The organism is Streptomyces sp. NPDC031466 (genome assembly GCF_055581265.1).
Map to the genome: position 1 here is coordinate 1 of NZ_JBVIJT010000001.1, position 57,671 is coordinate 57,671.

At 68.8% G+C, this 57,671-nt stretch carries 45 protein-coding genes and 2 pseudogenes (1 of these 47 running past the window's edge); 17 read left to right on the forward strand and 30 right to left on the reverse strand.

The features are described 5' to 3' along the window. Positions 1–444: 444 nt before the first annotated feature. Together ACZ5GP_RS00005 and ACZ5GP_RS00010 are read left to right on the forward strand one after the other, a co-directional pair. The gene (locus ACZ5GP_RS00005; protein ID WP_468748546.1) at positions 445–1,008 is read left to right on the forward strand and encodes a hypothetical protein; all 564 of its coding nucleotides are present in this window, start codon (positions 445–447) and stop codon (positions 1,006–1,008) included. Positions 1,009–1,066: 58 nt separating this feature from the next. Beyond that, entirely contained in the window at positions 1,067–3,754 is a 2,688-nt protein-coding gene (locus ACZ5GP_RS00010; RefSeq protein ID WP_468748547.1) for a helicase associated domain-containing protein, read from the forward strand. Between the two features lie 39 nt (positions 3,755–3,793). Here the strand turns inward: ACZ5GP_RS00010 and ACZ5GP_RS00015 are convergent, their stop codons facing one another. The 4 genes from ACZ5GP_RS00015 to ACZ5GP_RS00030 all read right to left on the reverse strand — a co-directional run bounded on the left by ACZ5GP_RS00015 (position 3,794) and on the right by ACZ5GP_RS00030 (position 8,048). After that, positions 3,794–5,635 carry a hypothetical protein gene (locus ACZ5GP_RS00015; RefSeq protein WP_468748548.1) on the reverse strand — a complete coding sequence of 614 codons (1,842 nt, stop codon included), beginning with the start codon at positions 5,633–5,635 and terminating at the stop codon, positions 3,794–3,796. Further along, positions 5,632–6,111, reverse strand: a complete 480-nt coding sequence (locus ACZ5GP_RS00020) for an ABC-three component system middle component 2 (RefSeq protein WP_381677314.1) — start codon at positions 6,109–6,111, stop codon at positions 5,632–5,634. Before ACZ5GP_RS00020 ends, ACZ5GP_RS00015 begins: the two co-directional genes overlap by 4 nt. Beyond that, positions 6,108–7,142, reverse strand: a complete 1,035-nt coding sequence (locus ACZ5GP_RS00025; RefSeq protein WP_362385333.1) for an ABC-three component system protein — start codon at positions 7,140–7,142, stop codon at positions 6,108–6,110. Before ACZ5GP_RS00025 ends, ACZ5GP_RS00020 begins: the two co-directional genes overlap by 4 nt. A gap of 471 nt (positions 7,143–7,613) precedes the next feature. Next, positions 7,614–8,048, reverse strand: a complete 435-nt coding sequence (locus ACZ5GP_RS00030) for a hypothetical protein (protein ID WP_468748549.1) — start codon at positions 8,046–8,048, stop codon at positions 7,614–7,616. Positions 8,049–8,536: 488 nt separating this feature from the next. On the opposite strand from ACZ5GP_RS00030, the gene tpg reads away from it, so the two are divergent. After that, positions 8,537–9,094 (forward strand): telomere-protecting terminal protein Tpg, encoded by a 558-nt coding sequence (gene tpg / locus ACZ5GP_RS00035; RefSeq protein ID WP_366806463.1) that lies wholly within the window; start codon positions 8,537–8,539, stop codon positions 9,092–9,094. A 33-nt stretch (positions 9,095–9,127) separates the two neighbouring features. Here tpg and ACZ5GP_RS00040 read toward each other — a convergent pair whose 3' ends face one another. The 7 genes from ACZ5GP_RS00040 to ACZ5GP_RS00070 form a co-directional block, all read right to left on the reverse strand. Beyond that, on the reverse strand, positions 9,128–10,207 hold the full coding sequence (locus ACZ5GP_RS00040; protein ID WP_468748550.1) for a hypothetical protein: 1,080 nt from the start codon (positions 10,205–10,207) through the stop codon (positions 9,128–9,130). 46 nt (positions 10,208–10,253) lie between these two features. Further along, positions 10,254–10,997: an AAA family ATPase gene (locus ACZ5GP_RS00045; protein WP_468748551.1), complete on the reverse strand. Its 744-nt coding sequence runs from the start codon at positions 10,995–10,997 to the stop codon at positions 10,254–10,256. Continuing rightward, complete coding sequence (locus ACZ5GP_RS00050) at positions 10,997–12,820, reverse strand: transposase (RefSeq protein ID WP_468748552.1); 1,824 nt, start codon at positions 12,818–12,820, stop codon at positions 10,997–10,999. Before ACZ5GP_RS00050 ends, ACZ5GP_RS00045 begins: the two co-directional genes overlap by 1 nt. Positions 12,821–12,901: 81 nt before the next feature. Next, positions 12,902–14,239, reverse strand: a complete 1,338-nt coding sequence (locus ACZ5GP_RS00055; RefSeq protein WP_468748553.1) for an AAA family ATPase — start codon at positions 14,237–14,239, stop codon at positions 12,902–12,904. Positions 14,240–15,409: 1,170 nt separating this feature from the next. After that, positions 15,410–15,703 (reverse strand): hypothetical protein, encoded by a 294-nt coding sequence (locus ACZ5GP_RS00060; protein WP_468748554.1) that lies wholly within the window; start codon positions 15,701–15,703, stop codon positions 15,410–15,412. Positions 15,704–16,270: 567 nt separating this feature from the next. Next, positions 16,271–16,777: a cadmium resistance transporter gene (locus ACZ5GP_RS00065; RefSeq protein ID WP_468748555.1), complete on the reverse strand. Its 507-nt coding sequence runs from the start codon at positions 16,775–16,777 to the stop codon at positions 16,271–16,273. A gap of 97 nt (positions 16,778–16,874) precedes the next feature. Continuing rightward, a complete protein-coding gene (locus ACZ5GP_RS00070; protein WP_468748556.1) occupies positions 16,875–17,489 on the reverse strand; it encodes a TetR/AcrR family transcriptional regulator in 615 nt (204 codons plus the stop codon). A 57-nt stretch (positions 17,490–17,546) separates the two neighbouring features. On the opposite strand from ACZ5GP_RS00070, the gene ACZ5GP_RS00075 reads away from it, so the two are divergent. From ACZ5GP_RS00075 to ACZ5GP_RS00085, 3 genes are all read left to right on the forward strand, one after another. After that, positions 17,547–18,005, forward strand: coding sequence for an ester cyclase (locus ACZ5GP_RS00075; protein ID WP_468748557.1), 459 nt, complete (start codon positions 17,547–17,549; stop codon positions 18,003–18,005). Positions 18,006–18,011: 6 nt separating this feature from the next. Further along, entirely contained in the window at positions 18,012–18,506 is a 495-nt protein-coding gene (locus tag ACZ5GP_RS00080) for a DUF3237 domain-containing protein (protein WP_468748558.1), read from the forward strand. 367 nt (positions 18,507–18,873) lie between these two features. Beyond that, entirely contained in the window at positions 18,874–19,392 is a 519-nt protein-coding gene (locus ACZ5GP_RS00085; protein ID WP_468748559.1) for a hypothetical protein, read from the forward strand. Positions 19,393–19,629: 237 nt separating this feature from the next. Here the strand turns inward: ACZ5GP_RS00085 and ACZ5GP_RS00090 are convergent, their stop codons facing one another. Next, complete coding sequence (locus tag ACZ5GP_RS00090) at positions 19,630–20,199, reverse strand: DUF4232 domain-containing protein (protein WP_468748560.1); 570 nt, start codon at positions 20,197–20,199, stop codon at positions 19,630–19,632. A 788-nt stretch (positions 20,200–20,987) separates the two neighbouring features. On the opposite strand from ACZ5GP_RS00090, the gene ACZ5GP_RS00095 reads away from it, so the two are divergent. Further along, positions 20,988–21,251 carry a hypothetical protein gene (locus ACZ5GP_RS00095; protein WP_468748561.1) on the forward strand — a complete coding sequence of 88 codons (264 nt, stop codon included), beginning with the start codon at positions 20,988–20,990 and terminating at the stop codon, positions 21,249–21,251. A 294-nt stretch (positions 21,252–21,545) separates the two neighbouring features. On the opposite strand, the pseudogene ACZ5GP_RS00100 reads toward ACZ5GP_RS00095, so the two are convergent. From ACZ5GP_RS00100 to ACZ5GP_RS00110, 3 genes and pseudogenes are all read right to left on the reverse strand, one after another. Next, positions 21,546–22,064, reverse strand: a pseudogene (locus ACZ5GP_RS00100) (SGNH/GDSL hydrolase family protein); the annotation flags it as partial. A 214-nt stretch (positions 22,065–22,278) separates the two neighbouring features. Then, positions 22,279–23,703 carry a carotenoid oxygenase family protein gene (locus ACZ5GP_RS00105; protein ID WP_468748562.1) on the reverse strand — a complete coding sequence of 475 codons (1,425 nt, stop codon included), beginning with the start codon at positions 23,701–23,703 and terminating at the stop codon, positions 22,279–22,281. A 92-nt stretch (positions 23,704–23,795) separates the two neighbouring features. After that, positions 23,796–24,827 (reverse strand): medium chain dehydrogenase/reductase family protein, encoded by a 1,032-nt coding sequence (locus ACZ5GP_RS00110; protein ID WP_468748563.1) that lies wholly within the window; start codon positions 24,825–24,827, stop codon positions 23,796–23,798. Positions 24,828–24,982: 155 nt separating this feature from the next. On the opposite strand from ACZ5GP_RS00110, the gene ACZ5GP_RS00115 reads away from it, so the two are divergent. Further along, complete coding sequence (locus ACZ5GP_RS00115) at positions 24,983–25,735, forward strand: TetR/AcrR family transcriptional regulator (protein ID WP_468748564.1); 753 nt, start codon at positions 24,983–24,985, stop codon at positions 25,733–25,735. A 22-nt stretch (positions 25,736–25,757) separates the two neighbouring features. Here ACZ5GP_RS00115 and ACZ5GP_RS00120 read toward each other — a convergent pair. From ACZ5GP_RS00120 to ACZ5GP_RS00135, 4 genes and pseudogenes are all read right to left on the reverse strand, one after another. Further along, a pseudogene (locus ACZ5GP_RS00120) lies at positions 25,758–26,004 on the reverse strand (IS5/IS1182 family transposase); the annotation flags it as partial. A 118-nt stretch (positions 26,005–26,122) separates the two neighbouring features. Further along, a complete protein-coding gene (locus ACZ5GP_RS00125) occupies positions 26,123–26,281 on the reverse strand; it encodes a hypothetical protein (RefSeq protein WP_468748565.1) in 159 nt (52 codons plus the stop codon). A gap of 63 nt (positions 26,282–26,344) precedes the next feature. Then, positions 26,345–26,896, reverse strand: a complete 552-nt coding sequence (locus ACZ5GP_RS00130; protein ID WP_468748566.1) for an EF-hand domain-containing protein — start codon at positions 26,894–26,896, stop codon at positions 26,345–26,347. A gap of 134 nt (positions 26,897–27,030) precedes the next feature. Further along, positions 27,031–29,343: a molybdopterin-dependent oxidoreductase gene (locus ACZ5GP_RS00135; RefSeq protein ID WP_468748567.1), complete on the reverse strand. Its 2,313-nt coding sequence runs from the start codon at positions 29,341–29,343 to the stop codon at positions 27,031–27,033. A gap of 413 nt (positions 29,344–29,756) precedes the next feature. Here ACZ5GP_RS00135 and ACZ5GP_RS00140 point away from each other — a divergent pair, with 413 nt between their 5' ends. Beyond that, positions 29,757–30,467, forward strand: coding sequence for a hypothetical protein (locus ACZ5GP_RS00140; RefSeq protein WP_468748568.1), 711 nt, complete (start codon positions 29,757–29,759; stop codon positions 30,465–30,467). A 102-nt stretch (positions 30,468–30,569) separates the two neighbouring features. Beyond that, positions 30,570–31,829: an aminotransferase class I/II-fold pyridoxal phosphate-dependent enzyme gene (locus ACZ5GP_RS00145; protein ID WP_468748569.1), complete on the forward strand. Its 1,260-nt coding sequence runs from the start codon at positions 30,570–30,572 to the stop codon at positions 31,827–31,829. A gap of 27 nt (positions 31,830–31,856) precedes the next feature. Here ACZ5GP_RS00145 and ACZ5GP_RS00150 read toward each other — a convergent pair whose 3' ends face one another. From ACZ5GP_RS00150 to ACZ5GP_RS00180, 7 genes are all read right to left on the reverse strand, one after another. Continuing rightward, a complete protein-coding gene (locus tag ACZ5GP_RS00150) occupies positions 31,857–32,957 on the reverse strand; it encodes a threonine aldolase family protein (RefSeq protein ID WP_468748570.1) in 1,101 nt (366 codons plus the stop codon). A gap of 24 nt (positions 32,958–32,981) precedes the next feature. After that, complete coding sequence (locus tag ACZ5GP_RS00155) at positions 32,982–34,925, reverse strand: metal-dependent hydrolase family protein (protein WP_468748571.1); 1,944 nt, start codon at positions 34,923–34,925, stop codon at positions 32,982–32,984. An 82-nt stretch (positions 34,926–35,007) separates the two neighbouring features. Next, a complete protein-coding gene (locus ACZ5GP_RS00160) occupies positions 35,008–36,747 on the reverse strand; it encodes a flavin monoamine oxidase family protein (protein WP_468748572.1) in 1,740 nt (579 codons plus the stop codon). Further along, positions 36,747–38,318 carry a glutamate--cysteine ligase gene (locus ACZ5GP_RS00165; protein ID WP_468748573.1) on the reverse strand — a complete coding sequence of 524 codons (1,572 nt, stop codon included), beginning with the start codon at positions 38,316–38,318 and terminating at the stop codon, positions 36,747–36,749. The genes ACZ5GP_RS00160 and ACZ5GP_RS00165 overlap by 1 nt, the downstream gene beginning before the upstream one ends. Before the next feature lie 153 nt (positions 38,319–38,471). Beyond that, positions 38,472–39,128, reverse strand: a complete 657-nt coding sequence (locus ACZ5GP_RS00170; protein WP_468748574.1) for a hypothetical protein — start codon at positions 39,126–39,128, stop codon at positions 38,472–38,474. 1,096 nt (positions 39,129–40,224) lie between these two features. Further along, entirely contained in the window at positions 40,225–41,079 is an 855-nt protein-coding gene (locus ACZ5GP_RS00175; protein ID WP_468748575.1) for an RNA polymerase sigma factor SigF, read from the reverse strand. 442 nt (positions 41,080–41,521) lie between these two features. Next, complete coding sequence (locus ACZ5GP_RS00180) at positions 41,522–41,962, reverse strand: ATP-binding protein (protein ID WP_468748576.1); 441 nt, start codon at positions 41,960–41,962, stop codon at positions 41,522–41,524. 258 nt (positions 41,963–42,220) lie between these two features. On the opposite strand from ACZ5GP_RS00180, the gene ACZ5GP_RS00185 reads away from it, so the two are divergent. Together ACZ5GP_RS00185 and ACZ5GP_RS00190 are read left to right on the forward strand one after the other, a co-directional pair. Continuing rightward, positions 42,221–43,639, forward strand: coding sequence for a PP2C family protein-serine/threonine phosphatase (locus ACZ5GP_RS00185; protein ID WP_468748577.1), 1,419 nt, complete (start codon positions 42,221–42,223; stop codon positions 43,637–43,639). Then, positions 43,636–44,004, forward strand: a complete 369-nt coding sequence (locus ACZ5GP_RS00190; RefSeq protein ID WP_468748578.1) for an STAS domain-containing protein — start codon at positions 43,636–43,638, stop codon at positions 44,002–44,004. Before ACZ5GP_RS00185 ends, ACZ5GP_RS00190 begins: the two co-directional genes overlap by 4 nt. 419 nt (positions 44,005–44,423) lie before the next feature. Here the strand turns inward: ACZ5GP_RS00190 and ACZ5GP_RS00195 are convergent, their stop codons facing one another. Continuing rightward, entirely contained in the window at positions 44,424–45,338 is a 915-nt protein-coding gene (locus ACZ5GP_RS00195) for an MBL fold metallo-hydrolase (protein ID WP_468748579.1), read from the reverse strand. Positions 45,339–45,370: 32 nt separating this feature from the next. Continuing rightward, the gene (locus ACZ5GP_RS00200; RefSeq protein ID WP_468748580.1) at positions 45,371–46,633 is read right to left on the reverse strand and encodes an MFS transporter; all 1,263 of its coding nucleotides are present in this window, start codon (positions 46,631–46,633) and stop codon (positions 45,371–45,373) included. 133 nt (positions 46,634–46,766) lie between these two features. Here ACZ5GP_RS00200 and ACZ5GP_RS00205 point away from each other — a divergent pair, with 133 nt between their 5' ends. From ACZ5GP_RS00205 to ACZ5GP_RS00215, 3 genes are all read left to right on the forward strand, one after another. Next, positions 46,767–46,976, forward strand: a complete 210-nt coding sequence (locus ACZ5GP_RS00205; protein ID WP_468748581.1) for a hypothetical protein — start codon at positions 46,767–46,769, stop codon at positions 46,974–46,976. Then, positions 46,963–48,354: an amidase gene (locus tag ACZ5GP_RS00210; RefSeq protein ID WP_468748582.1), complete on the forward strand. Its 1,392-nt coding sequence runs from the start codon at positions 46,963–46,965 to the stop codon at positions 48,352–48,354. Before ACZ5GP_RS00205 ends, ACZ5GP_RS00210 begins: the two co-directional genes overlap by 14 nt. A 143-nt stretch (positions 48,355–48,497) precedes the next feature. Next, positions 48,498–49,061: a TetR/AcrR family transcriptional regulator gene (locus tag ACZ5GP_RS00215; protein WP_468748583.1), complete on the forward strand. Its 564-nt coding sequence runs from the start codon at positions 48,498–48,500 to the stop codon at positions 49,059–49,061. Between the two features lie 438 nt (positions 49,062–49,499). Here ACZ5GP_RS00215 and ACZ5GP_RS00220 read toward each other — a convergent pair whose 3' ends face one another. Continuing rightward, complete coding sequence (locus ACZ5GP_RS00220) at positions 49,500–51,215, reverse strand: glycoside hydrolase family 6 protein (RefSeq protein WP_468748584.1); 1,716 nt, start codon at positions 51,213–51,215, stop codon at positions 49,500–49,502. A 50-nt stretch (positions 51,216–51,265) separates the two neighbouring features. After that, positions 51,266–52,729: a cellulose binding domain-containing protein gene (locus tag ACZ5GP_RS00225; RefSeq protein ID WP_468748585.1), complete on the reverse strand. Its 1,464-nt coding sequence runs from the start codon at positions 52,727–52,729 to the stop codon at positions 51,266–51,268. A gap of 277 nt (positions 52,730–53,006) precedes the next feature. Between ACZ5GP_RS00225 and ACZ5GP_RS00230 the strand changes: the two genes are divergently transcribed. Together ACZ5GP_RS00230 and ACZ5GP_RS00235 are read left to right on the forward strand one after the other, a co-directional pair. Continuing rightward, complete coding sequence (locus ACZ5GP_RS00230; protein WP_468748586.1) at positions 53,007–55,910, forward strand: glycoside hydrolase family 48 protein; 2,904 nt, start codon at positions 53,007–53,009, stop codon at positions 55,908–55,910. Between the two features lie 152 nt (positions 55,911–56,062). Continuing rightward, positions 56,063–57,671, forward strand: the 5' portion of a protein-coding gene (locus ACZ5GP_RS00235) for an acyl-CoA dehydrogenase family protein (RefSeq protein ID WP_468748587.1). Its footprint extends 191 nt past the window's final position; only the first 1,609 of its 1,800 coding nucleotides appear in the window; it begins with the start codon at positions 56,063–56,065; the stop codon falls past the right edge of the window.

The window sequence follows — 57,671 nt, forward strand, 5'->3', positions numbered from 1 at the left end:
CCCGCGGAGCGGGTACCACATCGCTGCGCGATGTGCAAGCGAACACCCGCGCTGCGCGCGGGTGTTGCGCTCCCGCTCCGCGGGAGCGCGGAGCGGGTGGCTGCGCCACCCGCACATCCTGCTTGCTGCGCAAGCAGGATGACGGGCCGTCCGCTACGCCGGGCTTCCGCTTCGCTCCAGCCTGGCCAGCGGATCCGCTGCACTCCCCGCCTGGCGGTCCTTCCGGCTGCGCCTCCAGAACCGTTGGGGCCCGCTAGCGCGAGCCAGGCTGGCTGCGAGGGGCGGGGTCGCTCGTTCGTGTGAGTTCCAGCGTAGCGCATGCATCAGGTTGATGCGCATGTACCGTTGGCGGAAACACGGGGCACCTGCCCTTCGGTCATGGGATCGACACGCCGAGGTGGCCGAAAAGTAATTACAAGAAGGCAAACTCGCTGAGGAGGCGACATGGATTCAGGTGTAGCTGCTTTTTACGCTGCCATTATTGGGTTCGCTGCTGCTGTTATCGGCGCTGGAGTTGGCGGATGGGCCAGCTATCGCGGTTCCAGGAATCAGGTGATTGGTGGGGCGAAGAACGAACACATGCACTGGTTACGTCAAGAGCGTCGTCTAGTTTACGGTCGCCTGATCCATGCAGTCATTAGTTTTAGAATGCATGAGGTTACCTTATTCAATAAGGTGCTACGGGCGCTTGACCCTTCGAGTTCACCACTTGAGGACGGCATTCTTTCGGCCGGTTTCAGCAAAGAAACTGACCTATATTTGGAGTTAATGGCTGCAGTTGAAGAGCTCTGTCTATTTGGTCCTACCGCTGTTCAGGATCAGGGCCTCGTGGTGGGTAACTGCAGTAGCAGGCTTGCGGAGGCCCTGGCGAGTGTTGCCGGGTCATCTGATGCTATGCGCGAGGCAGAAAAGCAGGCGTATGCCGATGCTCGATCAGAGTTGAGCACCAACCTAGGCTTACTCCTGCGCCTATGTCGGGAAGAGCTGGAAAGTCCCATAACGCCTTAGATGTTATGGGATCCGTACCAGAAAGTTGCTTGGAAGAGGATCCAGAAAAGGCCGGTATATGTCTGCGGTTTTGCTCAAAAGCCATCAGGTTGATCAGAAATTAGCTTTTCGCAAGTGGGTGGGATTCCCTGCAAGGTCATCTGTGCCCCCGCAGGGTGCCCGGGGCACGATCGTGTCAGCGACCGGTTCGGGCAAGACGATCACCGCCGCCGCGTGCGCGCTGGAGAGCTTCGCGGACGGCCGGATCCTCGTGACCGTGCCGACCCTGGACCTGCTCGCGCAGACCGCCCAGGCGTGGCGCCTAGTGGGCCATCGGGCTCCAATGGTCGCGGTGTGCTCGCTGGAGAACGACGCGGTGCTGAACGAGCTGGGGGTGCGCACCACCACCAACCCGATCCAGCTCGCCTTGTGGGCCGGGCACGGGCCGGTCATCGTGTTCGCCACGTACGCCTCTCTCGTGGACCGGGAGGACATCGACGCTCCCGTGGGCCAGCGGAAGGTTCGCGGGCCGCTGGAGGCCGCTCTGGCGGGCGGAGAGCGCCTCTACGGGCAGCAGATGGACCCGTTCGACCTCGCGATCGTGGATGAGGCCCACGGAACCGCTGGTGATCTTGGGCGGCCGTGGGCGGCGATCCACGACAACCAGCGGATCCCGGCGGACTTCCGGCTCTACCTGACCGCGACCCCGCGCATCCTCGCCGCGCCCCGGCCGCAGAAGGGCGCGGACGGCCAGGAGGCGGAGATCGCGACCATGGCCGATGACCCGGACGGCACCTACGGCGCGTGGCTCGCGGAGCTCGGTCTGAGCGAGGCCATCGAGCGCGAAATCCTTGCCGGATTCGAGATCGACGTCCTGGAGATCCGCGACCCCTCCCCGGTCCTCGGGGAATCGGAGGAGGCGCAGCGGGGCCGGCGCCTGGCCCTGTTGCAGACCGCGCTCCTGGAGCACGCCGCCGCGTACAACCTCCGGACGGTCATGACGTTCCACCAGAAGGTCGAAGAGGCCCGCGCGTTCGCGGACAAGCTGCCCGAGACGGCTGCCGAGCTGTACCTGAACGACGCCTCCGACGCCGACCTGGCCGCCGCCGACAAGCTGCCGAAGTCGTCCATCGACGCGGAGTTCTACGAGCTGGAGACCGACCGCCACGTACCCCCGGACCGGGTGTGGTCGGCATGGCTGTGCGGCGACCACCTCGTGACCGAGCGGCGCGAGGTACTGCGGCAGTTCGCCAACGGCATCGACGCCGCCGGGCGCCGGGTCCACCGCGCCTTCCTCGCCAGCGTTCGCGTGCTCGGAGAAGGCGTCGACATCACCGGCGAACGGGGAGTCGAGGCCGTCTGCTTCGCCGACACCCGCGGCTCGCAGGTGGAGATCGTGCAGAACATCGGCCGCGCACTCCGGCTCAACCGCGACGGCTCCACCAAGGTCGCGCGCATCATCGTGCCCGTCTTCCTGGAGCCCGGCGAGGACCCGACCGACATGGTCGCCAGCGCCTCGTTCCGCCCCCTTGTGGCGGTCCTCCAGGGGCTCCGCAGTCATGATGAGCGCCTGGTCGAACAGCTCGCCTCCCGCGCCCTCACCAGCGGCAAGCGCAAGGTCCACGTCCGGCGTGACGAGGACGGGCGGATCGTCGGGGCCGGCGGTGACGGCGAGGACCAGGAGCAGGAGCAGGAGCAGGACGACACCGACGCCGCCGCCGAGTCGGCCCTGCTCCACTTCTCCAGCCCGCGCGACGCGTCGACCATCGCGGCCTTCCTGCGCACCCGGGTCTACCGGCCGGAGTCGCTGGTGTGGCTGGAGGGCTACCAGGCCCTGCTCCGGTGGCGGAAGGAGAACGAGATCACCGGCGTCTACGCCGTGCCCTATGACGTTGAGGTCGAGGTCGGCGTCACCAAGGACTTCCCCCTCGGACGCTGGGTCCACCAGCAGCGCAAGGCGCTGCGGGCCGGGGAGCTGGAGGAGCGACGCAAGATCCTCCTGGACGCGCCGGAGGCCGGGATGGTCTGGGAGCCGGGCGAGGAGGCATGGGAGAACAAGCTCGCCGCGCTGCGGTCGTACCGGCAGGCCACAGGCCACCTCGCCCCCCGTCAGGACGCCGTCTGGGGTGAGAGCGAAGCCGAGGGCCTCGTCCCGGTCGGCCAGCACATGGCCAACCTCCGGCGGAAGGGCGCGAAGAACGGCCTGGGCAAGGACCCGGAGCGGGCCGCCGTGCGCGCGGCGCAGCTCACCGCGATCGACCCGGACTGGGACTGCCCGTGGCCGCTGGACTGGCAGCGGCACTACCGCGTCCTCGCGGACCTGGTCGACGCTGACGGCCAGCTGCCCGACATCGCCCCAGGCGTCCTCATGGACGGCGACGACATCGGCCGGTGGCTCCAGCAGCAGAAGCAGCCAGCCACCTGGGCGCGGCTCCTGCCCGAGCAGCAAGAGCGGCTGACCGCGCTGGGCGTGGAACCCGCCCAGGCGCCGCCACCGGCCCCGGCAGCCGACCGTGCGGCGAAGGGGCCGAGCAAGGCGCAGCAGGCGTTCCAGCGGGGCCTGGCGGCCCTTGCGCAGTGGGTCGAACGGGAAGGTGCGGGCCGGCCGGTGCCGCGCGCCCACGGGGAGGAGATCGCGGTCGAGGGCGAGGTGGAGCCGGTGGTGGTGAAGCTGGGCGTGTGGGTCTCGAACACCAAGAGCCGGCGCGACAAGCTCACCGCCGACCAGCTCGCCGCCCTCACCAAGCTGGGGGTGGACTGGGCCTGACCGAGGCACGTCCGGCTGTCCGTGGTGGGCGGCTGGTGCTCACTGCCTTTCTCGGGGTGGGAAGAATCCTTGGCGTTCCGAACCGTCCACGCTGAATGCGTGGACGGTGGCACGCCCTCTGATGCTCGCTGGCGGTGTCGGGTTCTCGATCACGATGACCTGGCCCGGCGGATTCTCCAGGAGGTCGCGGTAGAAGTTCTCGGCGACGTCGGCGGTCATCAGCTCGGGACGGTCTTCGTGCGGGTCTTCGGGCCGGCGGTAGGTGAGGACCGGAGTGTCGAGCACGACGAAGCCCGGGTGGATCAGGTCGCGGGCTGTGTTCCGGCGCGCAAGTGATACGGCGAAGGCGGCGTGGAGGATGGATCGCATGCCCCTGCCGCGGCTCTTTCGCGGCTGTCCGTCAACGGAGAGCTCGGCAGTCGTTGGGTCGTAGCGGACGCGGTTGCCCCCCGGAACATGCCAGGCTTCCAAGGTCTCATGGATCATGCGCTCGAAGTCGGCGACGTCGGCGGCGGGGATGCCGTCGGGACGGGCAGTCGGCGGAGCGGGAGCCACGGTGGACAGCGATGCCTTGAGGTCTTCGAGCTGCTCGATCTGAGCGTGCAGGGCCAGCTCTTTTTCGACCCGTGAGCGGGCGTTCAGTAGTTCGGTGGCGTCCGTGTCGACAGGTTGCATCCGTTGATCGAGTGCGCGGAGCTCCGCAGCGTTGTGTGTGAGCTCTTCGTGTCGGGCAGCGCGGGCCGATTCAATGTCCGCTGCCTGCTCTTCCAAGTCCTCGATCATGAGGAGCAGGTCGCTGAGCAGATCTGTTGTCTTACGCGTCTCGGCAGATACAGACGCTGCCAGCTGGGTGCTCTCGGCGAGGTGGTGCTCCGGGTGCTGGTGTTGGGGCTCGGCGCCGCAGAAGACGCAGGTCCCGGTCTGGAAGTAGCCCAGTAGGGTTCCGGCTTCACCGACCATCTGGAGCCGGGCCAAGTCTGACTCGTACTGCTCTTTCAGCAGAGCGAATCGTGCGAGCAGCTGCTCGACCTCGTCGCCCCGCTGCTGGGCCGCAAGGTTGATTTCTTCCAGGCCCCGGCGGTCACGGAGAAGGCTGGTGCGGATTTCAGCAAGTTCGACGGCGGCGGTGGTCACCTCGCCGAGGGCCGCCTGCAGGCGGTCGAGTTGCTCCCGCAGTTGCGACTGGTTTGCCTCCATCGTGAGCTTTCCGCGGTTCTCGTCGATCAGGTGGTCGATGACCGCGATCTTCCCCTTGCCGAACTGCTTCTCCAGATTGCTTGGCGCTGCAGGGCGTTCCGGCTCTTCCTCTCCGCTGAGGAGGAGTTTGAAGACCGACTTCTCCCTGGTTTCGTTCAGGGGATTCCGGGTGCCCAGTACCGGAGAGTGCTGATCTGCCATGCGTGTGTCGTTGACGACGGCCAGGCGCGCGAGGTCCCGAAAGTTCAGCGGCAGCACGTTGCCGCGGCCGCTCTGGAGGATCCGCTGGCCGTCGATTCCCAGGACGGTCAGCAGGTAGCGGGAGATGTTTTTCTTCGACTTGGCGTTGTGCTTGAACTTGAGAGTCTCGTCCGCTGGCTCCGATGGCATCTCTCGGAGATCGTGGTTGAACACCTCGATGGTGTCGCCGCCGATCGCGCGGGACAGAGTGAGGCTGCGACCGTCGCTCACCCGTAGGCCGAGGAGAATGCGGGTGTAGCCGTCGTCCTCCGGGATCGACTTGAGTTCGCTGGCGCCCAGCATGTAGTCCACGGCCTCTTCGACGTAGGACTTGCCCGTGTCCGAGGCTCCGTAGATGACCGTCAGGCCGGGACTGAATTCCACTGCCGCCGGAGGCTTATCCATGCCGAGGAAGGTCAGGTGGACGAGCGTCAGTCTGATCACAGGACGTCCTCTCCCAGGTCGCCGGGGCTCACGTGGATACGGTCAGACCAGCGCTGGGTGATCTGCTTCATGCCCTCGCGGACGTCCGTTCCTTCATGCATGTAGGTGCTGGTGAGCCAGTCAGCCCGTTCGATGAGCTGCCCGACATAGGGAGCTTCCAGGGCGTTGAGGAAGCTCGCTGCCTCGTCTGTGGCCCCGTACATGAAGCCGTGGTCGGTGGTCGTCATGTCGGCGAGGCCGGCGCGTAGCAGGACCATGAGGCCCTGTTCGATGAGGCGTCGGCGCAGGCCGAGCTCGCCGGGGCCGGCGGGGAGGTCGGGGTGGAGACTGGCGGGGCCGTGGTCGAGGTCGCCGCTGTGGAGCATGGCGTGGTCCAGGTAGACGAGCTGGGCGACGTCCAGGCGGCGGGGGAAGGTCTCTGCCAGGAGGACCAGAGCGCGCATCCCGGCCTCCACGGGGCCGTTGAGGGGGGTCACGGGGTCTCCTCTTTGCACCAGGTCAGCCGGTCGTCGTTGGCCAGACGATGGCACATGCCCTTGAGGTCGATGACCTTCACCACGGGGGCGAGGATGTTCGCCGGGTTCGGTGTGTGGGCGACAGCCGCGTCCAGTACGGCTTCCAGCCGTGCGTAGCCGCTGCCATGGTCGCGGTCTTCGATCTCGATCACGGCGTCGTACAGGTCGGTCTCGATCGCGGTGTAGGTCGCTTCCGGGACACTCTCCTGCGCGAAACGCCACAGCGACTCGGCGTGGAAGAAGGCGGCACGCTGGCGGAAGAGATGGCCGCTGACTTTCGCATGGTCGCGGGCCTGTTGCAGCGTCTCCAAGGCGAGGCCGTGCTTCGCGTTGTAGGCGTCCAGCAGCTTGCGGACGTAGACGGCTTCGTGTGGTGCCTGGTCAGGTGGGGCCGGATCGGCGGCAGGGCGCTGCTTAAGCGGTTGTGGGAAGCGCCTAACGTGGTGGGGGGTCGCAGCGTGCAGTTCGAGAATCTCGTCGAGGTTCCGGGCCTCGAACATCGAGAAGTCCGTCGCCTGCGCCAGCGCGCCCACAGCTGTACGCATCTCCGGGGTGAGCTTGGGCTTGGTCCCGAGCTTGGAGTCCTTGTCGTCCCACGCCGCGAAGAACTCGTCCTTCAGCTGGGGCGGGTTGAGCAGGAGTCGTTCGAGTCCCGTGCCAATCTTTGGTGCGACGAAGACATAGCGCGTGGGCAGCTCGTACGTGCCGAGGATCTTCGCGACGAAGATCTTCACCATCTCTGGGAAGGCGTCTGATTGCCCGAGCGGCTTGAGGTAGTGCTTGCACTGGTAGCAGTGCCACTCGCCTGCGGTGCCTTGCTCGGAGAGACAGGCTGCGACGTCCGCTCCGCGGTCGCCGGCCCCACCCATCCGCTGAACTCGGACGTAGGGACGACCAGACCACGTACCGAACTGGTGGACCCACTCGACGGTGAAGTCCTCCCAGTCGTCAGCGTCGTAGATGTATTGCAGGTACACCTGAGGCGTGGGCAAGGGAGCGCTCTGGGTCGGCGGCGCAAGCACGACGACCTCTGGCGATTTGGGCTCCGGAAAGCCCTCGAATACCGGCCGGGCTCCATCCCTTCCCGGCTCAAGCCTCCCTGCCACAGCCCACCCCCGGCCCCTACTGCCACGCAAGATCACTCACGGTAGTGATATCACCTCGCATGGTCCGTCAGGAAGGCGCCTGGGCAGCCTCGCCCCTTGGAGTTGGTGTAGTCGATCACCCTGCGGCCGCGGCCGGGCCGCGCCGAACCCGGCAGCCACGTCCAGGCGCAGGGTCGGATACAGGTAGACCCCGCCGCGGTGTCGACGGACATGTGAGCGCTGATCTCCGCGACGAGGCCGGCTGGACGAGGGTGGTGTCGAGGACATCGCACGTGCCCAGCCCGACCGTTGGTCGGCGTTTGTGCAGGTCAGGGGTGCAACACGCTTCGGATGTTGCAGCGGATACCCAAGGGCCGGCTACCGGCGGCGCGGGATGGTCATCCGGGCCTCCGCCAAGACGACGCCGGTCACCGAGGGGCGCTCTGTGCAGCGTGCGAGATTCTCGCCCGGATAGCGCCACCTCCTGAGGATCATGGCAATGATCTCCGCCTTGGTGTGGTCGTCCATCAGAGCGTTCCTCCGCTGGAGGAGTTCATTACGGAGCTCGACTTCGGCTGCGGAAAGCGGCGTGATCGCGTTGCGGATGTACTCGGGGTCCGTGTCCGCCTCGAAGAGCATGACGCAGTGATCGTGCGGCACAGGGACGGCGATTTTGCCCGGAAACTTGGCCTGCGACTCGGCGGCATCACGTACCCAGTTGAGGGCTTCGTGGTAGCTGACGTTTGTGCCCTGCTCGCGTGCGGTGCGCTGGAGTTCGCGGGCGCGCTGCTGCTCGGTGGTGCGCTTGGTCATGGACGGGTCCTCTCGGCACCGGGTCCTCGCCCCCACACGGCAACCCCGGCTCGATGGATCCTCAAGGTGCTCGTCAAGCGGTCCGTCGATCCCGGAAGACCTTCTACCAGTGGTCCGGGCAGTGTGGGTGTCCGGATGCGGTGTGGGCGTCGGCGAAGCCCAGGGCGTCAGCCCCGCGGGCAGGATACCGGCTCGGCCGCCGGCTCCTCGCCCTCGCCGGAGATGCGGGCGACCAGGGCGGTGGCGCTGTCCGCGTACGGATCGATGGCTCATGTGCGTGCCGAAGGACAGCACCGGGACGCTGGCGACTCCGTCGTGACCCGTGCCGTCGGCTTGTCGCCGGTGCTCGTCCAAGGGCTCATATCTTGCGGCAGCCAGCGCTGTCCCGAGAATGCAAGAACGGGCAGGCAGGGGCAGGCGACGTGGGAGAACTGACACGACGGACTGCAGATGCCTGCCCTGGCGGCTGGCCGCTTCGAGAGGCGGATGTGGGACAGATCGAGCAGGGGTTGGAGCGCGCGTTACGCACCCGGCCCGTTCCTGCAAGCACCGAGGCCCGCCTGCGGTTTCTGCTGGCATCACACGGTGGTTCCACTCGGCAGGTCGCCACCGTGCTGGAGGTGTCGCAGCGCACCGTGCAGCGGTGGGTGACGAAGAAGCCAGGAGCGCGTCGTCCGCCGGGTCCGCTGCAGGTGCAGGCGATCGAGGAAGCGGTCCTGGCCCGGTGGCAGCCCCGAATACGGGCCCGTCGACGCGCCCAGGCAGAGGCGGAGGGCTTCGTCTTCCATACCAGGGCGCGATTCGGGTTCGCGGCTCCTGCAGGCTCCTCTGACGATCCGCGGGTGCGGTGGATCACCCAGGACCTGCCGGGAGAGGTAGCCCGGGAGCTGTTCGCCGCCCGGGATGCCGGCGCGGGCGAGCAGCAGCAGACGGTGATCCTCGCCCGCGCGCTGGGACACGCCTACTTCCGCGAATGGGGCCGCCGGGCCCACGGTCTGCACATCGCTTTCAGCGACGTCGAGTTCGCCGACTTCTCGATCGGTTGAGCCTGCCCCTTCGAGCGAAATGCGTCAGGGGGTTCAGCGTCGCGAGGGCCTGACGCGACTGGCCGGCATGGCTTCGTACTGCTCGGCTTCCTGCCGCTCGCGCCAGTCCCACTCCACACGGCCGGCCGGGCCTTTGCGGCGGGCCGCGGGCGGCTGGGGCGGGCGCAGCCTGGCCGTCTCCGCCACGCGCAGCAGGTGCGCACGGTCACCTGGTGCGGCAAGCAGTTCCTGGTCCTCGTGGGAGACGAGCCGGGTGAAGCAGACGGCGGCCCGCAGGAAGACGCTGGCCCAGGGCGGTATGGGGTGGGCGGCGCAGCCGTCGGTGTAGCGGGCGCGGTCGTGCAGGGCGAGCGTGGCCGCGGCGGTGTCGTAGTCGCGGGGGCGGGCGGTGGCGAGTTGTTGGAGGGAGGCGCCGGTGAACAGCGCGGCGGCGACGGCTGCGGCGAGGCGAGGATGTGCGGTCGCCGTGTGCAGGCGGTAGGCGATTCGCTGGGCGGTGGGCGCGGTGACAGGCGCGGGCGGTGGGCGGTGCCGCCAGGCGATCGGCGGTGGCATGCACGGGGCGGCGCAGGGACGGGGGCTGTCGTAGGAGACGAGGCGGTCCAGTGCGGGCAGGGTAAGCCACCGGTCAGCGGGTCCGGCGGGCTCGTCTGCAGGCGGGGGTTCGGTGACAGGCGTGCCGTAGTAGTGGCGGCGAGCAGCCTCGAAGTCGGCGGTGACGGAGTAGTCGACCGTCCGCAGGACCTGGTGCAGAGCGGCGGGAAGGTGCGGGCGGTGGCAGACCAAGGTCAGGTGGACACCGGTCAGGGCATGTAGCTGCAGCAGGCGCATCGCGCGGCCGGTGGTGAGGCGGTGGGCGCGCAGGACGGTCAACCGGGAGACGCGCAGGGCGGTCACCCAGGCCGTGGCGGCTTCCCATGCGGGCTGACGACCGGCAGGGAAACGCCCCGGGAGCAGGGGCGGTTTACCCAGGGCGACGAGAAGGTCGTGGGCAAGGCCGGTTTCGCTGGTGGTGCCCGGGCCGGGGTGCAGGGTGATCCGGCCGGACGGCAGGTGGTGGGCGGCCAGGGCGGTGTGGGTGTGGATGACGTGGTCATCGCGGTCGATGACCACGGTGACAGGCGACGGTGGCGCGGCGAGCGGCATGGCGGTGCGGTGGTCAGGCGAGGCGGCTGAAGGCCCACCGCAGCAGCTCCTGATCAACGCGGGGACGGCCAGTGCGGGCCAGTGCGGTGCTGGTGTGCGCGGTCATCTGGGCCCAGGCGCGGAAGTTGCCGTGCGCGGCGTGGCTGTCGGCGAAGGCGATGTCCTCGGGGTCGGCATCGGCCCAGATGGGGTGGAACAGCGGGATGACGTCGAGGACCTCGCTGGGGGTGAGGCGGGTGAAGTGCTGCCAGATGAAGATGCGGGAGGACAGCATCGGTTCGCGACGCAGCACGGTATGGCAGCCCTCCCCGCCGACGAAGATGATCGCGAGCTGGGTGGAAGGCTCGTCCCACAGGTAGCGGAAGTACTCGAACGCCTCCCCGTTGAGCCACTGGGCCTCGTCAACGAGGAAGGTACGGGGGCGTTCGGCCAGGGCGGTCTTCAGCAGACGGTCGAATTCACTGGGGTGGCGCGGTGGTTCACCGGCCAGGTCGAGCGCGGTGAACAGCTCGTAGCGCACCGCGCGGGCGGTGGGCCGGGCCCGGAAGGTGACCCGGCGGACGTCCTCACTGGGTTCGAGTTCCCGCAGGCACGTGTTGACGGCAAGGGTCTTGCCGAAGCCGGCGCCGCCGTGGATGCACATCATGGCCCGCGCGGCGACTGTGTCGGTGATGTTCTCCCGGGCGGCCAGCAGTGCACGGGTGGTGACCACGGAGGCGTCCGGCAGGTCGACGTACTGGTAGGTGGCCGCGGTCATCAGGCGTCTCCTGCGGGTCGGGAGTTGGGCTCCGGCGCAACGTCCGCCGATGGGTCGGCTGGGCCGGGGGCCGGCGGGGGTGGCGCTGTGCCGGCCGCCAGGGCGGGCGGGGTGCGCCAGTGCGCCGGAGGCGGGGCGGGCGGGATCAGGTCGGGCAGTGCCAGCCGTGCGACGTCGGTGTAGTCGGCGGCGGCGAGTTCACGCTCGGCCTGGGCGGCCGTGACGGATCCCAGCCGCTGGGCGGGCTCCGCGCTGGTGGTGGGGGCGAATCTCTGGCGGCGCAGGCGTTCGGCGGCCTTCGCGTCGGCGCGCAGGCGCCGGGCGCGCTCCGCGCGTGCCTCGCGCAGGGCCTGCAGTTGCTCGGGGGTGGCCGCGTCCGCGAGGTGCGCCGGGCCGAGGTGGCGGCCACGGGCGTCGCAGACCTCGATCTCGTGGTCATGGTGGGGCATGTAGCGCACGCGAACCTGGCGGCCGGCCTGGCCGGTCATCCACGCGGCGGTGTAGGTGCGGCCGCGCCAGCTCACGCCGTGGCTGGTCAGTTTCCGGGGCCGGCCGTCGTCCTCGAGGGTGAAGGCCCACAGGTCGGCGGCGGGGATGTCGGTGACAGGGGTCGGATCGGCCTGCCACGCCTCCAGCGGCGTACGGCCTGACAGGGCTTTCGGGCGGTGCGCGGTGTTCCACCAGTTCGTCCACGCCAGGACCTCCGTGGTGAAGTCCTGGAACGACAGGGCGGACACCGCCCCCGCGGTGCGTCCGCGCCGCTCCGAGCGCGGCCCGGTGGGAGCGGTGGTGTAGCCGGGCAGAGCGGCGAACAGCATCCGGTCCGCAGCCCGGTTGAGGCTCTCCACCGTGCCCTTCAGATGCGGGCTGTAGGCGGGCAGGTCCTTGACCGTCACGCCCATCGCACCGAGCGCGGTGGTGACGGCGGCCGACAGGAAGTCCTTGCCCCGGTCCATCCTCACGAGCTCCGGCACTCCCCCGGCCGGGCCGTAGGGATCGTCCCGCACCACTGCGGCGCGCAAGGCGGCCAGTACCGACGCGCGGGAGGGATGGCCCGGGGTGACAGCGGTACCGGTGATGACTTTGGTGGCGGTGTCGATGAACCAGGTGATCCACGGGCGCACCAGGTCGCCGTCGGCGTCGACCAGCAAAGGGGCCTGAACGTGATCGGTCTCCCAGGCGTGGTTGCGCCAGGACGCCGGCCGCTTGCCGAACACGTCATGGGCGCGTGCTGCCTCCGGTCCGCTGGCGAGACCGGCGCGCTCCCCCGCCGTCAGGTCGCGGCGCAGCGCGCGCAGGAACGTTGACAGGGACGGGACCGGATCCAGCAGCGGCACCTGCGACAGGGCTGCCCCGCCCGGCACAGCCACCAGGCCGGGCGGGGCGGACACGGCAGTGCCGGACGTTTGCGCTCGTGGGCCCCCGGCCTCGGCTGCGGCGCGCTCCACGAGCTGGCGGTGGACTGCGGAGGCGTTGCCGTGCCAGTACGCCAGCAGCACCCGGATCTCCGCGGTGATCTCGAACCTGCCGGTGCGGCGGGCTCCGGGATGCGCAGCCGCCGCCGGGCTCTGGGACGCCTCGGCCAGCCACCGCCACACCGTGCGCTCTGACGCCCCCAGGCACTCCCCCGCCAGCCGCACGTGCTGCCGAGAAAGACCGCCCCGGGCCCTCAGCGCCAGCAGGCGGCGCACCGCAGGCGCCCGCAGCGCAACCAGCGACTGCTTCCCGAGCACACCCGCCGGATCCCCCGGCGGCGGCAGCCACTGCCCTCCCGCGTCAACGCCGTGGCCGCCGTTGGTGTCCTGCGGTCCGCTGTCCGTCATCGCGCCGTTCCTTCTCCTCGCCAAACGGGGCGAGGTCTCTGCCGTCGGAACCGGTGTGCCCAGGGCACGTGGGAGGGGCCGTCATGAGTACGGGCCGAGCCGGGCACAGGCCTGGTCGATCGCGTCCCGCCCCACACCCGCACCGGGGTCGCGGCCCCGGGCTGCACAGACATGCGAGGTGATCTTCGCCCAGGTACGGAAGTTGCCGCGGGCGGTCTGCTCATCCGCCCGCACTAGGCCGGCCGGATCAGCGTCCTCCCACACCGGGTGGAACAGGCCCAGCGTCCGCGGCACGTCCTCCGCGTCGAGACGGCTGACCTGATGCCAGGTCAGAACCCGGGAACGCATCGCCGCTGCCCGAGCCAGCGCCCGCTCACTGCCCGCCCCGCACAAGACCAGGGCAGCCGCACAGCCCGGCGAGTCCCACAGCTGCCGCAGATAGTCCAGCACCGGCGGCGACAGACGCTGCGCGTCGTCGAGAAACAGCACACCCGGCTCGGCCAGCGCCTCCACCAGCGCCTGGTCGGCCGGCCCGGCACGGTGCGTCAGCGACCCCGACGGCAGCCCCAGCGCCTCGCACAACGCGGCCCGCACCTGCGGCAGCCCGGGCCCGACCCCCACCACCGCCCGCCACACCGGCACCCGGCCGGGCAGCAGATGCAGAGCCTGCTCGACCGCGACCGTCTTCCCCAGCCCCGTGTCCCCGTACACACAGCCGATCCCCCGCGCGGCGACCGTGTGCCCCACCGCCTCCACCACCCCGGCCACCTGCCGCGTCGACACCAGCCGCGCCCCCGGCGCGTACAGGCGCACCCCACCCGACACCCGGGGACGCGAAGCGGTCTTCACCGCGCCGGGCCGCTGTTCACCGCCCGTGCCGGACAGCTCGGTATCCGGGCCGTCCACGACCGGCGGACCGTTCGCACCATCTGCGAAGCCGAGTTCGGCCAGCGCCCGGTCGTACCGGCTCGGCTCCACCAGGCCCGACGCCGCACGCGCGACCTGAAGCACCCGGCCCGCCCGCAACTCGTCCTTCACAGCACGGTGCAGCGTCGCCAACGACGGCACAAACTCCGCCTCCCAGTGCTCCAGCCCGCCCTCGTCCTGCGCCCGGAGCATCCTGCGGCGCAGCTCGGCGACGTTCCCGCCCACCTGCGTCAGCACATCCCACAAAGCGTCACCCACCACGAACCCGCCCTGCCGTGGCCGCCCCTCCACCCGCCCCTCGCGCCCCTCGGCCAGCCACCGCCACACCGTCCGCTCCGTCACCCCCGCCAAACCGGCCGCGATCCGCACGTGCAACGACGACAGACCGCCCTCCCCCCGGTCCACTGCCAGCAGCCGCCGTACCACCACGGCCCGCTCCACCCGCCCGGCCACCGCCAGAACGGCCGAACCCGGCAACGCCGCCTCCCCCACCGGGGCCTGAGAAACCGTCACAGGGCCAACCCCACCGCCCCAGCCACCCCCTTCATACGAAGACCGGCAAACCCAACACAGCCGGACCGCGATCTGCTAGCCACACCGTGACAGCCACCCGGTCACCCCACGACAGCGACCAGTTCCACGCCCCGGCCCCGTGGACTACCGTCAGCACCCCGCTCCGCCGACATCGCCCTGTATTGACCCTGGCCCCACCTACGAAGGCACCTGCGTGCCGGCAGTGGCGGCGACTGCCATCCTGGCTCAGCGAGCCTCACGCCCGGCCGGTCAAACGGCCCCTCGACAAGAAGGCGCGCCAGCGACTCTTCCCCAGTCAGAGGTGAGGCGCCGGCAGTCAGCGACGCGCCCGGTGCAGGCGCCGGTCCAGTACTGGCCTATGACGTCCGGGTCGACTCTCCAAGATGTGCTCGCATGTCCGGGCTCCCGCCGCGAACTCGGCGCCCGTACGCGCCGTCATCGGCCAGAAGAACGCCCGACCATCCGGCGACTGACTGCTGGTCGTCCAGCGATATCCGGGACCGTCCAGAAGCGCCCTGTCGACGAGACGTGTGCCGAGACCTTGCCGCTGTACTTCCGGGGAGAGCGAGATTTTCGAAATGACGCCCCGCTCGCACTGATGACAGACCTTCCACACCAGCCGCGCATCGGATATCCCGTCACGGCCGTAGACGCGGACATCCTGAAAACCAGCAGGCCCCGTCGCGGCATGCAGCAGGAAGAACCACTCCGTCCTCGGACGGCGAAGAAGCATCCACCGCCAACGAAACTCATCCAGCCCGTCAGGTGTCCTCACCGGAGCCCCCTCGCCAGTCCACTGCCGACTCCGAGTCTCGCGGGCATCCCTACCGTTGTCCTTCAAACCACAGGAACAGCCACCCCCACGACAGCCGACCCACCCCACACCAGCCGGAAAACAGCAGCCGCTTGGTCACCTCATGACAGCGGGCCCGCCCGCAACTATCCCCATGACCAGGCACCCAGCACCCTGTCCCGCTGACACCCACCCAATGCCACCAACACCCCCACTCACAGGGGTGTGCCGGGTCCGCTGCGCTCCCCCGGCACGGGACTTCCGGCTGCGCCTTCAGTCCCTGGCCCGCTAACGCGGAACAGGCTGGCTGGCTGTGGGAGTAGGTCGGGGTGGGGTCAGGCGTTTACGTGGCCGGGGGCGATGGCCCGCCGGGGTGCGGCATGATGTGCCGGCTTGTGTCCAGCTCCCGTCTGGAGACGGTGCAGCCACACGGAGGTGGCGGCGAGCAGACCGGTGAAAACCGTCAGGAAGAGCAGGGAGACCCACATCTGGCGGCTCCCGGGATGATTCCATCCCGTCCACAGGGCGGTGGCCGCCCACAGCAGGACACCTCCTGTGTAAAAGACGCGGGTCCTGCGCAGCTGGCGTACGGCCCGCAGGGACATGAGCTGTTCAGTCTTCGGTGCCATGCCAGCCCCTGTACCCGCATTCACACTCTCCACCGGGCCACCTGGCACAAAGAATGAGAGGACTGCCCGAGCTTTGAAGAACCGGACAGGGAGCAGCATGTGCCCGGTGAGGTTGAGAGGGAGGGTGAGGCGAAGCACTGCACTGGCATGCTTCACTTTGTATGAGGGATAGACTCTGGACTCAGAGGGCAGTGCCTGAGAACCGACTGGCAGACTATGAGTTTCTATTCATCGACCGGACGGCATCCAGGAGAAAGCCCACAATATGCCGACCACAAGCCGCGCTGACCCCCGCGAGGCAGCCCAGCGAGAAGCCATCGACGCGATCGTGCACACCCTGGAACTACCCACACAGTCACCTGCGCCCAAACGAGGACTGCGGACACAGGTGACAAAAGTCGTGCCATGAGGACTACGCCCGCAGCGCCCGGTCGCAGAGGAGACCTTCCCCATACCCGCGCGCTACGAGTGCAGTGCGCTCAGCCGATCGGGGCACCCCTCAGCCCCGCCTCCCGCGTCGGGCGTCGTGGATTGGCGAGAGTGGTAGGCGTCCAGCCGCACGCCGGCTCATCCACCAGCCAAGGAACTCCCGTGCTCCGTCGTCTCGCCGTTGTCCTCGCCAGCCTCTCCGCCGCGGTCTGCCTCACGGCGGGCACCGCGACCGCCGTCCCCACCGACGGGCCCAACGATCTGACGCCCCGTGAGCAGGCGGGTCTTCAATACGCGGGCCAGCTGCTCGGCAGCCTCTTGGGCGGTGCGCCGATGCGCGGCGCGGGCCTCTGACATGGCGAGGCGGGCGCCTGCTGGCCACGTCACAGACCGAAGGCGCCGCCCAATGAGGGTGAGCAGGCCGAGGTAAGGGATGGCGGACTCGGGCAGGAAGGTGGCGCCGAACGCGGCGGCCACCGCCACGGCGAGGATCGCGACGAAGCCCAGGTACTGGCCCAGCACGATCGGGCGGGTGGAGCTGCGGTGCCCGGCTCCCTGGGCGAAGAACAGCGACAGGATCAGGATGTCGTCGATGTTGGTCACGGCGAACAGCCCGGCCGCCTGCCCGATGATGCCCAGGTTCACGAGTGGGTGCTCTCCCCCGTGGTGGGCCGTAGGTCAAGAGCCATGCGCCTTGGTCATGACGACGGGCGGCTGGGCCTCGGACTCTCCTCTTTCGTGCTCAGTCTTGCAGGAGGTTCTCGGTCACTCTGCGCACCTGCTCCACTGCCTCTCGGTCCCCGCACCGCAGCGCGGTGTTCGCGGCGAGAAGGACCGCATCGAGCTGGAAGGCCGCCAGTTCGGCGTCCGCCGCGTCGGCGTGACGGAGTTCGTCGGCCAGGAGCGTGCGCCAGCCGCGCCGGCCCGCAAAGAGCGCGTCATGGACGGGGCCGGGGCGGCTGTCGAAGGCAGCCTGGTTCGCCGCCCAGAAGCAGCCGCCCGGGAAGAGGGGGGCGGAGGCGTAGACGATCCACGCATCGACCAGCGCGCGCAGACGCGGAGCGCCGTGGGGCGCGGTGTGTGCGGGATGGACGACGGCCTCCTCGAAGATGCCACCTGCACACTCGACCGTGGCGACCTGAAGATTTTCTTTCGTCCCGAAGAGGGTCTGGACACCGCTCTTACTCATGCCGAAGCCGGTGGCAAGGACGCCGAAGCTGAGCCCGTCCAGGCCCTCGAGAGAGGCCACGTCGACGGCCTGTCGCAGGATCGCCCGCCGTGAACGCGCCCCGCGCAGCAGTCGCCGATCGGCGGTGCGCTCCGCGGCCCTCTGAAGTCCGGTGGCGTTGTCGCTCATGCCTGTATCTTGCCAGACCTCTTGCTGAAAACGTACGTACGGCCATACGTTTTGTTCATGACCCCAGAGAACGCCTTACGGGCGCTACAACTGGCGCACGCCCTCGCCGCCGCCAAGAACCGGCAGGACGTACCCGCCGCCATGCGCTGCTTCCACCCCGACATGACCCTGACTGCTCCGGCCTTCGGCACGCTGGCGCGCGGCCTCGACGCCAACGAGAAGGCACTGACCCACTTCTTCACGTCGTTCCCCGATTACGAGGTCACGCTGGAGGGCCACGCGATCGGCGACGACGTGCTGGCGTGCTGGGGAACAGTGCGGATGACCATGACCGGCGAACGGTTCGGGGTGCGACCGAACGGGCGGCGCGCCGAGCTGCCCGTCTTCATCCGCTTCGGGTTCCAGGAGGGCCTGATCGCGAGCGAGCGGTTCTGCTTCGATCTGGCGGAGCTGTGCGCGCAGTCGGCGGTCTCGACTGACGCCGTCAGGGCCACCTTGTTCACGGACGGAAGGTGAGTGGGCATGGCACTCGATCCGCGCGTGAAAGACGTCGCCGAACCCCGTACCGTCCACCTCTTCGACATGGTCGTCGACCTGGATCCGCGGCTCGACATCGGGCCTGGACCGCTGGGCCGACGGATGTTCTTCGGCTCGGCGGGTGGCACGTTCGAGGGCCCACGGATCCGGGGCGACGTGCTGGCCGTAGGGGGCGACTGGGGCCTGTTCCGGCCGGACGGCGTGCTCGCGCTCGACGTCCGGCTGCCTCTGCGCACCCACGACGGCGACCTCGTGCACATGACGTACGGCGGGCGATGGGTCACCCCGCCGGAGGCGCGGGCGGCGGTGGCGGACCCCGAGCGGCGCCACCTCGTCGACCCCGCGCGCTACTACTTCCGCACGAACCCGCTCTTCGAGACGGGCTCCGGGCGCTACGCGTGGCTCAACGACGTGGTCTGCGTGACTACGGGGTATCTGATCGAGGGCGGGATCGGGTACCGGGTCTCCCAGCTCCTGTAGGACGCACCAGCACGACGCAGGCGGCGAATGGCGGCCGGAGAGTCAGCCCACAAATCCTGGGCACGGGCCATGCGCCCACCACGGCACCTCGCCGAACCTGCGAAGGAACGGGCAGGAACCGTCCGGATCACTCGGCAACCTGCCCCAGCTCATCCGCGCGGTGCGCGGTGGCGGCAACTCTATTATCTGTGTGCTTTGTTGATCGGTTACGAGGTGGACCATGGTGGGAACGAGTCGTTCGGTACGGCGACGCTTGAGGGCCGCAGCGGTGGCCGGGGCGTTGTGCGCCGCTTTGACGGCGTGCGGGGGTAACGGTGCTGAGACATCCGGGGCAAGTGGCGGGCAGGGGGGCTCTTCTGACGGACCGGTGCACAAGCAGGCGGACTCGGCCACGGTGCTGAGCCAGAAGAAGCAGGCCGAAGATGCTCTCCCGGACCCCGGGGCCATGGGCGGTCTGCAGGGCATCGGCGCCTTCGTCACTACTGCGGACGGCCACCTCGACTGTCCCAGCGTGCAGGAGTGCAAGGGCAAGTGGTTCGGCCGCGCCAAGTACGCCCTCGGCGGCGACGACACGTACTACGTCAACTTTCACCTGACGACCTACACCACCCGGCAGGACGCCAGGGAAGGAATGAAGCGCGAAGCCGGACAGTACCCCGCGTTGTCGAAGCCCACCATCGGCAACGAGAGCATGGCCTACTCCAAGTCGGCAGGCGGCCTGCAGGGCGTGTACCTCACCATGCGGGTCGGCACCGTAGTCGCCACAACCGTCGTGGAGGGCGGTGAGGCCGAGCCAATGCTCACCCAGGGGGCGACCATGTTCGCCCAGCGCATCTCCCAGGTCGAGGCCGGACACAAGGCCACCGCGACCCTGCCCCAGTCCTGATCGGGACCCTTCGAACCCTCACGCCTCGAAGCGATCCGTCTGGACCACCTCGCCGAAACCCACCACCGCCCCACCCCCGCCGGGAAGCCGGCGCTCTTGTCGCAGCGCACCGCAGTGACTCAGCGCACCGAAGGTGCGCTGAGTCACTGACCTGCCCTTATGTGCGGTTCCTGGTGCACGTGTAGGTCAGAGCCTTGCGATCGTCATGCAGGCTGCTCGGTTTGTGGGGACGGGGGGTCAGGAAGGCTTGACCGCCGAGACCGGGGTGACGGTCACCTTGTCGTCGCACTCGGCCCACACCCCGTCGTTCAGGGCGACCTGGTGCTTCCCGGAGTGTGCCAGCCCGATGACCATCGTCGGATACGCCTTCGGGGTCTTGCCCGACTTGCAGTAGCCGTCGCCCTCGCCCTGGACCTGGACGAAGGTCAGCTTCACCCATGCCTTGCCGTGCGGCCGGACCGTCACGGTGGTCGCCCTGCCGGTGGGGGTGACCTTGAGCGGGGTGTTGTGGGAGGGGGAGCCGTTGCCGGCGCCCGCGACCGTCGGGTGGCCCTTCACGACGCACGTCCTCCCGGAGACGTTGGTGAACTGCACGACCGCCGCCCCGGTCCCGGTCCCGACGGGCGGGTGGGCGGCCTGCCAGGCGCTGACCTGAAGAGCGGAAGTGCGACAGGCGGGCGGCGGGGTGGAAGTGGTGGTGCTCGCCGCCATGGCGGTGCCGGGCAGGACGCCGGTCACCGCCGCCGCGACGGCCGTGACCGCCGTCGTCGCCAGAGCCGCCCTGCGAATGCCGTTGCTGTGACGCATGTTGTTGTCCCCCTGAGTCGTCTCGTCCGCGGGTTTCGGTCGTTGGCTGTTGCCCCGCGGTACGCGTGGTACGTGAGTGCAGATAGGGCGGGAGCGCGGCAGGGTTCCGTGCGGCGACTCTTGTGACAGAACGGTGACGACAGGCTGCACCCGTACAGATGGCCCTCAGGGGCAGACAGAAGCACCTCCAGCGCGCCACGTTCACCGTACGCCTCTGGTGCACGAACCGGGTGGAGCCGCAGATGCAGACGATCCGGACGGTCGTCCGGGACTGGAAGCGGATGACGCTGTACCGGGCCACCGACGGCCGCGGCCTTCAGTACGGCGACCCGTCCTGATCCCCGAGTATCAACCGTGACAGCGGGCCGCCCTCCTGGTCGAGGCGACATCACGGTCAGGAGGGCGGCCTACGGCGTACCCAACCCGTTGTGCCGCGAGTGAGCGGAGGGGCGAGGAGCTGGGCGAGGCTGATGCGGCCGGCGGTGGCGTTAGGCCGGGCTGCGATCTCGGCGAGGCGGCTGCTGTACCTCCGTAGCAGTGGTGCGAGTGCCCGTCCCGGCTCTGCTTCCCTCGAAGGGCGGGTGTGGGAGGAGCCGGACCGGGGTGAGGCAGGCGGTGCGGCGGTGTGGCCGGTACGGATGTTTCCGGTGGTCGGAGTGGCGATGTCGCCTGCGCCTCACACAGGTTCGGAACCGGCGTCGGCGGTCCCGACGGGGAGCGGTGTGGCGGCGGAGACGAAGTCCGGGTTCTCGGCCCCCATGGCATGGACGCCTACGCGGACTTGCTCCATGAGCAGCCGCAGCTGGTGGCACGCGAACTCGACGAGCTTCCTGCCGATGCGGACGAGCAGGCGCCAGAGTCTTGCCGAGCGTCTCGTGCCGTACGTCCGAGGTCTCCGGGTCAAGCATCCCGGGCTGCACGACCTCGCCTCGGACGCCCCGCGTGGCCGGCGGCACGCCGATCGCACCATCGGCAAAGCCATTGCCGATCTCTACAATCCGGCCCAGGTCGACGTGATGCGGCGTCTCCAAAAGCTCCTTTCTGATTCCTGATGCGAGGTTGACAGGACCGAATGTTCCTTAGCCACGTATTCGCCGTAGCCGTCGGTCGACCGGAGTAACTGAACTTGTGTCGTGCTTGCCGCTCCGGGCGAGGAAGTCGCCGGTTGGGGTGACTGGCCTAAAGAACGTCGAGGGGTGGGTTGTCACGCGGCGTCAAAGCAATTCCCTTGCTCATGCCGCCCCGACGGCCTAGGAAACAGGCGCCATCTGGATGCGCCCGAGGCCGGTCAGGAGGAACTCGGGGGCCAGCCTTCGCCCTCTCTCTGCCGGTCACGGGTCTCTGGGTCAAGCGGGTGTGATGGCGAAAGGCCCGTTGTTCGCGAAGACGAGCTTGGCGACGTTCTCGCCGATGCGACGATGTCCTTCGGGGCCGGGGCGGATCGCGTCCGGTAGGGGGAACTCGTCGTGGTCGCTCTCGCCGTAGAGGGCGAGTCCGTCGAGGTAGTGGAGGTTCGGGTCCTCGGCGGACCGCTGCTCGACGATGTCGGCCAGGACATCGCGGATGATCGTGAGCGTCAACCGCCCTGCGGCGGTCTCGACCGGATCGCCGGTGGCCTTGAACTTCAGGGTTCCGCCGGAGAGGTCCGGCATGAGAGGTCCGGGGGTGTTCTCGTAGGTCGGACACAGGACAGGGGAGACCAGGAGCAGAGGTATTGCGGGGTGGCCCTCTCGGATGGTGTCGAGGAAGCCGTGAATGGCGGGGGCGAAAGCGCGCAGGCGCATGGTGTCCCCGTTGACGACGTTGATGCTGAGCTTGAGGCTGATCAGGTCTGCGCGGGTGTCGCGCATCGCGCGGGCGGTGAAGCTGCGACGCGTCCACGCGATCCTCTTCGAGGACAACATTACTGACCGCGAAAGCAACGACGCCCGGGAGTAATCCGAGGTGCACCCCTCTCACTCATCCCCACCTGCCCGGCCAATGACACGACGGTCGAGGACGACCTCCTGGAGGCGATGTCTTGACGCTGAAATGACGCTCGTAGGGCCGGGGACGGTGGCGCCAGACGTGGCTCGCGGCTCAGGTGTCGGGGAATGAGCCGTGGATCCCCGTCGGCACGCGGCGCGGCAGTTCGACCGCGGCGACCGGTGGCCCGGTGATGTCTCGTGCGTTCAGGATGAGGAGTTCGGAGGCGTCCCGGGCGAGATCGCTGACGAGGGTCATGAGGTAGCCGTCGTCCTCGGCCGTCCCCTCGGCCGCCGGTACGAAGTACGGCTCGCCGTACATCCGCCCGGGCCCGGCGTCCGCGATCTGCCGCTGCCCGGTCAGCCCGTCGTACTTGACCAGCGCGTACCGTTCCAGACCCGCGCCGGGGAAGGCGACGGTGTACGTGTAGCGGTGCGCCGAGCCGGTCAACGCCTCGTTGATCGTGGCGAACTCTGTGACGAGGGAGTCGAGCCGCTCCTCACGGGCGGTCCCGGTGACCGGGTCCAGGACCCAGCGGTGTCGCATCGAGCCGATGTCGGGCACGGGCGGGTGACCGGGGGCGCCGGTCCACCACTTCCAGCTGCTTTCCCAGGACGACCGGTCGTAGCGGGGGCCCTCCACGACGATCCTTCCCGCCGCGTCCTCGTAGGCGTTGGTCACATGAAGCATCGCGCCGGCCTCCACCTGGTACCAGACGGGCTCGGCGGATCCACCGCGCGGCATCACGCCGATCCGCGGCCGGTACGTGTCGCTCCAGCGGTACGGGATCCCGGAGTGCTCCTCGGCGTCGAAGACGACCGGCAGGTCGAGCCAGACGGTGTGGTGTGCGGTGAGGCCGAAGTCGTGCATCAGAGTGGGGCCCGCACCGGGCACGACCCGGCTTCTGATCAACTCCCCCTGTGCGTCTGCGACGTAGTACGTCAGGTACGGCGCAAGGGGCGAGTAGCCGAAGAAGTGCAGTTCGCCGGACTCCGGGTCCTCCTTGGGGTGTGCCGTCATGGCGGTCGTGAGTCTGCCCCGGAAGTCGTACGCGCCGATCGTGTCGAGCTCGGGACTCACCTCGAAGGGCAGGTTGGCCTCTTGCAGGGCGAGGATGCGGCCCGCGTGCTCGATGACGTGGGTGCCCGCGATGCTGGCGGTGAGGTCCACGGTGCCGTCGTCGCGGACCAGCGGAGCACCCTCCAGGGCGGGGGTGCGGACCCAGCGGTTGCGGTACCACTCGGCGCGGCCCCCGCTGAGACGCACACCGTGCAACATGCCCGCACCGCGGAACCAGTGGGTGGGCTTCTGGCCGGGCCGGGGGTTGTGCCCGTTGCGGAAGTAGCGACCCGACAGCTCGGGCGGGACGGCACCTCGGACGGTCAGGCCCCATGCGGTGACCTCGTCGGGGGCGGGGGCGGAATGGCCTGTGAGGTAGGGCAGTTGGTGGTGCTCGGCGCCGGTATCGGTACTGGTCTTGGTGTCGGCTCCGGTACCGATGTCTGCGTCTGCACCTGCGGCCGTATTGGTGTCGGCCATCGCCTCGGTTCTCCTTGTGGCGTGGATGGATCCGCTGGGGGCGCGTGTTCGCCGATTGCCGCGCGTGAGGTCCGGTCGGCAGTCGGTGCCGGTCAGGGGGTGAGGATGACCTTGCCGCTGACCGTGCCGGACTCGGCGAGCCGCATGGCGTCGGCGACGCGGGCCAGGGGCAGTTCGGCGGCGACGCTCGCGGTGATCTCGCCGCGTTCGAGCGCGGCGAACACCTCGCCGAGGTCGGCGCGCAGCCTGGCCCGGAAGCGGTCCTTGCCGAAGGCGCGCCCCGCCCAGACGTTGAAGAAGTACGCGTGACGCCCGTTGGGCAGGCCGTTCCACAGCCACACCCGGCCGAGGATCTTGAGCACGGGCCACTGCTTGGACCCGGTGTCGTCGCGGGTTGCCGCGGTGCCGTACGAGACGAGCGTGCCGCCCGGAGCGAGCAGCCCCCACGAGTCGACGACGCTGCGCCCGCCCACATGGTCGAAGACCGCGTCCACACCGCCCGGGGCCAACTCCCCGACCCGGCGCGGCACATCCTCGGTCCGGTAGTCGATCGTCCGGACGCCGAGCCGCCGCAGGGCCTCGTGGTGGCGGGCGGACGCCGTGCCGATCACGCGCGCACCGGCGGCGAGGGCCAGCTGGACCAGCAGCGAGCCGACCCCGCCGTTCGCCCCGTGCACCAGCACCGTCTGGCCGGGACGGACCCGGGCCTTGCGGTGCAGCATCTGCCAGGCGGTGATGCCGTTCACCACCGCGGTCTCCGCCTCCGCGGCGCCCACTCCCCCGGGCACCTCGACGACGTCCACCGCGTCGAGCAGAACGTGGCTGGCCCAGCCGCCGGTCTTGGTCAGCGCGGCGACCCGCTTGCCGACGAGCGAGGGTGCGGCACCGGGGCCGGCCGTCAGCACCGTACCGACGAGGTCGTAGCCGGGGACGAACGGGAACGGCGGCTGGTCGTAATAGCGGCCTCGCCGCATCTGCTGCTCGGCGAAGGAGACGCCGGTCGCCTCCATCTTGACGACTACCTGTCCGGCCCCCGCGGCCGGCAGGGGACCGCGCCGCAACTCCAGGCCCTCCGGCTCGACCCGCCCCGGCAGCACAACCTCGACCAGCTCCGTAGCAACCATTTTACGACCCCTAACTCTGCGTAGCGCTTATCGCTGTTGTTAGAAGCTATAACTTCGGGAAGAGCCCGTCAAGGGCGTGAGTGATACCCTCTAACTCAAGCGTCGGGGCATCAGGGGTGCAGGCAGCAAAGCAAGGGAAGAGCAGGTGAGGCGGCATGTCCGAGACCGGCGGGACGGGCACGACAGGGAGGAAAGGCGCGGGGACGCGGACCGCGCCCGGTACCGGTTCGCCTCGCGAGCGGTACCGGGCACAGGTACGGGCCGAGATCAAAGAGCGGGCGTGGGAGCAGATCGCCGACGCGGGTGCCTCGGCGCTGTCACTGAACGCGATCGCCAAGCGGATGGGGATGAGCGGACCGGCGCTCTACCGTTACTTCGGCAGCCGTGACGAGCTGATCACCGAACTCATCCGGGACGCCTACCGCAACTTGGCCGACACCTTCCGCGCCGACGCCGACACCGTGCGTGCCGGAGCCGAGGACGGCGCCGAGGTCGGTTCCGGCGCCGACCTCGCGAGTCTCGCCCACGCCCTGCGCCGGTGGGCGCGAGCCGACCCCCACCGGTACTTCCTCGTCTACGGCACTCCCGTGCCCGGCTACCACGCCCCGGACGACGTCACCGGGATCGCCTCCGAGATCATGGCGGCACTGCTCGACGCCTGCGCGAAGCTCCCGGCCCGCACCTCGGCCGAGGCCGACGACCAGCCCTTCGACCGCCACATCGAGGCGCACGGGCAGTGGGCGGGCGAGCATCCGGCCACGCCCGCCCAGCTCCACCGCGCCCTCTCCTTCTGGACCCGACTGCACGGCGTGCTCTCGCTCGAACTGGCGGGCCACTTCACCGGGATGGGCTTCGACGCGGACGCCTTCTTCGAAGCGGAGCTGGAGGGACTGCTCGCGCCGGCTTGACCTGGAGGGCCATTCGTTTGGATCACTGGGCGGACCAGAGGAAGATGCCCGCGATGTGGAGTCCGGCCAGGTAGCCGGTGGCGGTCTTCTCGTAGCGGGTGGCGATGCCACGCCACTGCTTGAGGCGGTTGATGCACCGCTCGACGGTGTTGTGCTGCTTATGGGTCTCACGGTCGAAAGTCGGTAGCCCGCCGTCCCGGTTACCCCGACGTAGCCCGTGGGCGCTGGTCAGCTGCCAGGACCAGGTCCGGCCTGGTGCGAGGCCGTCCTCTCTGCTGGAGGGCCGATCTGTTCGTAGTCGCGTGTCGCGAGCGTGTCCGGTTCACGCGAGGACGGCCTTGCCGAGGCACTCGTACGGTTCGCTATCCGGCGGGAGCCCGGCTTCGATCAGGCCGTCGGGGTCGTACAGGACCGTGCGGGTGGCCGGCGGGACCGCTGGGGGTCCTCGCCGCCGTCGACTCCTCCGTCCGGTTCCTCGTCGTGCTGACCGAGGAACCGGGCGAAGCCCCGGTCGGCCTGGCCCAGGAGGCCGGCGTACCGTGCCACGCGGTCGCCGACCAAGGGGCGGGCCCGGACATGAGCGCGAGGCTGGGGGCGTATCCGGAAGTGTCAGGCGGTGACCTTGCCGAAGATGTGGTTGGCGGGAGCGTCGGGGTCATTGCCGTAGAAGAACTCTTCGAGTGCCTGGTGGAACTCGTCACGGTCCAGACCACCGGAACCATCGAGGTCCAGAGCGGCGAAGACGGTGGCGCAGTCCTCGCCGGGGACGGCGGCGACCGAGTCGAACATCTGCTGGAACTCGGCCTGGTCGATCTTGTCGTCTTCATTGAGGTCGACGAGATCGAAGAAGCAATTGGTGATCGGCGCAATCTGCTTCGGGTAGAGGGCGCGGTCGGTCAGGACACTCTTGAAGCCTTCGGTCATCTCCCGCACATCGACCTTCCCGTCACCGTCCTGGTCCATCGGGGCGATCACGTTCGACCAGAACTGGTCCATTCCCTCGGTGAGCCGGCGGACGGTCCCGGCATCAGGGGTGGTCTCGCGGGCGCTGATGTAGCGCTCGCTCATCTGGCGGACGTCGTGCTGGGTGATGAATCCGTCACCGTCGACATCGGCGCCCCTGAACCACTGGCCGTACTTGAGATCTTGCAGTGCAGTCATGACTGCGCACCGTATTCACACGGTTACGGACACGCAAACGTACGAGTGGAGCCTCGGCGCCGGTCGGACCTGCCGACCCGGCGTACGACGAGCGTGAACTCGGCAGACTCGCCGGTCGTCGAGCCGGCTTCGGTTCAGTGTTCGAGGTGTGGTGGTGTGAAGGCCAGTACCTCCTCGACCGGCCCGTCGTAGGCCTCGACGTCGACAAGGGCACTGTGCGCACTGGGGCCCTGGGACAGTCGTGAGCACCCGCGGTCCCCGGTGAGGGTGTTCGGGTTGCCGTGGCGGTCCAAGGTTCCGCTCCGGCCCGGCTGGGCCGGGTCCCACCATGCTCCGGTGGACAGCTGGATCACGCCGGGCATGACGGCGTCCGACAGGTTCGCGCCCGCCAGACAGCTGCCTCGGTCGTTGTAGACGCGCACGATCATGCCGTTCTCGATACCGCGTGCTGCCGCATCTCGCGGGTTGATCGTTACGGGCTCGCGGCCGTGGATCTTCGACTTGAGGCTGTGGCCGCCGTTGTCGTACTGGCTGTGCAGGCGTGAGGCGGGCTGATTCGAAATCAGGTGCAGCGGGAAGCGGTCCGCCAGGTCGGCGTGAAGCCACTCCACGGGTTCGAACCACGTCGGATGTCCGGTGCAGTCGTCGTAGCCGAACGAGTCGATCTTCTCGGAGAAGATCTCGATCCGGCCCGACGGTGTTGTCAGAGGGAAGCGCTGCGGATCGGAGCGCAGTGCTTCGAAGCTGCCAGGAAAAGGCCCGCTGAGTGCGGGCAGTTCGACACCGGAGGTGCGTTGCCAGAACTCGTCGAACTCAGGCAGGGCCGCGTCGTCGCCGAGGTTCGCCCGTGTCCGGGCGTAGAGGTGCCGGACCCATTCGATCTCGGAACGCGCCTGGGTGAACTCGCGCTCGTAGCCGAGCCGGGCAGCCAACGCGGCGAAGATCTGGTGGTCGGTGCGTGCCTCGCCGGCCGGCTCGCGGACCTTCGGCATCGCGACGAGGTGCGGGTCGGAGAAGCCCGCGGCGAAGTCGTCACGCTCCAGACTGGTCGCGACGGGAAGCACGATGTCGGCGAACTTCGCCGTGGCATTCCACCAGGCTTCATGGACCACCACCGTGTCCGGGCGCTGCCAGGCTCGGGTGAGGCGGTGGAGGTCCTGGTGGTGGTGGAAGGGGTTTCCCCCGCACCAGTAGATCAGGCGCAGGTCCGGCAGGGTCAGGCGCTGACCGTCGTAGTCGATGGTCGCGCCCGGTTCCAGCAGGGTGTCCGCGATCCGGGCGACCGGAATGAAGTCCGCGACAGGGTTCGCCACCCGCGGCATCGACGCCACGGACGGGCGGCCCGGGGCGACACCGGTCGCGTCCATCGTTGCGTAGCCCGCGCCCCAGCCGCAGCCGGGCCGGCCCAGCGAACCCGCCATGGCCGCCAGCACGAGCGACATCCAGATCGGCTGCTCACCGTGGTCCGCCCGCTGTATGGCGTAGTTGACCATGATGAGGGAGCGCTGTGTGGACAGGCGGCGGGCGAGATCGGCGATCGTGTCGCGGCTGATGCCCGTGATCCTCGCCGCCCAGTCGGCGTCCTTGACGATGCCGTCCACGTCGCCGGTCAGGTAGGGGGCGAAGCGGTCGAACCCCTCGCAGCAGCGGGTGAGGAAGTCCTCGTCGTACCACTCGTTGACCAGCATCGTGTGCGCGATGCCGAGCATCAGGGCGGTGTCGGTGTTGGGGACGACCGGCAGCCACTGGGCATCGAGGAAGTCCGCGGTGTCACTGCGGATCGGGCTGACGTTGACGAACCGCACCCCGGCTGCACGGCACTTCCGCTGCAGGTCCCGCGTCCGGTGTCGGGCCAGCCCGCCAGGGTTGATCTGGCTGTTCTTCAGAGCCAGCCCCCCGAACGCCACCACGAGCTCACAGCTCTCGGCGATCTCGTCCCACATCGGCATCCGGGACTGGTAGCTCCACGGAGCCCCGCCGATCACATGCGGAAGGATGACCTCGAGAGCGGCGGTGCTGTACGTGTTGCGCGAGTCGGTGTAGCCCCCGCCCAACGCCAGGAACCGGTGGAGCTGACCCTGCGCGTTGTGGAACCCACCCGCGCTGGCCCAGCCGTACGAGCCTCCGAAGACCGCGCTGTCCCCGTGCTGGGCGCGCACCCGGCGCAACTCCTCGCTCACCAGCGTGAGCGCGTCGTCCCAGCTGACCTCTACGAAGCTGTCCGCACCTCTGGCCGTTTCAGCGGCGCGCGGCAAGCCGTCGAGCCACCCTTTGCGCACCGCGGGACGCAGCACCCGCGCACTGTCCTCCGCAGCCGTCACCATGCCCGGGCCGATCGGCGACGGCGCGGGGTCATCACGCCGGGGCTCGATGCGTACCAGCTGACCCGAATCGACCACGGCTACGAAACTCCCCCAGTGCGTCGCCACCGGTATGCGTCGTTCCACCGCGCATCAACTCCATCCCTGAAGTCTCCCCGGATCTCGGGCAACGGCCGCTGCACCACAGGGGATCCGAGCCAGTCAGCGGTCCGCAGGACACAGGCTCCCCCTGGGGGATGCTGCCCAACCCTGACGGTGCGTACGACTGGGAAGGCACGTCTTGCGCCGCGCGGGCAGTTGCTCTGCCAGTTGAGGCAAAAGTGCTGGAACTTCTTTTGTGGTGGAGAACACGTCGAGAGATTCCCCTGCGGTTGTCCGTATTTCGATCTGCGCTAGTGAATTTATTTTGCGGATGACCGTAAATCGACGCTTGCAAGGGAGGGGCCCGGGAAATCGGTCAACAGGCACCGCGACGAGGATTCCCCATCGTTGTCCGGAAACAAGATCTGCCGAGAACTGTCCACTGCAGGATTGACTCCGTGCAGGTTTCCTCGTGGCGTCTGCGGCTCGACGGTGGTGCTCTCGAGAAAGGTCTCGACATGTTGCCTCACGACATCGTTCGGTCGACAGGAAGTGACATCCACGCCTACGCGGAATCCAGTGCTCTCTTATGTCTGGCGCAGAAAGGGGAAGTGACGCGGGAACAGGTTCGACGCCTCGTGACAGGCGAGTACCACTGCACCGGTACGGAGATCGCGACCTACGGTGCATTGATCAATCGGTTCCGCCACGAGGTGCCCGCCGGGTTGTTCGCTCACACCGTGCACCGACTCGCGCAGGCCCGGAAGCAGCTCCTGAACGGTGCCGTGCGATCCGTGGATCTGCGACCGGAAGAACTCGCCGGCCTGCCGCTCGACCCACGCTTGGAACGCATCACCGAGTTCTTGTCCTGGCTGGGACTGCAGGCGGGGCCGGCGGAGGCTGCCGCCGTCCTCCATGCCGACTACACGCGCTGGTGGGCTGTGTGCCGACGACTGTCCAGCGCGGTCCGCGAGCAGAACGCCATTCCCGAGGCTGTCGTGGAGTACCTCGATCTCTTCGGTGAAGAGCCCCGGGAAATGATCGACGGTGCGCTGGAGACCATCGGATACGGCTTGGCTCTCGGCGAGGACGAGGAGCGGATCGTGCGAACGGCTCGGAAGGTGGAGCCCTTCATGACCAGTTACTTCCAGCTGATAACGGGCGACTGACCTCGTTAGGGGACGGCTCTGCCCGAAGACTCGTCGGCTTCCCCGTGCCACCCCACAGCCAGGGAAGCCCGGCAATCCTCGCACCCACGAAGGATCGACCTCATGGAACAAGGTCCCGAGACCTCTCCTTCCCTGCCCCGCCCGTACCGCGGCGCCGAGGCGGACGTCCTGGCGCTCCTCGAAAGCCGACTTCGCTCACGAAGTCTGGGGGGCGGCCGGACGCCGGCACTGTGGACACGCGCCGTCGACGCCGTGGAAGGCATGATCTTCCAGTACCCGGACGAGGTGCCCCAGATTGCCATGACCAGCTACGACTACCTGGGTTTGCTGGGCCACCCCGCAATCAACGAAGGCGCCAAGGCCGCTATCGACATGTACGGGACGGGAGGGCACGGCACCGCCGCGGCCGCAGCCTCCCCGACCTCGCACCTCCGTCTGGAAGAGCGCCTTGCGGGCTTCACGGGCCATCAAGGGGTCGTCTTGCTGCCGTCCGGATTCCAGACCAATGCGACGGTGATACCAGCCCTCGTCGGCGAAGGAGACTGGATCCTCTCGGACGCCCTCAACCACGCCAGCATCATCACGGGGTGTTCCATCGCCTCGGCCCACGGAGCGCACGTACGGACCTTCCGCCACAATGACCCCGCACATGTCCGCAGTCTCCTCGCCGAAGCGCCGGACGACGCGGTCAAACTGGTCGTCTGCGACGCCGTCTTCAGCGCGGACGGTGATCTGCTGGACCTGCCGGCGTTCGATCAGGCGTGCCGCGAGCACCAAGCCGTCCTGTATCTGGACGAGGCCCATAGTCTCGGTGTACTCGGTGCGACCGGAAAAGGACTGCACGAGCACTTCGGGATACCCAGGTCACCCATTGGTCTCACCATGGCGACACTGAGCAAGACCGTGCCTTCCGCCGGAGGCTTCCTGGCCGGTCCCGCCTCCCTCACCCGACTGCTGCGCCTTTCCGCTTCCGGTCATGTCTTCAGTGCGGCCCTCCCGGCGATGGCATGTGGAGCCGCCATCGCCGCACTCGATGTCATCGAGGCAGAGGGGGCCAAGCGGCGCGAGCAACTGCGCTCCAATATGCGCCACTTCGTGGAGGGGGCACGGCGGAAAGGTCTGATCACCCCCGATCAGGGTCCGTACCACACAGGTATCGTGCCGTTGTTCGTCGGCGATGACCGGCGTGCCATGCGCATCGCCGAGTACTGCCGTCAACGGGGCGTCATGGTCGTCCCCTTCATCTGGCCCGCGGTCGCCCGCAAAGCGGCACGTCTGCGTGTGAACATCACTGCCCGGCATTCCACCGCACAACTCGACCAAGCGCTCTCCACGTTCGCAGCGGCATTCCATTCTGTGTGACAGTTCCGTCGGTGCCACCATGTGCGCTCACATCGACATGTTCTCGGCCACCGCCGCTCCGAAAACATCGACGTCTCTTTCGGTGGTGTCGAATGAACACATCAGACGCACTTCCCCCCGGCTTTCGTCATTGGTGTAGATCGTGTACCGGTCCAGGAGGCGGGTAAGGACCGTCCGGGGCAGCGCGGCGAATACCGAGTTGGCCTCGACAGGCCGGGTGACCGTCACTCCGTTCAGGCCGGAGAGCAGGGAGCCGAGCCTCGCGGCCATGGCATTCGCGTGGGCCGCGTTGTGTTTCCAGAGGTCTCCTTCGAGGAGTGCTTCGAACTGCACGGACAGGAAACGCATCTTGGACGCGAGATGGGTGGAGCGCTTGCGCAGGTACGGCAGCCCTGAGACCCGGGACGGGTCGAGTAGCACTACGCATTCGCCGAACAGGAGGCCGTTCTTGGTGCCGCCGAACGACAGGATGTCGATACCCGCCTCAGTCGTGCAGGCCGACAGAGGCACGCCCAGGGACACGGCCGCGTTGGCAAGTCGCGCACCGTCCATGTGGACGGCCAGGCCGTGTGCGTGCGCGCATGCGGAAAGAGCGCGGATCTCCTCGGGGGTGTAACAGGTGCCGAGTTCCGTGGCCTGTGCCAGGGAGAGAGCTTGTGGCCGAGCGCTGTGAACGTCACTCGCCGCCTCCACCGCACGGCCGACCAGCCCGGGGCTGATTTTCCCGTCCCAAGAGGAAAGTTCGAGCAGTTTCAGCCCCGCGACGTGCTCGGGGGCTCCCCCCTCGTCCTCGGTCAGATGGGACTGTTCTGCACAGAGCACCGCTCCCCAGCGGTCGGTGACGGCCTGCAGCGCTATGAGGTTGGCTCCCGTCCCGTTGAAGACGGGAAATGCCTGGGCGGCCGGTCCGAAGTGCCGGCGGAAGGTGTCGTCCAGCCGCGTGGTGTAGTCGTCCTCGCCGTAAGCCTGTTGATGCCCCCCATTGGCGAGGACCAGTGCGGACAGGATTTCCGCGTGGGCGCCAGAGCAGTTGTCGCTGGTGAACTCTCGCCAGCCGGGGTCGTGGCGGCGAGTGGCGTCCGTGGAGGGCAGCGGCGAGGTCGGGCACGCCCTGGAGAGGGACGGCATCCGTCCCTCTCGTACGCCCTCTCTTCAACCACCGTCGACGTAGGTCCAGTACGGGTCGATGAGAGACCCCAGCTGCCGGGCGGTGTGGAGAATGCGATCCGGTTCTTCGCCCTGGGCCAGTCCGTACTCGAGTACTTCCAGGGTTCCCGCGGCGATCTCGGGGGGCGGCTTGTCTCCCCAGGAATCCAGGTAGGCGAGCACGGGCTCGGGCACGTCCGTCAGCTGCCGGGAGGCGGCGGAAATGCGGGAGAAGAGGGTGCACCAGGTCGAGAGGTCCGTGTGCAGATAGAGGGCGGCTTCGGCCGGTCCCGCCTGGGTGCCCATCCAGGTGAGGTCGCGTACCACCCGGAACAGCCCCTGGTCGACCGGGACCAGCGGAATGTCGGCGGCGCGGATGCCGACCGTCGGAGCCGCCTCGCGTAACAGGCCGCGGGCGGTCGCGATGGTGTGCAGGACGAAGGAGAACAGGGTCGCCGGTGTCTCGTGGCGGTGTCGGGACGCCAGCAGGGCATAGGTGGAGAGTTCGGCCTCCTGGCACTGGTATTCGGCGAGCAGCATCCTTTTGAAGTGGTCCCTTCGGATCTGCCCGTCCTGTGCCAGCGTGACCAGTTGATTTCCGCTGACGAACCGCTCGACGTCGGGCTTCATCGCTTCGATCATCTGCTCGGGATTCATACGGTTCTCCTTGCTGGGTCCTGAGGGTGCGGGGGGCGGCTTCCGACGAGATGCGCTTCCCGAGACCGTGTCCCGTGCCGTGGTGACCAGACGACCTCGCTGAAGCACATGCCGGACGCGGCCGGTGGCGGTGATGTCGGTGAAGGGGTCGCCTTCGACGGCGACAAGGTCCGCTGTCGAGCCGGGGGTGACGGTGCCGAGGTCAGGGCGGTCGAGGAGCTCCGCCGCGACGCACGTCGCCGCTCTCAGGGCGCGCAGGTGGGTGTAGCCGTGGGCCAACAAGGTGGGGAACTCCCGCCAGTTCTCGGTGTGCGGAAACATCCCCGCGTCGGTGCCGAAGGCGGTTTTCACGTTCGTGCGCGCCGGCCGCAGCAGGCCTTCGCGCAGCGTGTCGGCGTACTTGCGATAGTTCTGCCGGATGACCGCCATGGAGGCGTCCCAGAAGTCGTCGTCATCGAGCCGTTCCAGGAAGTAGGTCTGGGCGTAATGGGTGGGCACCAGGAAGGTGCCCGCGTCCTCCATGACCCCGTACGTGGCCGCGGTGGCGAAGCAGCCGTGTTCCACGCTGCGCACTCCCGCGGTGACGGCGCGCAGCACCGCGCGGTCGGTGAAGACGTGTGCCGCGCAGGGCAGTCCCAGGTCGTCGGCCGTCGAGACGATGGTGTGCACCTCCACACGCGAGTAGGAGGTGCTGGTGGGGCTGTCGACCGGTGAGGAGAAGCCGCCGCCGCCCGCGAACTTTATCCAGTCCGCTCCGGCACGGGACTGTTCGCGTACCGCGCGGCGCAGTTCGTCGACGCCTTCGGCCAGGGTGCCGATCTGGGTTCCGTAGCGCTGGGCCAGATCGGGTTCCTTGTCGCCGTGGCCGCCGCGGGGGGACAGGATGTTGGGCGCCGCGATGATGTGTGGCCCTTCGATCAATCCGTCCTCGACGGCTGCGCGCAGTGAGACGTTGAGGGGGAGGTGAGCGCTGCCCAGGTCCCGGACGGTGGTGAACCCGTTGTGCAGCAGGGCACGCAGGGCCGGTACCGCGGTGAGGGTCTGGTATGCGGAGGGAGCTGTTTCCGCACTCTCGTCCAGGACGTGGACGTGGCAGTCGATGAAACCGGGCAGGAGCGTGCAGCCGGGCATCTCCAGGACGTCCGTCTCCGGGTCGGGGCGGAGATCGTGGCCCATCTCTTCGATCCGGCCGTCGCGCAGGAGGACGGACACGTTGTCGACCGGTGTGTCCGCGACAGCGTCCCAGACACGGTCGGGTCGCAGAAGGAGATCTCGGTCGGGGGGTGTGTGCACGGGTACCTCCGGAGACGGCGAGGGCGAGAGGCAAGGGCGTCCGGGCGGTCGGTGCCGGCGCTCGCGGCCGGGGCGCGTGGCGTCAGGGTGTGGTGAGCGGTGTGTAGCGGGGGTCGTTCCAGACATCTCCTGGTCCGGGATTTCCTGGTTCGGGGCGGGCGCCGAGTTGGCGCAGGACTCCCCAGGCGGCGTTGAGGCCGGAGGCGAGGGCATGGTTGAGCCAGCCGGGAGACCAGGAGGTGTCGTCACCGGCCAGGTACAGCGCGTTCGGAGGTTCACCCGGCACGGCCGGCGTGCCGGTGAAGTCCTTCATGAAGTGAGCGAACAGATCCCGTTGGTAGGGGTAGTCGCCCGGACACGACCAACGGCTCAGGCCGCGGAAGTTCCTCTCGTTCTCCCATGAGATGGTCACGGCTTCACCCGTGCGGGTATGTGTACGCAGGTCGTCCGCCACCTCGGGGTGGATGTCCGCGAGGTCGCGGACGAAGAGGGCGATCCGTTCCTCCGGGGTGGAAGGGGCGATCTTCATGGCGTCCTGGGCCCAGGTGAAGCTGAGGTCCAGCACGCCGCGGCGTCCGCGAGAGCCTCGCGGGGGCCCATAGTCCATGGTGTAGACGGCACGTGGCAGGCGGTCGGTGAGGGTGACCCCATCCATGGACGTCTTCGTCCAGAACGGGTGGTCGACGACGAGTGCGGTCTTGGAGGACTGCCAGTAGTGGAGTCGGCGGACGGCCCGCCACAGCCGGGGTCCGAGCACGGGGACGCGGGCAGAGGTGGAACGCACTTCCACACCGGTTTCCAGAAGACGCAGTTGCGGGGTGAACACGGCGGCCGCGAAGCGTTCATCGCGCCCGTCCTCGCTGTGCACCACGACGCCGTGTCCGGGGTCGGGTTCGACCTCCAGCAGACGCACGGCGGGTCGCAGCGCTCCCCCGTTCATCGCCTCCACACTGCATGTCCGCCCTCGCGGGTCGGTGGTGCGGTGGGCCCAGAAACCCTCGGCGAGCCGGCTTATGCCGTCAGGCGCGTACAGGAGACTGCTGCCCTCGGTGCAGAGCAGCAGCCGCAGTATCTCCATCGTGCTGAGTTGGAAGAAGGAGTCCCAGACGGCCGGCCCCACTCCGGCGGTGCCGAGAACGCGCGCCTCATCGTGGCTGAGGCCCACAGCGTCGGGATCACGCAGGAAGCGGTAGAAGGTCCACAGGTCGAACCTGGTCAGGACGTCGCGCCAGCGGCGGCGTACCGCGTCGAGGTCGCGCGCCGCCAGTTCCCGCTGGATCTGGTGGAAGCCGATCCGGGTGAGTGCCTGCTGCCAGCGCGTGTGTGCCTCTCGGAACACTTCGTGGCGGCCGTACAGGTCCTCGATCTCTCGTGCGGCGTATTGTCCGCCGTCGACGTCGAGCACCGTCAACGGTGTCGTGGGAGCCGCGTAGTTGTCCCGGAACGCTTCCAGTCGAACCCCGAACGTTTGGGCGTAATGGCGCAGCAGCCGCGCCGTTTCCGGGAAGCGCAGGCAGCCCAGTTCCACGACCGCGCTGTCCTCCTCGCGAAGACGCCGGCTGTACATGCGACCGCCGAGGCGCCGCCCGCCCGGCCCGTCCGCGCTCTCTTCGGCCTCGTACACGACCGGGCGGCACCCCGCACGTGCCAGCTCGTACGCGGCGACCAGTCCGCTGCCGCCGGCGCCGATGACGGCGACAGGCGTTCCCTGGGCATCCTCGGGCAGGCGGCCCATGCGCCGGCCGCCGGCGACGTGGGCGGCGTAGTCGAAGGGGAAGTCCACCTGAAGGTCGGTGGCGGGCGGCGGGGTACTTGGGCTCATCACTGACTCCAGGGCAGGTCCGCAGGTAGGTTCCAGGTGTGTACCGGATCGGCGCGTTCGGCCAGTCGCGCGTACCGCACGGTCAGGTCGTGCAAGGGGGGCAGTCCTGGCTCACCCCTGCACCCCGCGTCCGGAACCGCTTCGGCGGGCTGCTCGGCCCGTGCCGTAGGCGATTCCGAGGTGGCGGTCCCGCCTCCGGGCAGCTCCTCCCACCGTCCTCCCGACGTGGCGGGCGTCCGGTCCGTCGGCAGTGCCGCGCCCTCTCCGCGCGGTGCCTCTCGTCGCCGGTTCAGCACCTCGAGAGCCCGCTGCTGCCACCACGCTCCTGTGCGGCCCGTGGCAACCCGCTCGTGCAGGAGGTTCAGCATCGTGTCCGCCTCGTCGGCGTCCACCTCCGCCATGATCAGCCCTTCCCTGGCCTGGGGCAGGAGCTTTCGCACCAGAGCGCCGGCCTCATGTTCCTGTGGAGCTGATCCCGGCGAAGGCCACCACAGAGACGCGCGCAGGCCGTCACGCGCAGCCCGATAGAAATTGGCCTTGGCGCAGGCGAAGGGCAGGCAGTGCGCCACGTCGCGCCCTCCCGCGGCCAAGAACAGGGTCAGGCCGACCAGGAAGGCCGTGTTGGCCGCCATATCCAGTGGAGTGGGTCCCGAGGGCAGCGCCCTGAATTCGATGCGCAGGTGTCCAAGCGGGTCGTAGACCGGGCGGTTCCATGACCACACCGTGCTCAGGTGCAGGCGGAGCTCTTCGAGTGACGGATACGGTGTTCCTCCCCGGTCGCCGCCGTCCTGATCCCGGTTGCGTGCCGGAAGCAGGACGTCGTGAGCGTGGACGGCTTCCTCGAATCCGGCGAGGGGACCGCCCCGCAGCCATGCCCGGCCGAAATCCACTCGGGGGCGCGGAGTCCCGGGACGAGCGTTGCCGCGATCGCCGAAGCCCTGCTCGTACAAGAGAATCCGTGCCTCCTGCACTCCCCTGCGCCCCAGGGGAAAGGGGGAGTTGCCCGCCGCGGCAAGGACGAGGGCCGTGGCGAGCTGAGCGGCGTTGAAGGTGTGCAGGAAACGGTCCCGGGTCACCGTCAGGTGGACCTGCCAGGAGCAGGCGGCCCCTTGGACCGCTACGGAGTCCGCCCGGAGCACTCCCTCCCTTCCCTCCGCCACGCGGAGGGTGAACGGGGTGGGGCGACGCCGGGCCCAGGCCCGCTCCAGGGCGTGGAAGCGCGGCGCCGGAGTCAGCGCGTCCGTCGTCACATCCGCCGAGGTCAGCGTGGGCAGCGTCCCGATCGGGACTGCCCTTGCTCCGTGGTGCGGCAGAGACTGGGCGGTGATCTGACGCAACATGTGAGCCGCCTGCTCGGCCACAGCGGTGAACGGACGTCCAGCGAGTGGAACGGGTTCCAGGTTCGCCTCGAGGTTGAAGCGCGCCACCTCCAGGGCCATGCGATCGTCCTGAAGAAGCTCGCGCACGGCCACGTTGACCGGGGCCGGACCACCCCTCTCCCCGATGAGGGATGCCTCCAGCTCCGCACCCAAAGTGGCGGGGACCGCTCCGAACTCCGGGTGGGCCACCACCTTCCTCAGCGTGGAAAGACAGTCTTCCAAGCGGGCGCGGAAGTGCGCGTGGTCCCGTTCTGTGAAAGTCACCCGTCCGACGTCGCTGCCCACGCCCGCTCCTGTGAGTTCCCCGCGTCCCGAGGTCCGGCACGACTGCCTTGCCCGTGTCCGTCAGCTGGTCGTGGCGACCGCCCGCCACCAGGCTCTGAGCATCGGCTCCATCCGTACCGCGCTGCGCGTGATCCACTGGTCAGGCTCGTGCTGCGCCCGGCCGTACTCGATGACCTGCAGCACGCCGTCCGCCACCTCCGGTGGGTTCTCCCGGTAGGCGCCGATGTACTCCACCGCGGCCTCAGGTACCTGCTCCGTCTCGCTGAGCACGTCGGCGAGGACCGCGCAGGTGTTGCACCACAGGGTGAAGTCGGTACGTGCCAGGAGAGCCGCCTCCGCCGCCCCTGCGTGAAGGGCCACCCAGGAGACGAACTCGGTGAACCGTCGCACCGGTTCCAGCCGGGGAGCCCGGCGCATCTCATCGGGTGACATGCCCAGAGACGGCGCGAGACCGGCCACCATCCGGTGACGTGCCTGCATCAGCTCATGACCGACGAAGGAGAAGAATCCGCCGGGCACTTCGTGCGGATATCGGGCCAGCAACAGGCCGTAGGCCGCGAGCTCGGCTTCCTGCGACTGGAACTCAGCGAGAGCGAACCTCCGTAAATGCTCCTCCTCGATCATTCCTTCCCGGGCCAGGGACAGGAACTCGTTGGCGCCGAGATGTTCAGGGACATTGATTCCCACGGTGTCAATGAACTCGGTCGCAGGCGGCATGGAAGTATCCTTCAGTCGGGGAACGGCACATCGCGTTTCGGTGCAAAACTCTGCGGATTCCAAGGACACAGAGCCGTCGTGCGGTGATCATAATCGCCGCAATCCTCAAGGAAATTGACTCGCGCTCGGAATACCTACCCGCGAGGTGCGACTCAAGCACACGAGCTGGGTTCCTTGCGGGCACGCCTTCTTGTCCCTGGGGCGTGTTCCGCGGCACGCCCTGACGCCGCAGCACTCCGCCGACCTGCACAGACCCACGGATGCATCTCTCCGGTACCGCTGCCTGGAGCGTATTCGCCACCGGACTGAATGTGACCAGATCAGGTGCCGAACAGGTTCACACCACGTACTTCCGCCCCATTTGACGCGCGCTTCCCCCTCCGACCTCTGGCCGGGATCCAGTTTGAGTCGATTCCGCAAACAGTGATTCCCAGTGCACTGCGGAGACCGTTTTCCCAACGAGGACAAACAACGATCGGCCATATTGGCCGGATCGGCAGGCCTCTTCAGCCTTGCCGATCCGAGGCGAGGAGGCTTCGATGCTTGCCGGCATGCGGTAGGCCGCACCCGGCTCAAGGGAAATCCGACGGGACTTCAGGCGGGCAATCTCGCATTCGACCCATGCCCTTACTGCCAGGCCGGACAGCCAATGATCGGTGGGCGCTTCAGCGCCTTCGAGCCATTCGGCCAGCAGCCTGCCTTCAGGCAGGGCGAGCCCGCCGCGGACTTCTTCGCTCTCGACCCCGCGGATTCGCCGATGTCGTCTGGCGCGACCCGGCGCGCGGAGTTGACGACTCTTCGGGCGACGGCAGGACGGGCCTGTCCAGCGGCGTCCCATCTGTCTGGTCTGGCTAGCGGCGTCTCAGAAACAGAGCCGACCCGGGGTCGACGAAGCACCCGGTCAGCTGCTCGCCGACGGCTGCGAGGGTCTGGAGTTCCGCGGGAGCAAGCACTACCTCGTCGTCAGCGGACAAGGGGAATCCCGCTCAAGGTGGGAAGTCAACCTTGCGGCAGTGGCGGTCAGGACCACCGGTCTCCGTGTTCCGTCGGTGACAGAAGTACTCGAAAAGTCAGCAGTCATGCAGGACTCGCGCTGTCAGTCCGTGGTCAACCCGGTACGCAGCTTGGTGATGATCCGGGTGAGGAGGCGGGAGACGTGCATCTGCGAGCAGCCGAGGATCTCGCCGATCTGTGCCTGCGTCCTCTCCTCGACGAAGCGCATGTGGATGACCTGGCGGTCGCGTTCGTCGAGTTCGGCGATGAGCGGTGCCAGGGTGTGGAAGTTGTCGACCAGCTCGAAGCGCTCTTCTTCCACTCCGACGAAGTCGGCCAGGGCGGTGTCGGACTCGTCGTCCTTGCCGATGGCCGCGTCCAGCGAGACGGACGTGTAGCCGTTGGAGGCCCGCTGTGCCTCGGCGACCTCGGCGGGGGTGAGCTGCATCAGCTCGGCGAGTTCCGCCGTGGAGGGCGTACGGCCCAGGCGTGTGCGCAGTTCCTCGGTCGCCTTGGACAGTTCGATGCGCGCTTCCTGCAGGCGGCGCGGCACGTGGACGGCCCAGCTCGTGTCGCGGAAGAAGCGCTTGATCTCACCGGTGATGTACGGCACGGCGAAGGAGGTGAACTCCACCTCGCGGGTCAGCTCGAACCGGTCGATCGCCTTGATCAGGCCGATCGTGCCGACCTGGACGATGTCCTCCATCTCCTGCGCACCGCGGTGCTTGAAACGCGAGGCCGCGTACTGCACCAGGGACAGGTTCATCTCGATCAGGCAGTTGCGCACGTACTGGTACTCGTGCGTGCCCTCCTCCAGCTCACCCAGCCGGTCGAAGAAACGCCGGGAAATCGCCCGCGCGTCCTTCGGCGCCACCGACGACGGGTTCACGTACGCGCGGTGTGCCGCCTTCTCCGCTCGATGCGCCTGCGTCTGCTCTCCGGCCGCCACAGTGACCATGTGTCCCGTCCCCTTTGTGCTGGCTACTACCGTGCTTCCGGGGCATCATCTGCCCGGCGTCCCACGCTTCACACAAAAAATGTACGCAGATTCTTCACTTCTGCATCGGTCTCGACTTTCGTCGGGCGCAGACCACGGCGGGCGCACGTTGGCTGTCCGTGCCATGCCTTCTTGGTGGGGCCGTCCCTGGCCCCGTTCGCTCCACCAACCCGAGGACCAGCTCTCGGGGAAGGGGCGGGTGACGCCGTCGGTCAGGACGCCAAGGTCCGGCCGGGAGCGCATCCGGACTGCGTGCCGTCCGGGGGGGAAGGTGTGGCTGCGGGCGTCCGTGCTCGCCCCTACCCCCATGACGAGGGAGCTGGAAGGCAAGAAGGGGTGGGTGTTTTCGGGGCGAGGTCGCTGACCCTGTACAGGAGGGGCCGGTATGACGGTCCGGGGCTCGTCATCGCCAGGGGAGGAAGGCGTGCACGGTCTTGCCCACTTTTTCCGGCAGGGTGATGGTCTGCTCGGCGATGGCGTTGATCAGGTGCCATCCGATGCCGCCGCGACCGGTGAGATCGGACGGACGAGGTTCCGGCTTTGCGGGGTTCGTGTCAGTCAGAGCGACCTCGATGGTGTCAGCCACTGCGCACAGGCGGAGGCTGAAGGGGCCGGGCGCATACGTGAAGGCATTGGAGGCCAGTTCGGTGACCACCAGGAGTACATCGTCGTAGGCCTCTGGTGAGGCCGGTGGCTTCACCAGCACCAGAGCGTGAAGAAAGACGGCTGCCCGCTGGCGTGCCTGGGTCACACTGCTCAGTTCTCCCGCGAATTTCCAGGTCCGTTCGATGGCCAGGGCGTTCAGTTCGGCTTCGTCTTGCAGGTGTTTGCGTTCGGCGTCCATGGCACTCCATCTCGCTCTCGGGGCTCCGAAGGGCTGTCTCTGCGGGTTTCCGATCTCCGAGCGGGCATGTCTGTCTTCTGGATATTCCTGGCCCGCCACATCCCACCGAGGTCGTCGCTGGGCCAGGTGGCTCGGGGGGTTCGATAGGGTTCCGGGGTGCTGACTGTCTGGTCGGCGCCTCCCGGGGGGGATGACGAGACGAGGAACATGCCGGAACAAGCGAGTCCGCCTGCCATATCACCGAATGCTCCTCTGGCCGTGTCGGCCGAGACGGCGCGGATGGCGGCGGTGCGCCGTTACGACATTCTTGACACCCCGCCAGACGGCGCCTACGACCGGGTCGCGGCACTGGCCGCACGGTTGTTCGAGGTGCCGGTGGCGACGGTGACGATCGTGGACGAGGACCGGATCTGGTTCAAGGCCACACACGGCTTGGAAGGCGTCACCGAGATCGGCCGCGACCCGGGCCTGTGTGCGTCGGCCGTGCTCACCGATGACACCACCGTCATCCCCGACACGCTGCTCGATCCCCTCGCCCGCTCCAATCCCCTGGTGGCCGGCCCGATGGGGGTACGGTTCTACGCCGCCGCTCCGATCATCACGGCCGACGGGTACCGGCTGGGCACGGTCAACGTCCTGGACACCAGCCCCCGCGAGCTGTCCGAGGGGGACACGGCCACGCTGGCGGACCTGGCCGCGATGGTGCGCGACCAGCTGGAGCTGCGGCTGTCGGCACTGCACGTGGTGCGCGCCGAGCAGGAGCGCCGCAAAGCAGAGGAAGACAGACGCCAGGCGGAGGCACAGGCCCGTCGGCGTGCGGAGCGGGACAAGGAGGCCATTGCCACTTTCGCCTCCACTCTGCAGCGCACCTTGGTGCCTCCTGCCCTGCCCGCGGTGCCGGGACTGGAGCTGGCCTGCCACTACAAGACCGCCTCCCCCCAGGAAGTGGGCGGTGACTTCTACGACGTCTTTCCCGTCGGTGGCGGCCGTTGGGCGTTCTTCCTGGGGGACGTCTGTGGCAAAGGCGCCGAAGCCGCCTCCGTCACCTCGCTGACCCGCTACACGCTGCGGGCCGCAGCTCTCGTCGACGCGGACCCCACAGCCGCACTCAAAGCCCTGAACACCGCGCTGCTGCTGGACGCGGCGGTCGGCACCCGCTTTTGCACCGCCGTCTTCGGTCTGCTCGATCCTGCCCAGGACGGGGGTTTCACGGTCACGCTGGCCACCGGTGGCCACCCGCCCGCCTACCATCTCAGCCCCACCGAGAGCGGCGGCGTACAGGTGGAGGCGGTCCGCGCCAAGGGCGGCATGCTGGTCGGTGCGTTCGCCGAAGCCGCCTTCGCCTCACGCACCCTCTACCTGGCACCCGGCGAGGGGCTGCTGCTGTACACCGACGGGCTGACCGAGGCCCGCACCGCAGATGGCCTCATGCTCTCCGACACGGGCCTGACCGACTTCCTGGCCCAGCGGCCGGCGCCGGTCAGCGCCGGCACCCTCATCGAGGACACCGTCGCTCTCCTGGACACCCTCCCCGACACCGAACGCGACGACGTCGCCCTGCTGGCCCTCTCCGTACCCACCGCGGGTACCGCCCCCGCGGGCATCACCACCACCGCTCACAGCGCCGCCGCCCCGATCGCCGACGTCTTTGTCGGACAGGAGACCCGACGCCCATGACCGCTACCTTCCACATTGATGTTCCGCACATCGACGGCGCCCTGGCCGTGATCGCGCTGTCAGGCGAATTCGACATCGCCGCCGCGCCCGCCGTACGGACCCGCGCCCTCGCACTCATCGCCGACGGACACCCCCACCTGATTGCCGACCTGGCAGGCGTCACCTTCTGCGACTCCTCCGGCCTAGGCGCCCTCATCGGCATCTGGCGCTGCGCCAAAGACGCCGACGGCTCCCTCACTCTGGCAGCCATCCCCGACCGATTGAGCCGCCTGCTCAACGTCACCGGCATGGACACCGTCCTGCCGGCCCACCCCAGCACCGAAGCCGCGCTCTCCGCACGTCAGGACAACCGCACCACCGCCTGACTTGCAAGTTGACCGTTGCCGCCCGCACCGCCTCGCACACCGGCCAGAACGTCAGGTGCGGAGCGCCGATCCGCTGGAGGATCTTCCTTTTCCCCGCCATCAGCCCTGCTCCCCCGTGACTCGCGACCGGGCGACGGGGCCTTCGAAGTGGGCACCCAGGGAGCCCCCTTTGGACGTGCCCGCCACGGGCCGGCCTTCCGATGTGATCGGCCCGAGCGGGGCCGCTGCCGGGCCCCAAGGTGGGTGCTCGTCATCGTCTCCTTTACTGCCTCGCGCGGACCTCGAAGACGGATCCGAAGCGCCGTTTACGGTGCCTACCGCCTTCCCGGCGAGAATCTCCGCGAAGCGCTCGGCGCTGATGTCGGGCCGTGTCCGGCCGTGCGGAGTACCGGCCGGACATGGGCTGGGCCGCCACCGGGTCAGTGCGAGTCGGCGGGGACGGGTGCGAGTCGGTAGGCGCCCTCATGGGTGACGACGCGGCCGGCGGTGGGCGGCGCGAAGTGGGTGCCCAGGACGAGGGTGTCCGTGCCGGCGAGCGAGCCGAGCAGCATGCGGCGCGAGGCCTCGGACTGCTCGGGCTCGATGTCGACGCAGGCCCCGATGGCGGGGTGGGCGAGCTGGACGGGGTGGTGGATGCAGTCGCCGGTGATCAGAGCCGTCTCTCCGCGGCTGGTCAACTCGACGGCGACGTGGCCGGGGGTGTGCCCGGGGGTGGGGATCAGGCGCAGGCCCGGGACGACTTCGATACCGTCGGCGGGGACGTCGACGAGGTCGAGCAGCCCGGCCTCCTCCACCGGGATCACGGAGTCGCGGAACATCTGCTTGCGCGCCTCCTCCATGTCGTACCCGACCCAAAACTCCCGCTCGACGCGGGAGGTGAGGTAGCGAGCGTCGGGGAAGGTGGGAACCCACTGGCCGTTCACCTCGTGGGTGTTCCAGCCGACGTGGTCCGCGTGCAGGTGGGTGAGGATCACCAGGTCGACGGAGTCCGGGCGGAACCCGGCGGCGCTGAGGCGCTGAAGGTAGTCGGTGTTCAGCTCGTGCCAGGCGGGGTTGGCCCGCTCCTTGCCGTTGCCGATGCCGGTGTCCACCAGAATGCGCAGGCCGCCGACGGTGAACGCGAAGCTGTGGCTGTCGAGGTGCAGGATGCCCTCGTCGTCGGCGAAGTCCGGGCGCAGCCAGTCCTGCCCGGCGACGACGTCCGGGGTGGCGTCGGGCAGCAGCCACGGTCCGGTGGCCGGCGGCAGCAGGATCTCGTCGATGCGGTGGACGGTGACGTCGCCCACGGTCCAGGAGGGGATGGCGGTCAGGTCGGTGGCCGGTGCGGTGCTCATGATCGGTCGTTTTCCTTGCTCTCGTTATCTCGTCACGGAAGGTCGTTGTGTGCGCTGCGGGCTGCCCTGCGTCTCGACATGGCGAGTGCTGCCAGGGCCGCGACGGCGAGCAGGGCGGCGGCGATGGCGTAGGCAAGTGCGGTGGTGCGCAGCCCGTAGTGCTGGATGGCGGCGCCCGCGGCGATGGCGGGCAGGCTCATGGACAGGTAGCTGAGGACGTAGTAGGCGGCCAGGGTCGCGGCGCGGTCCTGCTCGCCGATGGAGGCGAGCGTCATGCGCAGCGCCCCTTGGGAGACGGCGCCGAAGGCGACTCCGGCCAGGGCCGCGCCGCCGTAGACGGCGGGCAGGCCGGAGCCGTGCAGACCGAGCAGGCTCAGGGCCGCGGACGGGATGACGGCCAGGCTTCCGCCGGTGGCGGCGGCGCGCGGCGCCGTGCGCCGCAGTGTCCACACGGTGAGCGTGGCCGCGGTGGTGAGCACGAAGAAGACCATGCCGCCGGCCGCCTGTGAGGCACCTGAGGCCACGAGGTGCACGAGCGCCGGTCCGAGGGACGAGTAGAAGCCGCCCAGCGCCCAGATGGCGACGACAGCGGTGCCGACCGCCAGCAGGGCGCTGCGCGCCGACGGCGGCACGGCGAGGTGAGGGCGCAGCGACCGCAGGGCGCCGGTGTGCGGGCGGGCCGTCTCCGCGGTGAACGTGACCGCGATCGCCTGAGCGGTGAAGAGGACCGCCAGCAGGACGTACACGGTGACCGTGGGCGCGGGGGCGAAGCGGACGAGGAGGGTGGAGGCGAGGACGCCGGCGGCCATGCCCGCCACGGGCGCGATGCTGTTGGTCAGGGCGGACCGGCCCGGACGCAGGGGGTCGTGAAGGTCGAGGAGGGCCGCTCCCGCGGCGCTGGTGGCCGCGCCGGTGGCCGCTCCCTGCAGGATCCGGGCGGTGATCAGCGCTCCGGCGCCGTCCGCCGTGGCCAGCATCAGCATGGCGGCGGCCTCCAGCAGCAGGGCGCCCACCAGGACGGGGCGCCGCCCGAGGTGGTCGGAGAGCGCTCCGGTGGTGAGCAGGGCCAGCAGCAGCGTCAGGGAGTAGGCGCTGAAGACCACGGTGATGGCGAGTGCGGACAGGTCCCAGGCGTCCTGGTAGTGGGGGTAGAGGGGCGTCGGCGCACTGGATGCCGCGAGGAGGGCGGCCAGGATCGAGGCGTCCAGGACGAAGGACACCGCGTGGTGGGCGCTCTGGATGCGGGCTCCCGGGTGGCTGGATTGCGCAGGTGCGCGGGGTGTGACGGTGGGCATGGGACTCCTCGGGCTCTAAACGCAATGAGTTTGCTTTAAGTCACCGTAGGGCTCTATCGTCGACTAACGCAAACGCTTAGCTTTTGGCCTCGGGGGTTGCCCCGCCCCCTCCAGTCCTGAGGAGAGAACGCCCATGTCCTCCGCTGAACTCACGCCGTCGGAAGCGGCCCGCTGGGCCGCCCACGTCGGGCTCCCGCTGCCTGCCGACCGCCACGCCGCGGTCGCAGCCACCGCCAACCACATCCACTCCGTCGTCGCGGTCCTGCGGGAGCTGGACTTCGGGGACACCCCGCCCGCCCCCGCCTACCGCGCTGACCAGGAGAACCACGATGCAGCCGTATGAACTGCCCCTGGCCGCAGCCGCCGACGCGATCCGGGCCCGGCAGCTGTCCCCCGTCGAGCTGGCCGACTCCGTCCTGGAGCGCATCGAACAGGTGGAGCCGCACCTTCAGGCGTACGTCACCGTCACCGCGGAACACACCCGCTGGGCCGCGCGCGAAGCCGAGAACGACATTGCGGCCGGCCGCTACCGCGGTCCGCTGCACGGCATCCCGATGGGCCTCAAGGACCTGATCGACGTCGCCGGCGTGGCGACGTCGGCCAGCTCCCGCGTCCGGGCCGACCACCGCGCCCAGGCCGACAGCGCCGTCGCCGCACGCCTGTCGGCGGCCGGAGCCATCCTGCTCGGCAAGACCCACACCCACGAGTTCGCCTACGGGCTGACCACCCCGCAGACCAGCAACGCCTGGGACACCGGCCGGGTCGCCGGCGGCTCCAGCGGCGGATCCTCCGTCGCCGTCGCCGCGGGCACCGCGACCTTCACCCTGGGCACCGACACCGGCGGATCGATCCGGGTGCCCGCCGCGCTGAACGGGGTCGTGGGCCTCAAGCCGACGTACGGCCTCGTCCCCCGCCACGGCGTCACGTCCCTGTCCTGGTCACTGGACCACGTCGGCCCGATCACCCGCACCGTCGAGGACGCGGCCCTGGTCCTGGCCGCCCTGGCCGGACACGACCCGCGCGACCCCGCGTCCCTCACCACCCCCGCCGTGGACTACCGGCCGGGCGCGGGCACGGACCTGACGGGGCTGCGCGTGGGCGTGCCGCGCAACTACTACTTCGATCACGTCGATGCGGAGGTGGAGGCCGCCGTCCGGCGCGCGATCACCCAGCTTCGGGCCCTCGGCGCGCGCCTCGTCGAGGTCGAGATCCCCATGACCCGCTACATCCAGGCCACGCAGTGGGGCCTGATGGTGCCCGAGGCGACCGGCTACCACGAGAGCACCCTGCGCACCGCCCCCGAGCTCTACCAGAACGACGTCCGCATCCTCCTCGAGGCCGGCGAACTGATGCCCGCCGGGGACTACCTGCGGGCCCAGCGCGCCCGCACCCTCATGCGGCAGGAATGGGCACGCATGCTGCAGGAGGTCGACCTGATCGTCGCCCCCACCGTCCCGGCGACCGCGGTCAAGGCCGGCCAGGAGACGATCACCTGGGCCGACGGCACCGTCGAGGGCGTCTCCGACGCCTACGTACGCCTCTCGTCCCCTGCCAACATCACCGGGGTGCCGTCCCTGTCCGTCCCCGTCGGCCACGATGCGGCAGGCATGCCGATCGGCATGCAGCTGCTCGGGCGACCGCTCGGAGAGAGCGCGCTCCTGCGAGTCGGCCGGGCCTACGAGCAGACCCAGCCCGCCCGCGAGCTCGCCCGCGCAGCGTGAACCAGCGCTCGGGCCCGGCCTCACCATCCGGCCGGGCCCGAAAGCGCCGTTCGGCCCCGAACGGCCAGGTGCCGCAAGAAGAAGACCGTCGCACGGAGGTAGCGGCTCGCTAGACGCAATGACTTTGCTTTAAGGTGGGTCTCATGAGCAGGCAGATGGTGCGCCCCGGCGGGCGCAGCGCCCGGGTCCAGGCATCGGTCCACGCCGCCGTACGCGAACTCGCGTCGGAAGCGGGCCGGGACGCCCTGACCGTACCGCTGATCGCCCAGCGTGCGGGCGTGACACCGTCGACGATCTACCGCCGCTGGGGGGATCTGCAGGAGCTGCTGTCGGACGTGGCGGTCGAGCGTCTGCGGCCCGACACCGCACCCAACGACCACGGTGCCCTGTCGTCCGACCTGACGGCCTGGGCCGAGCAGTTCCTCGACGAGATGGCCTCCCCCACCGGCCGGGCCTACATCCGCGACGCCCTGCTCGGCGACCCGGACGGCAGTAACGCCGGCCGGTGCTCGGCCTACGCCGCCGAGCAGATCGACCTCGTCCTCGCCCGCGCCACCGGACGCGGGGAGAAGACGCCCGAGGTCGAGACGGTCATCGACCGTGTCGTCGCGCCCATGATGTACCGCATCCTCTTCCGCCCGGACGGACTCGACGCCGCGTACGCGCGCCGACTCGTCGCGGAGGTCCTCGGCCAGACCGGCCCATGACCAGGTGAACGCACCGGCATGCCCCGCTGGCAGCGCCTGCGATGCCCGGGCCTCGGAGGCCGGCAGGACCTCGCCGCGCCCCAGTCCTCCGGCGGATGATCCCAAGGGCGTACCCGGTGCACTTCCCCAGCACGCCGAGGCGAGTCACCAGCCGGTAACGCATTGCCAGAAAGCCTCGATCACGGGCGCGCCGCCTGTGCTCCGGGTGCCGTCGATGACGTGGCAGCCGTGGTGCTGGGCGGCGGTGCCGCGGTCGCGGAACATGGCCACCCAGCCGCCGACGGCCCAGGGCTGATCCGGTCGGCGGAGGAGGCCGACTGTGCGTCGAGGGCTCGCTGTCCTCGGTGTTCGCCGGCAGGATGCTCGAAGCAGGGGCTCACGACCGTCCGCCGGAGCCTGGGGCCGTACTCTCCCAGGCTCCGGCGGATTCCAGTGTGCCTACAGCGCGGGGTAGGCGTTCTTCATGAGCTCCTGGAACTGGGCGGAGAACCAGTGGCCGGCCACCGGTGCGTTGGGCAGCGCCCCGGACATGTGATGGTTGTTGCGCGGGTTACCGGTGTACGTGGGGTCGCACATGCGGTCGAAACCCTTGCCCTCGTCGTTGTCGATGGCCTTGCTCGAACCGTCGGACTCGCCCGGGGGCTTCATCCACACGTAGGCGTCGATGCCGGTGGCCGGGTTGGCCTGCGGCCGTTCGCCGAGGCCGGCGCCGGACTGGTTGCACCAGTTGCCGAGGTGGATGCGGCGGTCGTAGCGCCCGCCGTCCACGTACGTGTCGACGCTCGTGGTGGCCCCGGGGCCAGTGGGTCGGGCCGTGCCGCCCCAGCCGTTGCGGGACGTGTCGATCAGCATGCCGAGGTTCTGGTCGAAGCCGAGCGACACCAGCTTGGTGCGCATGGCCTGGGCGTACGACAGCTCATCGGTGTAGCGGTTCCAGTCGACCCACTTGGACTCACGCACCGACTTGCCCGCGACCGTGTCACCGATGGCGAAGTGGTCCTCCTTGAGTGCGCTGTAGTTGGCCGTGTTCACGATGAAGCCGTGGACGTCGGACAGCTTCGCGCCGTTGGCGGAGGCGGTCGCCTTGAACAGCTCGGCGGAGGGGCCGAAGTTGTCGTCCCAGCCGAGCCAGCCGTGGTGGCCCGCGTCGATGTAGTTGTAGACGTTGCCGATGTCACCGAGCTTGTCGAGGGCGTAGCCGACGCCCTTCTGGTAGTTGCCGTTGGTCTTCATCACGTCGCAGTTGGGCGTGGCCGTGGGTCGGCCGGAGACGTTGGTGACCAGGTTGGGCAGCGAGTCGATCTCGATCGAGGTGACGATGCGCAGATCCTTGTACTTGGGGTCGGCGAGGATCGCGACGATGGGGTCGATGAAGTCCGTCTTGTACTTGTCGATCTCTGTGGGGCCCAGTTCGCCGTTGGAGGACAGGGCGGAGCAGTCGCGGCCGGGCAGGTTGTAGACGACGAGCTGGACGACTTCTTCGCCGCTGCCCTTCTGGGCGAGCGCCGCGTCGAGGTGGTCGCGCAGGCCCATGCCGCCGCCGACACCGTTGATGGCCGCGATGCGGTCGAGCCAGACACCGGTGGGCTGGTTCGCGATGCGGGCGCCGCCGGGTTCGGCCTTGGCGTGCGCGGCCCACTCCGGGTTCACGTACACCTTCGCTCCGGCGTACGGATTGTCGACGCGGCCCCCGGGTCCGGGGGGATCGGTGGGATCCGTGGGATCGGTGTCCGTGTTGCAGGTGACGCCGTTCAGCTTGAAGGTGGTGGGCAGGGCGTTGCTGCCGCTGTAGGAGGCGTTGAAGCCGAAGGAGGCGGAGGCGCCGGTGGACAGGGAGCCGTTGTAGGAGGCGTTCTTGGCGGTGACGGCGGCCCCGGCCTGGCTGATGTCGGCGTTCCAGCCGTTGGTGACCTTCTGGTTGCCCGCGTAGGACCAGGTGAGGTTCCAGCCGTTGACCGCGGCGCCGTTGTTGGTGACGGTGACGGCGGTGGTGAAGCCGCTGTCCCACTGGTTCTGCACCTTGTAGTCGACGCTGCAGGCCGGCGCCGCTGCCACGGCGTCGGGCTGCGCGACGGCGGTGCCCGCGCCGGCGGCGCCGGTGAGGGCGAGTACGGTGAGCGCGGCGGTGCCGGCTCTCGATGTGATGCGGCTCATGGTGTGCGGTGTCCCTTCAGAGATGAGGAGAGTCGTGCGGTGTGAGGTGGTCATCCGTTCACGGTGCGCAGGTGATCGCGCAGGCCGGTCCCGAACGCTGTCGGTGTGCCGTCGTAGGAGCTGATCAGGGACGGGCCGGAGGAACAGTCCCAGGTGTTCCACGTCCAGCCGAGGTAGGACTGCTCGCGGTCGTCGAACCACTTCATGACGCGGTCGATGAACCCGTGGGAGCAGGTGTTCTCGCCGATCTCCCCCGCCACCAGAGGTACTTGGTCGGCGACGGGTCCCAGCGTGGAGTCCCAGCAGCTCTCGGTGGAGCAGGTGTTGAAGTTGTAGACGTGCCAGGCCGCGGCGAGATTGCCGGCCGGGTCGGATGGCCGGTGGGCGAGCCATTGGCCGAGGTCGTTGGAGTAGGCGAGGCCGCCCGCGAGGATCACGTTCTTGGCGCCCGTGGCGCGGACGGAGTCGACGAGGTCCTGCATGCCGGCGACTTCGTAGTCGATGCCGGGGCAGGTGCCGCCGTCCTTCCAACAGGCCCACGCCTGGGCTGTGTTGGAGGTGGCGCGGTCCGGATAGGGTTCGTTGAAGAGATCGAAGACGACCGTCGGATCGTCCTTGTAGGTACTCGCGACCGACGCCCAGAAGTCGGGAGCGTATCGGGCGTCCGGCATCGGCTTCTGGCAGGTGGCGTGGACGTCGGCGCAGCCGGCCGAGTTCCCGGTGTACTGGCCGTAGGACCAGTGCATCTCCAGGATGGGCGTCATGCCGTGGGCCTTGACCTTGGCGACCAACTCCTTGATGGCGGAGCGGTAGTTGACGCCCCCGTATTCGGGTTTGATGTTGTCGAGGCCGAGCCAGCACTCCTCGTTGAGCGGGATCCGGACGGCGTTGGCCTTCCAGTCGGCGATGGCCGCGACGGATGCGTCGTCGACCGGACCGTCGAAGATTCCGTGGCCCTGTACGCACATGAACTCGGCACCGGAGCGGTTCACGCCGAGGATCCGGCGGGCGGCCCCGGAGGTGTCGACGAGTTTGTTCCCGGAGACCTTCAGGGCCGGGGCCTCCCCCTCACCGCCCGGATCGGTCGGGTCGGTGACGTCGATGTTGCAGGTCGTGCCGTTCAGCTTGAAGACTGTCGGGGCGGTGTTGGCGCCCGACCGCGACCCTATGAACCCGACCGAGACGCTGGCGCCGGAGGGAAGCGCACCGTTCCAGGACTCGTTGGTGGCGGTCACGGTCGCCTGGGACTGGGACCACTTCGCGGCCCAGCCCTGGGTGACCTTCTGCCCGTCGGCGAAGGCGAAGGAGAGGCTCCAACCGTCCTTGGCCGCACCGTTGTTGGTGACCTTCACAGCGGCCTGGAAGCCGCTGTCCCACTGGCCGGTGACGGAGTACTCCACCGAGCATGCGGGGGCGGCCGCGGACGCGGCGTCGACCATGGGGACGAGCGTGGCCGTCGAGACGACGCACGCGAGCAAGATTGCGTGTAACGCGTGACGCGGGGGGTGGCGCATGAGCGACTCCTCGCAGCTCGGGCGCGACCGGCACATGGCCGGCGCGTCGACTGATGGAACCGCTCCCACTGGTTGCTGGTGGACTGTAGAGAACGAACTGTTGTTCAGCAACAGGGAAGTCAGGAATTCCCGCTGTCGAATCAATTCGACTCTTCAAGCCTCTTGACCCCTATTTCCCGCGTCCCCATCCTTGGGAGCGCTCCCACTGGTTCACAGGTTGTATCCCCGCATCACCATGCCACCCCTCGCTCTCCGGATCCCAAGGAGGAACCAGGGCATGCCACAAAGACGGGCCCGGCGGCTGTGGACCGCCGTCGCGGCCACCCTGGCACTACCGCTCGCCACCCTCGCCGCTCTTCCCGCCACCGCCGACGCGGCGGCAGTTGGCTGCAGCGTCGACTACAAGACCAACGACTGGGGCTCCGGCTTCACCGCCGATCTGACGATCACCAATCGCGGCACCACGGCGATCGACGGCTGGACCCTCACCTACACCCACAGCGGCAACCAGAAACTGACCAACGGCTGGAATGCGACCTGGTCGCAGTCCGGTAAAGCGATCACCGCGAAAAGCCTTTCGTACAACGCGAAGATCGCGCCCGGCGCCGCTGCCACGACAGGCGCGCAATTCACCTACAGCGGCGCGAATGCGGTGCCCACCGATTTCGCGGTCAACGGCGTTACGTGCGCAGGCGCCCATCAGCCGCCGATCACGGTGCTCACCAGCCCGAAGGCCGGCGCCGTCTACTCGGTCGGCGACGCCGTCCCGCTCGCCGCCACTGCCGCGGCGGCCGACGGAGCAAGCGTCGACAAAGTCGAGTTCTACGACGACACGACCCTGCTCGGCACGGACACCACCGCACCGTACGAGCTCAGAACGGACAACCTGACGGCCGGAACGCACTCCTTGTACGCGAAGGCGTACGACAGTCAGGGCGCCGCCGGCGAATCGACACCGGTCGGCATCACCGTCGCGGCCGGCCCCGCCCTGGTCGCCACTCCTTCACAACTCGGCGTCCAGCAGGGCAAGTCGGGCTCCTTCGGTGTCAAGCTGTCGACGCAGCCGACAGCCGACGTCACGGTCACGACGGCCCGCACGGGTGGCAACTCCGGTCTGTCCGTCTCCTCGGGCGCGAGCCTGACCTTCACGCCGTCGAACTGGAACACGGCGCAAAAAGTGACCGTCGCGGCCGACGCCTCCGGCACGGGCGCGGCCACCTTCGGCGTGACGGCCCCGGGCCACACCAAGGCCACGGTCACCGTCACGCAGCTCGCCGCGTCCAAGACGTACGATGCCCGCTTCCTCGATCTCTACGGGAAGATCACCAACCCGGCGAACGGCTACTTCTCACCGGAGGGCATCCCCTACCACTCGGTCGAGACGCTGATCGTCGAGGCCCCGGACCACGGCCACGAGACGACGTCGGAGGCCTACAGCTACCTCCTGTGGCTCCAGGCGATGTACGGCAAGGTCAGCGGCGACTGGTCGAAGTTCAACGGGGCGTGGGGCCTCATGGAGAAGTACATGATCCCCACCCACGCGGACCAGCCGACGAACTCCTCCTACAACGCCTCGAAGCCCGCGACGTACGCGCCGGAGCACGACCTGCCGTCCCAGTACCCGGCGAAGCTGGACCCGTCGGTCTCCGTCGGCAGCGACCCGATCGCGGCAGAGCTGAAGAGCGCCTACGGCACGGACGACATCTACGGCATGCACTGGCTGCAGGACGTCGACAACGTCTACGGCTACGGCAACGAACCCGGTAAGTGCGAGGCGGGCCCGAGCGCCACCGGCCCGTCCTACATCAACACCTTCCAGCGCGGCGCGCAGGAGTCGGTGTGGGAGACGGTGCCGCAGCCGACCTGTGACGCCTTCAAGTACGGCGGCAAGAACGGGTACTTGGACCTGTTCACCGGTGACGCGTCCTACGCCAGGCAGTGGAAGTTCACCAACGCCCCGGACGCCGACGCCCGCGCGGTGCAGGCCGCCTACTGGGCCAACGTGTGGGCCAAGCAGCAGGGCAAGGGCTCCGACATCTCGGCGACCGTCGGCAAGGCCGCCAAGATGGGCGACTACCTGCGGTACTCGATGTACGACAAGTACTTCAAGAAGGTCGGAAACTGTGTCGGGCCCACGACTTGCCCGGCCGGCACCGGCAAGGACGCCTCGCACTACCTGATGTCCTGGTACTACGCCTGGGGCGGCGCGACGGACACCTCGGCGGGCTGGTCCTGGCGCATCGGGTCGAGCCACACGCACGGCGGCTACCAGAACCCACTCGCCGCGTACGCGCTGTCCTCCACCGCCGACCTGAAGCCCAAGTCGGCGACGGGGCAGGCGGACTGGGCCAAGTCGCTGGACCGGCAGCTCGAGTTCTACCGCTGGCTGCAGTCGGACGAGGGCGCCATCGCGGGTGGCGCGACGAACAGCTGGGGCGGCAGCTACAGCACCCCGCCGTCGGGCACGCCGACGTTCTACGGCATGTACTACGACGAGGCGCCGGTCTACCACGACCCACCGTCGAACCAGTGGTTCGGCTTCCAGGCGTGGTCGATGGAGCGGGTCGCCGAGTACTACAAGGAGTCGGGCGACGCCGACGCCAAGGCGGTCCTGGACAAGTGGGTCGACTGGGCCCTGTCCAAGACGACCGTCAACCCCGACGGCACGTTCCGGATCCCCGCCACGCTCCAGTGGTCGGGCAAGCCCGACACCTGGAACGCCTCAAGTCCCGGCGCCAACAGGGAACTGCATGTCACTGTCGCCGACTACACCGACGACGTCGGTGTCGCGGCGGCGTACGCGAAAACCCTGACGTACTACGCCGCCAAGTCCGGTGACACGCGGGCGAAGACGACCGCAAAGGCGCTGCTCGACGGCATGTGGGAGCACAACCAGGACGCGCTTGGCATCGCCGTGCCCGAGACCCGGGCCGACTACAGCCGGTTCGACGACCCGGTCTACGTGCCGAGCGGCTGGACGGGCACGATGCCCAACGGCGACAAGATCGACTCTTCGTCGACCTTCTCCTCGCTGCGCTCCTTCTACAAGGACGACCCCAACTGGTCCAAGGTCGAGGCCTACCTGGCCGGCGGGGCGGCGCCGACGTTCACGTACCACCGGTTCTGGGCCCAGGCGGACATCGCGCTCGCCATGGGTTCGTACGCGGAGCTGCTCGAGTAACGCCCCGCCGACGGCAACTCCGTGCACACCGGGCGCCGGGTGGGCCCCCTCCCGGGGGTCTGCCCGGCCCCGGTCGCTCTCTGCGCTCATTTTTGATCAGTTTTTGTGTCCGAAGTGGTGTCCGTTCACCGGCCCGGGTCGTTGGTCCGGACATGACGACTCACACTTGTTCTGCAGCCGGCTCCCACCCGGACCTCGACAGTGCACGACTCACCGAGGTTCTCCTTGCCGAGGGCACCGGGGGCGTCGACGTCCACGAGATATGGCGCAAGGCCATCTCGGCCGACCTGTTCCGTCACCGCGCCGACGCCGACACCGAAGCGCGATGGCAGCTCTCCTACGACCGGCTGCGGGCGCTGAACGACGAACTGCTCCGCCCTGAAGCCCTGGTGCAGGATCCGCGGGCACTGGCCGCTCTGCACGAGTGGACCGCGGTGGTGGACGGTGCGACGGCGACGGTGGCCGGCATCCACTACAACCTCTTCCTCGGAAGCCTGCTCGATGACCGCCTTTCACCGCCGCGTGACCTCAGCGCCTTCACCGGCCTGGCCCGCACCGGCACATTCCTGTGCACCGAGCGCGCCCATGGCAACGACGCGGCCGCACTGGAAACCTGGGCCCGCTACGACCGTCGGCGCGAGGAGTTCGTGCTGCACACCCCGAACGAGGGGGCGCAGAAGTACATGCCCAACACCAGCGGGGCCGGGGGACCCAAGAGCGCGGTGGTGGCGGCCCGGCTGTTGACCGACGGCCAGGATCGAGGCGTCTTCCTGTTCCTCGTCCCGCTGAGCGACGATCATGGAACACTGCCGGGTATCACCGTGACCGTACTGCCCGAACGCGTCGGCAGTCCGGTGGACCACTGCACCACCAGCTTCGACCAGGTGCGCCTGCCGCGCACCGCGCTTCTCCAGGGCGAGCACGGACGGCTGCTGCCGGACGGCAGCTTCACCAGCACCGTGGGCAGTGCGCGCAAGCGGTTCCTGCACGCGATCGCCCGGGTGACGGTCGGAAAGCTGTGCATGAGCGCCAGCGCGGTCGGCGGGAGCCGGGCGGCACTGGCGATCGCTGTCCGCTACGCGCACAACCGTCACATCTCCGGCCCGGTGGCGGGCCGGCGTGTCCCGCTGGCCGCGCACCGCAGTCACCACTCACGCCTGCTGGAGCGAGTGGCCACCGCCTACGCGATGACCTTCCTCCACCGCACGGTCACCGAACGCTGGATCACCCACGCGCCCGGGGAACAGGCCGACAGCGAGCGGCTCGTGGCCCTGGCCAAGGGGTGGATCACCTGGCAGGCCCGGGAGATCATGATCGAGAGCCGGGAGCGTTGCGGCGCCCGCGCCCTGTTCCCGGTGAACGGGCTGGCGGAGTACCCCGCCAACGCGGACGGAGCGATCACCGCGGAGGGAGACAACCTCGCGATCTGGTGCAAGGCCGCAGCCGAGATGATCTTCGGGCACACCCTCGCTCCCCGGCCCCCGAAGGCAACCGGTCACGAGAGCCTCGAGGACCCCGAGTTCCTGCGCCGGGGCATCACCACCGCCGAGCGCTACTGGCACACCAGCGCCCGGCACGATCTGCGACGCGGTGAGTCCGGCGACGCGCTCGCGCGCTGGAACAACGCCTCCGCCGCCGCCCTGGACCTGGCCGACGCCTACACCGTCGGCCAGGCCGCCGACGCCTTCGCCGCAGCCCTCACCCGCACGACCGACCCCCACGCCCGGGCGGCTCTGAACGATCTGTACGTCCTGTTCCTGC

Bases quoted from the DNA above. Each gene is read 5' to 3' on its own strand.
- ACZ5GP_RS00160 (WP_468748572.1), bottom strand. From the start codon at position 36,747: ATGAGCCCAAGTACCCCGCCGCCCGCCACCGACCTTCAGGTGGACTTC.
- ACZ5GP_RS00225 (WP_468748585.1), bottom strand. From the start codon at position 52,729: ATGCGCCACCCCCCGCGTCACGCGTTACACGCAATCTTGCTCGCGTGC.
- ACZ5GP_RS00115 (WP_468748564.1), top strand. From the start codon at position 24,983: ATGTCCGAGACCGGCGGGACGGGCACGACAGGGAGGAAAGGCGCGGGG.
- ACZ5GP_RS00060 (WP_468748554.1), bottom strand. From the start codon at position 15,703: ATGGCACCGAAGACTGAACAGCTCATGTCCCTGCGGGCCGTACGCCAG.
- ACZ5GP_RS00215 (WP_468748583.1), top strand. From the start codon at position 48,498: ATGAGCAGGCAGATGGTGCGCCCCGGCGGGCGCAGCGCCCGGGTCCAG.
- ACZ5GP_RS00105 (WP_468748562.1), bottom strand. From the start codon at position 23,703: ATGGCCGACACCAATACGGCCGCAGGTGCAGACGCAGACATCGGTACC.
- ACZ5GP_RS00145 (WP_468748569.1), top strand. From the start codon at position 30,570: ATGGAACAAGGTCCCGAGACCTCTCCTTCCCTGCCCCGCCCGTACCGC.
- ACZ5GP_RS00090 (WP_468748560.1), bottom strand. From the start codon at position 20,199: ATGCGTCACAGCAACGGCATTCGCAGGGCGGCTCTGGCGACGACGGCG.
- ACZ5GP_RS00150 (WP_468748570.1), bottom strand. From the start codon at position 32,957: ATGCCGTCCCTCTCCAGGGCGTGCCCGACCTCGCCGCTGCCCTCCACG.
- ACZ5GP_RS00195 (WP_468748579.1), bottom strand. From the start codon at position 45,338: ATGAGCACCGCACCGGCCACCGACCTGACCGCCATCCCCTCCTGGACC.
- ACZ5GP_RS00180 (WP_468748576.1), bottom strand. From the start codon at position 41,962: ATGGACGCCGAACGCAAACACCTGCAAGACGAAGCCGAACTGAACGCC.
- ACZ5GP_RS00005 (WP_468748546.1), top strand. From the start codon at position 445: ATGGATTCAGGTGTAGCTGCTTTTTACGCTGCCATTATTGGGTTCGCT.
- ACZ5GP_RS00190 (WP_468748578.1), top strand. From the start codon at position 43,636: ATGACCGCTACCTTCCACATTGATGTTCCGCACATCGACGGCGCCCTG.
- ACZ5GP_RS00010 (WP_468748547.1), top strand. From the start codon at position 1,067: ATGTCTGCGGTTTTGCTCAAAAGCCATCAGGTTGATCAGAAATTAGCT.
- ACZ5GP_RS00080 (WP_468748558.1), top strand. From the start codon at position 18,012: ATGGCACTCGATCCGCGCGTGAAAGACGTCGCCGAACCCCGTACCGTC.
- ACZ5GP_RS00220 (WP_468748584.1), bottom strand. From the start codon at position 51,215: ATGAGCCGCATCACATCGAGAGCCGGCACCGCCGCGCTCACCGTACTC.
- ACZ5GP_RS00210 (WP_468748582.1), top strand. From the start codon at position 46,963: ATGCAGCCGTATGAACTGCCCCTGGCCGCAGCCGCCGACGCGATCCGG.
- ACZ5GP_RS00175 (WP_468748575.1), bottom strand. From the start codon at position 41,079: ATGGTCACTGTGGCGGCCGGAGAGCAGACGCAGGCGCATCGAGCGGAG.
- ACZ5GP_RS00050 (WP_468748552.1), bottom strand. From the start codon at position 12,820: ATGACGGACAGCGGACCGCAGGACACCAACGGCGGCCACGGCGTTGAC.
- ACZ5GP_RS00070 (WP_468748556.1), bottom strand. From the start codon at position 17,489: ATGAGCGACAACGCCACCGGACTTCAGAGGGCCGCGGAGCGCACCGCC.
- ACZ5GP_RS00075 (WP_468748557.1), top strand. From the start codon at position 17,547: ATGACCCCAGAGAACGCCTTACGGGCGCTACAACTGGCGCACGCCCTC.
- ACZ5GP_RS00130 (WP_468748566.1), bottom strand. From the start codon at position 26,896: ATGACTGCACTGCAAGATCTCAAGTACGGCCAGTGGTTCAGGGGCGCC.
- ACZ5GP_RS00205 (WP_468748581.1), top strand. From the start codon at position 46,767: ATGTCCTCCGCTGAACTCACGCCGTCGGAAGCGGCCCGCTGGGCCGCC.
- ACZ5GP_RS00230 (WP_468748586.1), top strand. From the start codon at position 53,007: ATGCCACAAAGACGGGCCCGGCGGCTGTGGACCGCCGTCGCGGCCACC.
- ACZ5GP_RS00095 (WP_468748561.1), top strand. From the start codon at position 20,988: ATGAGCAGCCGCAGCTGGTGGCACGCGAACTCGACGAGCTTCCTGCCG.
- ACZ5GP_RS00200 (WP_468748580.1), bottom strand. From the start codon at position 46,633: ATGCCCACCGTCACACCCCGCGCACCTGCGCAATCCAGCCACCCGGGA.
- ACZ5GP_RS00110 (WP_468748563.1), bottom strand. From the start codon at position 24,827: ATGGTTGCTACGGAGCTGGTCGAGGTTGTGCTGCCGGGGCGGGTCGAG.
- ACZ5GP_RS00030 (WP_468748549.1), bottom strand. From the start codon at position 8,048: ATGACCAAGCGCACCACCGAGCAGCAGCGCGCCCGCGAACTCCAGCGC.
- ACZ5GP_RS00045 (WP_468748551.1), bottom strand. From the start codon at position 10,997: ATGACCGCGGCCACCTACCAGTACGTCGACCTGCCGGACGCCTCCGTG.
- ACZ5GP_RS00170 (WP_468748574.1), bottom strand. From the start codon at position 39,128: ATGCCGCCTGCGACCGAGTTCATTGACACCGTGGGAATCAATGTCCCT.